We start from the raw sequence: 55,144 nt of genomic DNA, 5'->3' as shown, positions 1-55,144 counted from the left end.
CCGGCTGGATTATCCGGATCGGAGACCGGGTTCAATTTGACCCCCATCTTCATCCCGATCAGCTCGTTCTGCACATCCTTGTACTGCTGGCCTAGGAACTGATCCGGCAGGATGGTGACCGTCTCCGGGGCCGAGGTGGTCGGCGTCGAACTCTGGGTGGTCTGGGTGGGTGTGCTGCTCGGTGTTGTGGGCGCCGTGCTGCTCTGGGTGGCGCTAGCGGACGGGCTGCTGGCGGTCGGGGTGGACTTGAACCAGCCGGCTTGACTGGCGATCAGGGCGCCCAGGACAAAGAGCACGAGCACAATAAGCGCTATTAGCGGCCAGGTCCAAGGACTCCGCTTGCGCTGCGCAGGCTGTTCCTCCGCCGTTTCCTCCAGATCGTCCGGCTGCCAATCACGCTCTGCCGCCACAGCCTCTTGCTGACCCACAGCGGGCATAGCGGAGGTTGCCGGGGCGGTGCTTTCGGCCATGATGGGTGCGCCGACCACAGAAGTGGGTGCGGTGCCGCCAACATCCACCGGCGCGGTGATGGGGCCGGTGCTGGACTCGAAAAGCAACATACCGGGTACCGCAGCGTGTGCGGTTTGGATGTCACCATTACGGATCGCCTCGGCCGCCTCGGCCAGCTTGGTGGCATTGGCCGGACGATTTACCGGGTCCTTAGCGAGCATGGACATTAGTAACGCGCGCACCGGAGTCGGCAGGCTTTCGGGCAGTGGTGGCGGAGCGTCGTTGACCTGAGCCAGGGCGATGGCGATCTGTGATTCGCCGGAGAAGGGGCGGTGACCGGTGAGGCATTCGTAGCCGATGATGCCGAGCGAGTAAATATCGCTGGATCCGGTGGCCGATTGGCCGGTGGCCTGCTCGGGTGCCAAATACTGGGCGGTACCCATCACCTGGCCGGTCTGGGTAAGTGGGACCTGATCGGCGAGCCGGGCAATGCCGAAATCGGTGATCTTGACCCGGTCTTCCGGTGTGATCAGCAGATTCCCCGGTTTGATATCCCGGTGCACCAATCCTTGAGCGTGAGCCGCCGCCAGAGCCTGTGCAGTTTGCGAGATGATGCTGAGGGTGCGGTCCGGGGAGAGAACGTGCTCCTGCTCGATGATGGCCGAAAGCGGGTCACCGGGCACCAGCTCCATCACCAGATAGGCCGAACCTGCCTCTTCGCCATAGTCGAAGACATTGGCGATGCCGACATGGTTGAGCAGAGCGGTGTGCCGTGCCTCCGCTCGGAAACGCTGGAGGAATCCCGGATCTCCGGTGTACTCCTCCTTCAGGATCTTAATGGCCACGGTGCGGCCTAATAACTGATCCTGGGCGCGCCAAACTTCGCCCATCCCACCGATCGCTATTCGCGATGTGAGATGGAACCTACCGCCTAAGGTGATGCCAGAAGTAGGTCTCACTTATTCAACACCGCCTGGAAGAGTTTGCTTGCGTTTGGACTGGTCAAGGTATTGCTGGTCAGGATGTCTTGGCCCTGAACCATGATGGTCACAACTACTTGTGGATCGTTCGCCGGCGCGAAGCCGGTGAACCACGAGTTCTTCGAGGAAACCGGCGTATCGGTCACCGTTTCGGCGGTGCCGGTTTTGCCGGCCACTTTGATTCCTGGGACGGCGGCGCCACTGGCAATACCGTTATCCACTACGCCGGTCATCCACTCGGTGAGCTGCTTGGCGATTTCCGGGGTGGTTGACTGCCGCAGCACCTCGGGTTTGAAGTCGAAAGCAGAGACCGGCTTTAGATCAGGAGTGCGCACTCCTTTGATGATATTCGGTTTCATCTGGGTTCCACCGTTGGCAATGGCCGCGGTCATCATGGCGACTTCCAAGGGGGTGGCTTGGACGTCCTGCTGACCCACCGAACTACGAGCCAATTCGGCAGCTCCCAGCGGGCTGCCGTCGCCGCCGGGGAAGACGCTGGTCTGCACCTTGGTCTTATTGTTCTCAATCATCAAATTGGGGTCGTTGAAACCAAATTTAGTGGCCTGATCCGTGATCGCTTGCTCGCCCAGTTTGAGTGCAATCCCGGCGAAGGGGGTGTTGCAGGACTGTTCCAGGGCGAAAGCGAAATCCGCCTGGCTACGCGCCGAGCAACCGCCGCTGACGTAGTTGGGCAAGCCCAGCGGGTCTCCAGGAATGGACAGTACCTGGGGATTCGGCATTACCGAGTCCTTGTTGTACTTCCCCGAGGCCAGCGCGGCTGCGGTATCTACCAGCTTGAAAACCGAGCCTGGTGAATAGCGTTGCGCGTAGGCGCTACTGCCGTACATATTGATTCCGGTCTGTTTGGTCAGCTTGGCGAAGTTCTGATCCACCTGGGTCAGATTATGGCTGGCCATCAGGTTGGTGTCATAGCTCGGAGTGGAGACCATGGCGATGATTTCTCCGGTCTTAGGGTTCATCACCACGATGGAACCGGTCACCCCGTTGGGAATCATGCTGGCGGCCAGCTTCTGAATCTTCGAATTAATGGTCAGTTCCACCGCTGATCCCTTTGGCTGGCTGCCGGTGAGGATCTGCGCAATCTGGTCGTAGAACAGCTCCGGAGCCTGCCCGGTTAGCTGCTCATCCATGGATTTCTCGATCCCGGAGGCGCCATATTGACTCGAGTAGAAACCGGTCAGCCCGGCGTAGACGGTGGGATCGATGTACTGCCGGACGAACTTACAGGAGTCCGAAGAGGGAGTTGGCACCGATTGTGCAATGGCTTGGCCATCGACCAGGATGGCGCCTCGCTCATTGCAGTAGGTCTGTTCCAGGCTGCGACTGTTCCAGGCATTGCCTCGTAGGTCATCGACAGCGAAAAATTGGACATAGGTTACCGCGCCAAGTATCAGAGCGAAAAGGACGACGGCGACCACCCAGGAAGAGCGAATAGCTTGGTTCATTGCGTGCTCACCGCCTCCACGGGATCTTTAGTAATACTGATCGTTTGGTTCTTCGACGTTCCCGAATCCGGTTGTGGACTATCGGGAAGCGGGGTGGTGGAAATGGGGCGCCTGGCTGCGTCGGAGATCAGCAGGAGCAGCGCCACAATGATCCAGTTGGCGAGCAGCGAGGAGCCGCCAGCTGCCAGGAAGGGAGTGGTTAGGCCGGTCAACGGAATCAGCCGAGTGACGCCGCCGATCACCACGAAGCATTGCAAGCCAATGGCGAAGGAAAGTCCGCAGGCCAGCAGTTTGCCGAAGGCGTCTCTGGTGCCTAGGGCGGCTCGGAAGCCCCGAGTGACCAGCAGCAGGTAAAGCATCACGATGGCGAGGAGCCCGATCAGGCCAAGTTCTTCGCCGAAGGAGGCGATAATCATATCCGAGTTAGCGAAGGGCACTAACTGAGGTTTTCCCTGCCCTAATCCGGTGCCAAAAAGGCCGCCACTGGCCATGCCGAACAGTCCTTGTACGATTTGCGCACTACCACCAGGGACCCGGTTATAGACTTCCGGATCGAAAGCATTGAGCCAGGAGTCGATCCGCAAGGCAACATGGTCGAAGACCTTCGCCGCTAACAATCCGCCGACAGCTACCAACAGCACGCCGATGATTACCCAGCTGATCCTGCTGGTGGCCACATAAATCATGGTGATGAAGAGACCGAAGAAAAGCACGGAAGAGCCGATATCTCGCTGGAAGACAAGCACACCCACACTGGCTAGCCAGGCGACGATCATGGGCCCGAGGTCCCGGGCTCGGGGGAGTTGTAAGCGGCCAATTTTCTTGCCCGCTAACAAGATCAAGTCTCGGTTCGAGGACAGGTAGCCGGCAAAGAAGATGGCCAGGGTAATCTTGGCGATTTCCCCGGGTTGGAAGGTTGCCGGGCCCAATTTGATCCAGACCCGTGCGCCGTTGACATCGCCTGCGCTGATACCTGGAATAAGCGGCAGCAATAGAAGCAGCACGCTGACCGCGAGCGAAATATAGGTGAATCGTCGCAGCACCTTGTGATCTCGGAGGAACCAAATCACCACAATGGCTACGATGACGGCTACCGAGGTCCACAGCCATTGCCTTTCACCGGCGTTATCCCCGGTGGCGATATCCAAGCGGTGAATCATCGCCAAGCCCATGCCGTTCAGGGCTATCACGATCGGTAATATTACCGGATCGGCATACTTTGCCCTGATTCGCAGCACGATATGCATCCCAAGCCCGAGGACCGTCAAAATAAGGGCTTGGACGTAAAAGTCGGAGTCCAGCGGGATGCCTAGATTTATGTCGACCAAGGCATATGCACCTATGGCGGCGATCAAGGCGAAGATCAGCAAAACCAGCTCGGTGTTCCGGCGTGGTTTAGGAACGGTCAATACCTGACTCATGGCTGACCCCCTTTACAGGCTGCGGTCTTGCTGGCGCTAGGACTAGCCTTGGCGGTAGCGCTGACAGTGGATCGAGGGCTTGATGAGACACTCGGGCAGCTGCTGGGGCTTTTAGTGCTCGTCGCCTTGCCGGAGCTCTGCGTGCTACTAGAGCTAGGCGAGCTGCTGGGGCTTGGTGACTGACCGTTATTTGGGGGGCTGACGATGCCCAACTGTAGATCCTTCACGATCTGATTGGCATCCACCAAGGTGGCTGCCGGTACGGTCTGGCCTAGTCGTTGCCGGGAGAATTCCGGCAGCGAATCAACGGTCACCGAGGTTTCGGTATAAACATGGGAGAGCTGAATGGGGCCGAGGGACTGCGAGATGCCATTGAAAATGGCGACCTTGCCATTGTATTCGCCGACATAGTATCGAGTTTGGGTCCAGGTGTAACCGAACCAGGCTCCGCCAGCGATTACCACAATAGCGAGGAAGCCTGCCACCAGGCTGAACCAACGGCGACGACGGGCGGGCTCGGAGATGAGTAGCTCTTCATCATCGGCCGAATCGGGCTTATGGGTTAGCATGGCGGCGGCGCGATGTGAGGTGGACCGACCGGCGACTAGCGGTATCTTGCCCTCTGCTGCAGCAGTAATGGCTGCGCCAACCAGTTCATGAGGGCGGTGTGCTAGATCCTCACGCACTACGTCCGCAGTGATGTGCGCCCCGAGCGGTTGTCCGTCGAGGCCCGCTAGAGTCTTTTGCTCCTCAACGAGATTCTCGTCCGCGGAGTCCTCCGAACCGTCCGAGTCCTCCCCGAGTTCCTCTTCCTCGGAATCGTCCTGATCGAGCTCAGGATCCGCCTCTTGTGACTCTAGGTCTTGTGGGACAGCTAGCCGGGGCACGGAGTCTTGAACCGCCGTCGTACTTTGGGCGTTTACCGGAGCTGGGATCACCTCTAGCTGATCGGTGCGCAGATCCTCTGCCCGAGCCTCGATTACCTCGGCTACCACCACGGTGACGTTATCGGGTGAACCGGCGGCCAAGGTCAATTCGATCAGTTTCTCTGCACAGGCATCCAGTGCCGCCGTTTGGCGGAAGACCTGCTCCACCACGGGGAGGTCAACAAAGTTCAAACCGTCGGAGCAGAGTAGCCAGCGTTCCCCGGGGGTGGCCTCGAAGCTGGTGAGGTCCAGCTCGGGAGAGGCATCGACATCACCCAAAACGCGCATCAGCACATTTTTATGCGGATGGGTTTCGGCTTCTTCCGGGGTGAGCCTGCCCTCGTCAATAAGTCGCTGCACGAAGGTGTGATCCGTGCTGATCTGTTCGAACACGCCGTTCTTGAGCCGGTAGGCACGGGAATCGCCGATATGAGCGAATTCCAGTTTGCCTTCGGAGAGCAGCAGCGCCGTCACGGTGGTGCCCATGCCGGTCAATTTCGGATTGACGTGCACCATCTCGGAGAGCAGCGAGTTGGCGGTTTGAATCTCGTCCGCCAGGACGGTTCCCGCATCGCCGTGATAGCCATCGCGATCCAGATGAATCAAATCTAAAACCGTGGATGCGCTGGCAACGTCGCCGCCAGCGTGCCCACCCATGCCATCGGCAACCACCGCCAGGTACTGCCCCGCATAGGCGGAGTCATCGTTCTTGGCGCGGATTTTACCCACGTCAGAACGGGCTGCGTAGCGCAGGATCAAATGATCGGCCATCATGGCCTCAATTCGATGACCGTCTTACCGATCCGGACGGGGACGCCGATTTCGACCGGCAAAGAACGAGTGAGCTGCTGATCAGCCAAATAGGTGCCGTTGGTGGAACCGAGATCCTCAATGAACCATCGGCTACCCTGCGGGAACAGTCTGGCATGCCGACCGGAGGCGTAGTCATCCTCTAAGACCAGGGTGGATTCCTGAGCACGGCCCAGCAGAATCGGGCTGTTGCCCAACTCAATAACCTGCCCACTCAAGGGGCCTTCGGTGACGACTAAGCGATGCGCCTGCTGACGTGCCGGGGGCTCTACCGCGAGCTCGGGATGTTTCCGGGCCTGCCGGGCGGTTGGAGTGCCGGTACGGATTTTGCGGCCGATCACCAGATCGCGGCGCATCGCCGTGACGATGCTGAAAATCAAGATCCAGAGCAGCAACAGGAATCCAAAGCGCAGGACGGTCAGCGTCAGAGTGCTTGTTTCGATCATCCGCGACCACTTCGATTGTTCTTCACCGGCAGGAGCCGGAAGGTCATCTTGGTGCGGCCTATCGAAATCACCGAACCGTCGCTCAGTTCAGTGCTGCCATTCACCCGGTTGCCGTTGACGAAACTGCCATTGGTTGAACCGAGGTCCACAGCGGTGGCTCTCCCATCGGCGGTTCGGATCTCCAAGTGCTGACGGGAGACGCCGGTATCGTCTACCAGAATGTCCGCCTCCGAGGAGCGCCCGAGCACGATCGACGAGGCATTCAGTGAGTAGCGCTGCCCATCGATGTCTAGGACGGCCTGTAGCTTTTCCGCTGCCCTTTGGGGTGCCGCTGGCCGCACCACGGGCGCAGCCGGTCGATTTGGTGTCCTCAGCGGAGCCTGGCCAGGATAGCTGGGCTGCGCCTGCTGTGCCTGTTGCTGAGCCTGGCCGTTGGCCTTTTCAGTGCTGGAGATGATCTCGAAGTGACCGGCCTTGAGTTCGGCGTCCTGCGTGAAGGACACCCGCACCGGGCCTTGCAGGGTGTATCCCTGGGAACGGGCGTGCCGAATCACCACATCGCAAAGCTCCTCGGCGAGTGCCACTCCCCAGGAGCGGGCGCGTTCAAAATCGGGCTCGCTGAGCCGGGTATCGAAGACATTGGGGGCCAGGGTTCGACCGGCCGAAAGAGTCATGGCCTTGTCATCGATTTCGCGGCGCAGGGCGCTCGCGATCTCCACAGGTTGAACCTGAGATTTGGAGCCGCGAGTGAAAGCGCCACGGACGGCTTTTTCTAAACCACGCTCCACATTGTCGAGTATTCCCACGGGCACCTCCTCTGCTCTTGCGGCCTCTAGGGCGTTGTCTGGAGAGCGGCCTGCCGAGGCCTCCGCTCAACTACTTATCGCCTAGATACTACTTGGTGCGGCTGTTAAAGACCTTAAAGAAGGACTGAATAAGGACTGAGTAGCGGGCACGATGAGGCGTTTGACGCTTCGTTTAGCCCCGGCAAATCAGCGATTTCCTGGGGGTAGCTGGCCGCCCGTTTAGGCGTATTGGACAATTTTCGGCTATGCTTATTTTCGCTGTGATTCCGGTTGAGGTTGTTTCAGACTTCACAGATCGGGATTGACACTTTGCGCGAGTGGCGGAACGGCAGACGCGCTGGCTTCAGGTGCCAGTATCCGAAAGGGTGTGGGGGTTCAAATCCCCCCTCGCGCACAGTTAGAGCCCCGGTCTACGGACCGGGGCTCTTTTCTTTGGCCGCTTTCCTTCTCAGCTCCCTTCGCTAGCCGGAGCCTTTGCCGCTCAGCGAGTGGATAGCCGGTAGCGTGCCAATCGGCGCCCCGGTTGCCGGGAGCTGGCAATGACCTCCGGGACGGTGAGAACCTTCCGGGGACTCATCCATCCCTGCGAGGGCTTATGCAGGGCGTATCCACCCCCGATGGTGATGGCAGCGTGCTGTACCAGCCCCTCGGGTGAACGCCAGACCAGCACGGTGCCCGGAACCTCATCGGCCCCTCCGGGAACCGTGAATTCTTGTAGCCAGTCCTCAAAGGGCTGTTGTAGCATCCATACTTCCGCTGCCCCGGGCACTCCGGCTGCCGCCATCACGGTTGCAAAGCAATTCGGTCCGCTCAGCAGGGGGAAGGTTCCAGCCAAACTCCGAGCTTGCGGTAACACGGCCTGGGCCGCTTCCCAAAGCCGTTCCGGGACTTCCGAGTGCCTACTGGGACGCCGTCCATCCCGGAGGTATGCATCGAGTACAGGCTCCTCATGCCCTTTCAATAAGGATTGCCACCAGACAAAACGGTGTCCGTCGCCTTGTTGGGTAGCTTCTGATCGAATATCGTGCGGAGAGCTCCGAACGGTGGGCGTCAGCCCACGCTCCAAGTGAATCTGGCCTCTTATTAGCTTGGATCTGGTGGTGCGACTCAGTCCGTTGAACTCTTCCTCGCCCAGAAGGATGCAGACAAAGCCCACGGGAACCTGGTAGATCTCGAAAGTGTCCCGGACCTCCGCGGGAAGTTCGCCCGCCAACTGTTCTACGCCGATGGCTTCCGCTTGGTCCATAGAGACCAGGAACGGCTGCCGCGCTGGGGCGAACCAGCTAACTTGATGCGCCAGCAGTGCTTCGTCGATCTCAATGCCGAGGGTAAACACCGATTAGACCTTTCCTGGCGTCGCCGGTTTACCGGAGGTCGCCGTATATTGACCGGTTCCACGGGGAATCCTCCTTGTCCGAAGCGCTGTCCCGAGCATAATCGACGACTCGGTCTACGCGGCGATGACTGCAAGGATTCGGGCTTTTCGGGCACGACCTCGGTGGGTACCTACCTCACGTCAATGGCACGGGCGGCTTCTAGCCGAAGCTGGAAGCCGCCCGTGTTTCAGAGCTTAGTGGAGCCCTACCGTGGGCCTGTCGGTGGAGTTAGATCCGCGACTTAATATCGGCCGCATAGGTGGTCACTCGGGTGTACACGCCCGGATAGCCGGCAAGCGCGCAGCCATTGCCCCAGGAAACGATGCCGACCAGGCGACCATTAATAATCAGCGGGCCACCGGAATCACCCTGGCAGGAATCCTTACCGCCCTGGGCGAGACCAGCGCAGACCATCGAATTAGCATCGAAGTTGGAGCCATAGGCGGAGGAGCAGCTTGAATTGCTGCTGATCGGCACGGTGACCTTGCGCAGGACGTTCTGGTAGGTGCCATTGCCGGTGGTGTCACCCCAGCCGAGCACGGTGGAATTTGTACCCGCCGCATAGACGGCAGGATTGGTCTCCAGGGTTGCTACCGGTCCGCTGAAGGCGGTGCTCAGGGTCAGGATGGCGTAGTCGCCCTTCCCAGTGCTGGCATAGCCCGGATTGGACCAAATGCTGCTGACCGAAGAGGTCTTCGGACCGCCGGTGCGATTTGCACTACCGCCGTTGACTTTGAAATAGCTCGGGGACTTTCCGGAGACGCAGTGTGCGGCGGTTAGTACCTTGGTTGGGGCGACCAGGGTGCCGCCGCACCAATTTCCGCCGCTGGAAGTGTTGACGGCAACGATAGGTGCAAAGTCGCTGATGCTGGCGGTAGTTCCGCCGATGATTTTCGTGGTCGAGCCGCCGCCGCTGACCGGGGCGGAGTTGGCAGTGGCGCCTCCGGCGAAGAGCAAGCCGAGGAGGGCCATTCCGAGCATCGTTGCTTTGGCAGTCTTACGCATTATTGCCTCTCTTGTTGATGTGTCCCCCATCAACAAGTGATTGCGCTCACAGAAATTCTATAGCAGATTCATAGCTTTTGTCTTGGTTCGAAGCAGAATCTTTTTCCGCCCGCAGCATCCTTTCGCAGAGTCGGTGCAGCGAAGAACGCTCTCTCGTGTTCCGCCGAGCGTTGGAAGGCGCCCAGCATCCTTAGTCGCTCGGAGGCGTTGGCCGCCGCGGCCGTCCTAGTGACAATCCCAATGGCTTGCTCACTGGCCTCAGCGAACTCCGGATCGGCATAAGTCTCCAGCCAACTCCGATAGGGATGCTCGGGATGAGATCCCTGCTGGAGACGGGTTCCGATGTCCTGATAGAGCCAGAAACAGGGCAGCAGGGCAGCAACCAAAACAGAGTAACTCTCCCCGGCAGCGTGCAAATGATTCAAGTATTCAGTCGTGCTGCGGCTTGCTTCGGTCTGAAACATGGTGCCAGCGGGAATCCAGCTCTGATGCAAAACTAACTCCGCCTCAATGGCTCCGGCGGCGCTCGCGGCCCAGAACGCTTGCTCCTCGGGGCTGGGTGCCAATTGACTAGCCAATGCCAGCGCTCGAGCATAATCACGTAGATAGAGTGCGTCCTGGGCCAGGTACCAAAGGAAGTCCTCACGACTCAACGAGCCATCGCCGAGTTGCCGGACGAAAGCTAGGGCATCAGTTTCGGCGCGAATTCCGGCAATCTGCTGCCACCAATCCTCGCGAAGCTGCTCCGGGGAGGGGCTGGTCTCAGTTCCGCCGCGTGCCCAGAGCCCGGCAAAGTGGCTGATCGGGCCGTGTCCCTGGCCGACGTCGAGCGCGGCTCCGTGCTGAATGCTCTCGGTTAGCCAACGCTTGGAATGTTCGACGGCGAGCGGCCAGTCCTCGCCGAGGGCACGGCGAGTGGCTAGCGCGGAGGAGAGTGAACAGCCGGTTCCGTGGGTGTTATTGGTGATGATCCGGCGAGCCGGGAACTCCAATACCCGGCCGCCGCCCAAGAGGGCATCCGGAGCCAATTCGCCCTCCAGATGGCCACCCTTGGCAAGCACCAGTAGGGAGAAACGGTTTGCCACCCGTTCGGCCTGACGCAGCGCTTCGGCCCAGCTTTGCGCGGGTGGTTCTTCGGTTAGGATGGCCAGCTCGGGCAGGTTGGGGGTCACTAGTTGTGCCCGGCTGATTAAGTCGCGAAGCGCCTGCTCGGCATCCGGATCGAGTAACCGGTCGCCACTGGTCGCCACCATCACCGGATCCAGCACGACAATGGCTGGGCGCACCCGATCCAACCACTGGATCACCGTATCGATGACTTGAGCGCTGCCCAACATGCCAATTTTGACCGCGTCTATTTCTACGTCGTCGCTCACCGCGGCGAGCTGCTCGGCTAGGAAGGTCACCGGTGGCAGATGAACCGACCGCACACCCTTGGTATTTTGTGCCACCAAGGCGGTGACCACTGCCATCCCATAGCCACCATTGGCCGCAATGCTCTTCAGATCGGCTTGGATTCCGGCGCCGCCGCTCGGATCGGTGCCCGCAATACTCAGTACCCGGGGGATGCTCATAGCGCCTCCTGCCAGGCGAGGGAAAGCGCCTGGGCGGCACGTCGGGGATCTTCGGCCGAGCAGATCGCCGAGACGACGGCGGCTCCGGCCGCCCCAGCCACCCGCAGACCGGGCAGGTCGGCCACGCCGATTCCACCAATCGCGACGGCGGGCAGCGTGCAGTGCCGGAGCAACTCACGGAATCCGTCCAAGCCGAGTGCGGGTGGGGCATCGTCCTTGGTCTTGGTTGGGTTCAGTGCGCCGATGCCCAGGTAATCGATGCGGGCCGGACTGTTGGCCGCGCGTTCCAATTGCTCCGGGGTGGCGGCGCTCAGGCCCAGCAGGGCGTCCTGGCCGATCAGCTTGCGCACCGCCTCGACCGGTAGGTCGGATTGGCCGATATGTACCCCATCCAGCTTGGTGCCTGAGTCACGTGCAGCCAGGAAAACGTCGATCCGGTCGTTGACCAGCAAGGTCACCGATACCGGTAGCACGGCCGAGATCTGCTGCACCGTGAGCAGGAATTCTTTTGCCGAGGCGTTTTTCTCGCGGATCTGCACCGTGCTTACGCCACCGGCGACCGCTTGTTGAACCACATCGGTGAGCTGGTGTCCCGCTTGGGCAGCCAAGGCCGAGTCGGTGACTAGATAAAGGGACAGGTCCGGGCTCATCGACTCACCTGTTCTACGCAGATGTGGGCTCTGCTGCCAAGTGTTTCCGCATCGAGGTGGTGCAGCGCATCCAGAAAGGCCACCGCGAAACTTCCTGGCCCGGCGCTGCGCTCGGCCGCCAGCTCGGCCGCCACTGTATATACGGTGACCGCAGCCACGGTATTCGCTAGTTGATCGGCACCGAGCGAGGCGAAGGCTGCCATCACGGCACCTAGCGCGCAACCACCACCGGTGACTTGGGTGAGAAGAACCGTGCCATTGGCTATCCGCACTTGCTCGTGGCGGTCCATCACGACGTCGACCGCTCCGGAAATGGCTACCACCTGTGCGTTCGCGGTAAGGGACAGTGCGGCGGGCAGAGCGGAATCCACCTGGTCAGCAGAATCGACGCCACGGCCACCGGAGCCCTCACCGGAGAGGGCCATGATTTCAGAGGCATTGCCCCGGATTATTGTCGGACCGAGATCCCGTAATTTTTTAGCTAAGGGGGTGCGGATCGGCAGTGAGCCGATCGCAACCGGGTCTAGCACCCAGGGCGTGGTGCCGGAGGCCGCCGTTGCCGCTTCGAGCATCGCTTGGCGGTGTTCGCTATTCGGAGTTCCGAGGTTGATCAGTAACCCGGAGGTGATCTGGGTGAAGGGCCCAGCCTCTCCGGGGATGTCCACCATGGCGGGGGCTGCGCCGAGGGCCAACAGCACATTGGCGGTGAAATTCACCACCACGCTGTTGGTGATGCATTGGACAAGCGGGGTGCGGCTGCGGAGTTCCCGTAGTGCTTGTTGAGTAAAAGAAATAAGGTCTTCTGGCGTGCGCGTCATGCGCGACATCCCTTCGCTAGTGCTAACTAGATCAGGTTCGACGGGTGTTTTCTCAGCCCAAGGGGCACCCCGTGTCACGTGGTTATTACCACCCTAGCGCACCTTCCAAGACCCTCTTAAAAGCGGTCGGGGTTGCTTCTAAGAGTCCAATGACTCTTAGAAGCAACCCCGACCGGAGCCTGGATTCAGGCAGATTACTGCTGTGCGCCAGTGATGTTGACTACCCAGGCAATGCCGAACTTATCGGTGAGCATCCCGAAGGTGTCGCCCCAGGGTGCTGCCTCCAGGGGCATGGACACGGCGGCACCGTCGGAAAGCTTCTCCCAGTAGCCACGCAGCTCGGCTTCGTCCTCGCTGGGGCTGCTGAGCGAAACCGAGAAGTTATTGCCGGTCTTGAATTCGCCCATGTGCGCGGGGGTGTCCGAGGCCATCAGGGTGAATCCGCTGGAGGTTTCCAGCTGCGAGTGCATCACGAGGTCGGCCTCGGAAGCCTCGACGGGAGCCTGGAAATCACTGAAGGTGCTGGAGGTCAATTCGCCGCCAAAAACGGACTGGTAGAACTCCATGGCAGGCTTGGCGGTGTCCTTGAAGCTTAGGTAGGGGTTAAGACGTGCGGTCATAATGAATACCTCCGGTAAACGAGTAGATGCTCAGATCGTACAACGCGGTGGAACCCTCCGTCATCCGACCTTGGACAGTTGTCTAGAAGGTTGTCTAAAAGGAAGGGAGAGATTTGCCGGGAAGCCTCGCCTTAGGGGCGTTCGCTGCGTGATTTGAGGCCTAAAATCATTGCTTCGAGTCCAAGCTCAAAAGCTGGATTCGCGGAGTAGCGGCCATAGATTTTCTCCCGTGCGGAGACCGCTTCGGCAAAGGAAGGGGCCTGTGGCGCCAGGTGCCCGCAGTCGAAGATATTCTCTGGAGCTGTCACATCGAAGGCTGAGCCATAAATGAAGGACTCCAGTGCGACGACGGCGTTCACCACTTCCGCTTCCGGCCAGGCTGCCCGGCGGAAGCCGGCGGCCACCGCCTCATAGATTCGCAAGGTCTGCGGGGAGTCGGTGATCGGTTGGATGGCGATCAGCGGGATCAATGGAGTGTGATGGGCGAAGACATCCCGGTAGGAATGTGCCCAGTTGCGGACCGAAACGTCCCAGGGCTCGCTTTCGAAACTGCTCACATCAACCAGGGACATTAGGTGGTCCTGGACCAGAATGAGCAGATCCTGTTTGGAGCGCACATGGTTGTAGAGCGCGGAGGGGGCAACATTTAGGCGTCGGGCAAGCGCGGACATGGTCAGTCCCTGGTACCCCTCTTGGCGTACCAGCTTGAGCGCTGCCTGGGTGATTCGTCCTCGTTCGAGGACTGCTTTGACCGGTCTTCCCACACGCCGTTTGGGCAGTTCCTCCAGCCCTGCGGCCGATTCCGTCATTTTCTTCCCTTCACGGCGATGCTCGGTAATCGATTATTGCATCGAAAAATTACCCCTTGTCCTTTGCTGTTCGGTCACGTAGGATTCGGAACAAATGAATCAGATTCATTTTATGAGTCTTCTCACATCTTCTGCATACCTGAAGGGTAGCCATGAGCACACTGACAAGAGATGTCATCATCGTCGGCGCTGGACCGTCCGGTCTAAGCGCGGCTCGGCAATTGAAAAAAGCCGGCCTAAGCGTTGCGGTGCTCGAAGCTCGGGACCGGGTCGGCGGCCGCACCTGGACCAACACCATTGACGGTGCGGTCTTGGAAATCGGTGGTCAGTGGGTTTCCCCCGACCAGACCGGACTGATCGGCCTACTCGAAGAACTCGGCCTGGACACCTTCAGCCGTTACCGCGAAGGCGAGTCCGTCTACCTCGCTCCGGACGGGAAGCGCACCCGCTACACCGGCGAGATGTTCCCAGCCTCCGAACACACGGTGGCCGAGATGGAACGGCTCACCGTGATCCTGGACGAGCTGGCCGCGCAGATCGGCGCGGAAGAACCTTGGGCACATCCGCTGGCGCGAGAGCTGGACACCATCTCCTTCCACCACTGGCTCCGCCAGCAGTCCGATGACGAGGAAGCCTGCAATAACATCGGCCTGTTCATTGCCGGTGGCATGCTGACTAAACCCGCGCACGCCTTTTCCGTTCTGCAGGCCGTGCTGATGGCAGCCTCCGCCGGGTCCTTCAGCAATCTGGTTGATGACGGATTTATCCTGGATAAGCGGGTAATCGGTGGCATGCAGCAGGTTTCAGAAAAGATGGCGGCCGAACTGGGCGACGATGTGCTGCTGAACGCGCCGGTGCGCACCATTCGCTGGAGCGAGGATTCGGTGCTGGTCGAGGCCGACGGCGTATCGGTCACCGGGCGCAAGGTAGTGATGGCGGTTCCGCCGAATCTGTACTCCCGGGTCTCCTTCGATCCGCCGCTGCCACGCCGCCAGCATCAGATGCATCAGCACCAATCGCTTGGCCTAGTGATCAAAGTGCATGCCGTCTACAAGACCCCCTTCTGGCGCGAAGATGGCCTCTCCGGGACCGGCTTCGGCGCGGCGGAGATCGTGCAGGAAGTGTACGACAACACCAATTACCAGGACGCTCGTGGCACCTTGGTCGGTTTCGTCTCCGACGAGAAGGCCGACATGGTATTCGCGCTCAGCGCGCAAGAGCGTAAGGCCGCAATCCTCGAATCCCTGGCCAGCTACCTTGGACCGCAGGCGGCGAACCCAGAGGTGTACTACGAATCCGATTGGGGCTCCGAGGAATGGACCCGCGGAGCCTATGCCGCGAGTTACGACCTGGGTGGTCTGCACCGCTACGGCGCGGATCAGCGCACCCCGGTGGGGCCAATCCATTGGTCCTCATCGGACCTGGCAGCCGAGGGTTACCAGCATGTGGACGGAGCGGTCCGGATGGGGCAAGCTACCGCCGCGGTGATTGCCGCCAAACTCAAAGTTCGCAACTGAGATGCGTTACGTCGTCGGCTATTCCGCCAATCTGCGCGGTCGCGAGGCACTCAGCTTGGCCATCGCCTTGGCCAGGCGGCAGGATGCTGAACTAGACCTGGTTCTGGTGCTTCCGGAGGAATCGCCCTTCAACGCTGCCTACCCACCCAGCTCCGGCTTTGATGCGACCCTGGAAAAACAGGCTCAATCCTGGCTGGATGAAGCCTTGAAGTCTGTTCCGGCAGATATTGTGGCTCGCGGTCACCTGCGCGCCGCAGAATCTGAACCCGAGGCGTTGAATGCCGCTGTCGAAGAGTTTCAGGCTGCTCTGTTGGTGGTGGGAGCCGCTAATCAGGGGCTGTTCAAGCGTTTCACGGTGGGCAGCACGGTAAGTGCGCTGCTGCACTCGGCGAGTGTTCCGGTGGCCCTGGCCCCCGGTGGTTACCAGAACCTCGACCCGATCACCCGGCTCAGCTGTGGAGTTGGCACCAGGCCTGGTGCCAACGAGGTGCTGAGCCTGGCCCTCGATACCGCGGCCAGGCGGGCGCTACCGTTGCGGCTAATCTCGCTTTTGGCTCTCGATCAGGACCCTGCCGAAAGTTCGGCGAGCAATGTCCAGTCAGCGGCCCGGGCCTACCTGCAAGACAAGCTCGACGGCGAACTAGCCTCCCGCTCGGACTCTTCGGCTCTGCAGGTGGTCATCGAGGTGGCACAGGGCCGCAGCATCGAACAAGCAGTGGACACCCTGGACTGGCAGCCCGGGGAAGTCTTGCTGATCGGCTCTAGCCGATTGGCTCGAGCGCATTCGCTGTTCCTGGGTGGCACGGCGCAAAGCATTCTACGTGCGCTGCCGGTACCCATGATCGTGCTTCCGCGTGGTCAGAATCCATCAGAATCAACTAGAGGGTGATATGAGCGAGACGAAGGCGTCTTCAGCCCAGGGCACAGCGGATGAGCCGAGCGGTCTGAGCGAAAAAGGTTTGAAAGCCGGCTCGGTGGGCCTGCTCGGTGCGGTGGTCATCGGGATTTCCTGTATTGCCCCCGCCTACACCCTGACGGCGGCCTTGGGGCCGACCGTTTCGGTGGTTGGAGTGCATTTACCGGCGATCTTCCTGGTCGGATTCATTCCCATGTTGCTGGTGGCCTTCGGCTACCGGGAACTCAATAACGCGATGCCGGATTCCGGTACCTCTTTCACCTGGGCTAGCCGAGCTTTCGGCCCTTGGATTGGTTGGATGGGAGGCTGGGGCCTGATCGCGGCGACCATTATTGTGCTCTCCAATCTGGCCGCCGTCGCCGTCGACTTCTTCTATCTCATGCTGGCGCAGATTTTCTCTAATCCGGAGCTGGGGGAATTGAGCAAGGTGTTGCCGCTCAATATCGCCACCACTTTCGTCTTCATCGCGCTGGCCTGCTGGATTTCCTATCGAGGGATGGAGACCACCAAAAGTTTCCAGTACGTGCTGGTAGCTTTCCAGTTGCTGGTGCTGGGGTGGTTCGCTATTTCGGCATTTATTCATGTCTCCTCCGGGACCGCTTTCGACGCCACCGCAATTAGCCCGGACTGGTTCAACCCCTTTGCGGTCAACTCCTTCTCTGAGTTTGCGGCCGGGGTTTCGCTCTCGATCTTCATCTACTGGGGCTGGGACGTCACCCTGACCATGAATGAAGAGACCAAGAACCCGAAGAAAACCCCAGGACGTGCGGCGACCCTTACCGTGATTATCATCGTGGTGATCTACCTCGTGGTTGCGCTAGCTACGCTCTCCTTTGCCGGTATCGGTGATACCGGGCTGGGGGCGGGGAACCCGGATAATCAGGCGAGTATCTTCGCCGTACTGGCGGGTCCGGTAATGGGTCCGTTCGCGATTCTGATGTCCTTGGCGATTCTTTCTAGCTCGGCAGCGTCCTTGCAGTCCACTTTCGTTTCGCCGGGTCGTACCCTGCTGGCGATGGGGCACTATCAAGCGCTGCCGAAATCGTTGGGCAAGATCAGTCCAACCTACAAATCCCCCTCGGTGGCTACTATCGTCTCGGCCATTGCCGCTGCGGTGTTCTACGCCGTCACTCGGATCATTTCGGAAAACGCGCTCTGGGACACCATTACCGCCCTCGGTATGATGATCTGCTTTTACTACGGCATCACCTCGCTGGCCTGCGTTTGGTATTTCCGCAAGCGCTGGTTTGATTCGGTCCGCGGATTTTTCTTCACCTTCCTCTTCCCGCTGCTGGGCGGCGTGATTCTGCTGGTGATGTTCGTCAAGACCGCGATTGACTCGATGGATCCGGCCTATGGCTCGGGTTCTGAGATCGGCGGGCTTGGCCTGGTCTTCATCCTGGGGATCGGCGTCATTCTGCTCGGCGCGGTGTTGATGCTGGTGATGTTCCTGCGCAAGCCCGAGTTCTTCCGCGGCAAGGTGCTGGCCACCGGGGTAGCTCCGTAGCTCGTGACGTCGCGACGCCGCAACGCCGCAACGCCGCAAAAACGCTACCGTTTCCCCTTTATGCACCCGTTCTTAGGCGCGCAAAAAGGGGAAACGGTAGCCGATATGAGTAGAATAGTGCGCGGCCTGGGTGCAGACGGGTCTCCCTGACGTACTAGCAAGAGGACCCTCGATGAACCCCACCGCACCCGCCCGCTACGCTTCCCTGGGTAGCCGCTATTTTGGCATTCTGATGGCCGTGATGGCGGTGATCGTGGTGCTCTCCGGAATCGGCGCGGTCAAGGGCGTGCAATTTGGCCCGATCCTCACCGACGGTGCCTTCTTCCTGTTTCCCTTTGCCTACATCCTGGGCGATGTGATCAGCGAAGTCTATGGCTTTAAAGTAGCCCGTCGCGCGGTATTTACCTGCTTCGCGCTCTCTCTTTTCTCCACGTTGTGTTATTGGATCATCATCATCCTGCCGGGCTTCAACGACGGCTCCGGCCAGGATCGGCAGGCTGCCCTGGAGAACGTACTCGGCCCGACGCCGATCCTTGTAGCGGGCTCACTCGTTGCCTTCGTGTCCGGGCAGCTAGTCAACTCGTTCATTATGTCGCGACTCAAGGCCCGGCAGGGCGAGCGACGGCTCTGGGCGCGTCTGCTGGGTTCCTCCGGTGCCGGGGAACTCGTTGATACGCTGATCTTTTGCACGGTGGCTGCCCCGATTATTGGGATCACCGGCGTCGGTGGCTGGGCTAACTACGTGTTTTTCGGCTTCGTCTACAAGGTGGCCGTGCAATACCTACTCGTTCCGGTCACCGCCGTAGTGATCGCCTGGATCAAGAAGCGCGAGCCCAGCTACGGAATCGAAGCTGCCGAGGCCACGCCCAGCATCGCGAGCTAGCTGCTCAGCATGCCCTTGGCATAGGCTGCCTGGCCGACGTGCTGCGAGCAATCGGAGAGCACGCTGACTAGCCGGACACCCAGAGTTACCGGAGGATTCCAGCGCTGATCTACCACTCGGTCCAGGTCCTGATCGCTCAAATTCTTGATGAAATCGAGGGTCATCTCGTGTACTGCAGCGTGATATTTGGCGAGTAACTGCGGTCCTTCAAAGACCACAGATGCCGCCTCATCCGGGTTATGTCCGTAGCCGGTATCGCGAGGGGAGAGCGGTAGCCCGGCGCGTTCGGCGAAGCCTCCTTGAGTCCAGAGCTGCTCAGTGCCCACCACGCCAGCCAGATGATCGTCCTGAACCCTGCTCAGGTGCCAGATTAGCCAGCTAATTGAGTTGGAACGCTCCCGGCGCTCCGCCGCAGGTTGGGTGTTCATGGTCTGAGTAGCCAGGCCATTCAGCACGTCTCGGACCTCTTCGTCGATCCGGTTGAAAGCATCGGTCAATAGTTCGGCGGTGTTCATCGCGGCCTTCCTGTTCCTGGGTTCCTAGCGTCCTGAGGCGTAGCCCTGCATGCCGCGAGGGTTCGCCGCTGCGTAGAACACCCCGGTATCTGGATTGATTCCGACGGCGGAAAGCCGGCCCAGTGACCAGCCTCCCGAGCGGTTGATTCGGTGGCCGCGACGCTCCAACTCCTCGATCACCTCAGTACCGAGTCTGTCCTCAAGCACCGCGCCTGCGGGTTCCCAGGTTCGCGGCCAGAAAGAACCGGGAATTGAGGTGGTGTGTAATGCGGGCGCATCGATGGCCTGCTGCGGCTGGTAACCACCCACCAAGGTGCGGAGCAGGTAGAGCAGTTGCCATTGGTCCTGCTGATCCCCGCCAGGAGATCCTAGGGCGGTTATCGGCTTGCCGTCCTTGAGCACCAGGGTCGGAGTGAGAGTGGTGCGCGGTCGTTTACCGGGGGTTAGCGTTGCCGGGGAGTCTGCCTCCAACCAGTTCATCTGTAAACGGGTCCCCAGGCAAAAGCCGACCTCCGGGATATAAGGCGAACTTTGCAGCCAGCCTCCCGAGGGCGTGGCCGAGATGATGTTGCCCCAACGGTCGATCACATCGAGGTGACAGGTATCGCCCCGGGTTTCTCCGGTCGGACGAACGGTGGGCTCACCTACCCCGGAGCTGGTGTCTCCCATGCCGGAAGAGGCATATTCAACACGCAAGGGCGGGGTGAAAGGTGTGAGGCCTTCCAGCTGGCCGGGCCGAAACTCCTCCGAGGCGGTCTCTGTGATCAGTGTGCGTCGCTGGTCTGCATAATTGGCTGAGATAAGTTCCTCAATCGGAATATTATCCGAGTCGCCATAGTAAGCCTCACGATCCGCATAGGCCAGCTTCTGCGCTTCCAGGATATTGTGTGCTCCGCCTGCGGTGGAGGGATCTATTTCGACTGCCTCGAAACCGTCCAGAATCCGCAGTGTCTGTAACAGAGCGGGCCCTTGACTCCAGGGGCCGGCTTTAGCGATGGTGTGGCCGCGGAATTCGATGCTTACCGCTTTTTCGTAGCTTGCCTCAAAGGCTTGGAAGTCCGCTGCGGTTATCACCCCAGCGTGGTCGCTGCCGGAGGAGTGCCGATGCGGCTGGGCGGCGAACTCGGCAACTGCTCTGCCAATTTCGCTTCGCCAGAGCATTCGAGCAGTGTCGATCCCCGCTTCCCGCTCGTTTTCCGAAGCGGCAGCGGTCAGTTGTTGCAGGGTTCGCGCCCAAGCTTCATTGCGGATCAGTTCGCCGGGCTGCGGCACCTTGCCGTCCGGTAGCCACTGTTCAGCCGAGGTGGGCCAATGCTCAATAAATAGCTGCTGGACGGTTTCGATGGTTCGGCAGACGCCGACCGCTACCGGATGCCCATTCCGAGCGTAATCAATCGCGTAGTCCAGAATTTCAGGAAGCGACCAACTGCCGTGGTCCCTGAGCAACAGGAGCCAGGCGTCGACGGCGCCCGGCACCGCAGCGGCTAGCGCACCGGAGCCGGGAACTAGCTCCAGCCCTTCGGCCAGATAGTGTTCGCGGCTCGCCGCGGCCGGAGCGGGGCCTTGGCCCATCAATACCTGCGGTGTGGGATCCTCGGCGGTTGCGAAGATGCCGACTAGGTCACCGCCCGGGCCATTCAAATGCGGTTCAACCACATGCAATACGAAGGCTGCGGCGGTGGCCGCATCGAAGGCGTTCCCGCCGCGCTCCAAGACGGACTGGGCGGTCGCCGTCGCCAGCCAATGAGTGCTGGCGCTCATTCCAAAGGTGCCCTGCAGGGTGGGTCGGGTGCTGAAGTTCGACGGTGCCGTGAAGCTCATAAGGTCAACCTACCAACAACCCCACCCCCAAAATCCAACCCAGCTGTCCCAGTGGGTGTGACCAATGATGCAGATGTGCCGAAAAAACTTGCACATCCGTCACTTCTGTCACATCCAGTGGGATAGCTGGGTAGCGGACCAGGGGTAGCGGACTAGGGGTAGTGGGTTAAGGAGGGGGGCAGGTGGTGGGGCTAGGGGGTGTAGTAGTTGCCTAGGGTCTCGGCCTTGAAGTCGAAAAAGCTGCCGTCGTCGATGGCTTTCCGGGCGTCATCAACCATTTTGACCACGAAACGTTCATTGTGGATGGAGATGAGCGTCGCGGAGACCATCTCCTTGGCCTTGAACAGATGATGAATATAGGCCCGGCTGTAATTGGCGCAGGCATAACAGTCGCAACCCTCCATGAGTGGGCCGAAGTCGCGCTTGTACTTCGCGTTGGAAAGGTTCTTCCGTCCATACGGGGTGTAGAAAGCCGAATTTCTGGCCACCCGAGTGGGGGAGACGCAGTCGAAGGTGTCCGCCCCATTTTCGATGGCCACGAAAATGTCATCGGGCTCGGAAATGCCGAGCAGATGCTTAGGCTTATCCTCCGGCAACTCTTCACAGCACCAACGCACAATGGTGCCCAGATTCTCCTTCTCCAAGGCCCCGCCGAGGCCGAATCCGTCGAAATCCATAGCCCCCAGATCGCGGCAAGCCTTGCGCCGCAGATCCTCATACTGGGCACCCTGAATTACCCCAAAAAGAGCCTGATACGGTTTCTCGGCCCGCTCTACGGTGAGTTTTTCATGTTCGGTAATGCAGCGTTCGGCCCAGAGCCGGGTGCGCTCCAAGGCGTTCTCCTGGTAACCGCGCGAGTTGTGCAGGGTGGTCAGTTCGTCGAAGGCAAACATGATGTCCGCGCCCAGCTGATGCTGAACCTGCATCGAAACCTCGGGGGTAAAGCGATGCCGCGAGCCATCCAGATGGGATTTGAACCAGACCCCGTCGTCATCGATATGAGCCAGCCGCTCGCGCCCAGCCGCCACCCGGTCATCCGCGCCGGAATTATCCACCGCGTCCATATTGATCACCTTTTTGAACCCGGAACCCAGGCTCATCACCTGGAAGCCGCCGGAATCGGTGAAGGTAGGGCCGCGCCAGTTCATAAACTGGCTCAGCCCACCGGCCGCATCCACGATCTCCGGTCCGGGCTGAAGATAGAGGTGATAGGCGTTGGAGAGCAAAGCCTGAGCGCCCAACCCCGCCATCGATTCAGGCAATACGGCCTTGACCGTAGCCTTGGTGCCGACGGCGATGAAGGCCGGGGTTTGGATCTCTCCGTGCGGGGTGGCGATGGTTCCGGTGCGGCCCAGGAACTCTTTCCCTGAGGAGTCCGTGGCTGCGGCGGTTTCGTTCAGCCGGGAGCCGACGGTGAAGCTGAAATCTGAATGTGACACCCGGCTATTCTCTCAGGCCGCGGCGGGATGGCCGACGACGGCCCGGTGCGGGCGCGTTGTCGGTTCAGGTCGAACTGGTCCTGCGAGTTACTGCGAGATGCTAATTCCGGCGTAAGCCAGCGCCTGGCGCACCAACTCACCTCGGCCGCCGTCGAACTCTGCCTGAACACCAGGACTGAGCACGTCCTGTGGGGTCATCCAGGTTAGCTCAAGAGCGTCTTGCCGGGGAGTGCATTCACCCGTCACCGGAACGACATAGACCAGTGCGACGGCGTGCTGCCGTTCGTCGGTGAAGTTGGTTTGCGATGGGGCCGGGAAATATTCGGCCACCGTGAAAGGTACCGGGCTGATCGGCAGTTGCGGGAAAGCCATGGTGCCGAGGTCCTTTTCGATATGCCGCAAAAGCGCTGCCCGCACCGTCTCCCGGTAAAGCACCCGGCCGGACACGAGCGAACGGATCATGCTGCCATCCTCGTCGGCGCGCAACAGCAGGCCGACCTCGTTGACGTAGCCCAGTGGGTCCAGCCGAACCGGTACTGCTTCCACATAGACCATGGGCAGTCGGTTCCGCGCTTCGTAGAGATCTTCATCGGATAGCCAACCGGGATACGGGTCGGGGGTGCGTACGCTCATGGTTCAGTTCTACCGGATATTTCCTCTCGAAGTCCGAGCCGCGGCCGTCTTTGCCGAATTTTCACCGCAGTTTCGGCGGCAGGCGGGAGCTTAAAGCGCCTGGAATCAGTGCTTGAGGTAGCCGTAGTTATCGGTCTGGTTCTCCTCGTTGATCCAGATCGTGGGGCCGGTCGGATTGTTCGGCAGCTCCTGAAAATCCGGGTTTGGCAGATGCAGGGTGCGTCCGTATGTTTCATCGATGATGTGGGAAGTGAAGCCACGTTGGGATAACTGCTCTTGTAGCTCCTCCAGGGCGCCAAGGTAGCCGAATCCCAACTCTCCGTGCCTGGGGGTAGGTGCGGTGTGCACCAGGATCTTCCCACCGTTCTTCGCGGTGAAGTCGTCCACTCTGCCGTTGATCGCGGTGGCTACCGGGATTGCCCCGATATTGCGCAGATCCTGTGCGGCTCCGGCGACGTCCGAGGTGTACCAAAGGGTGTTCACGGAGAGCAAAGGATTCGCCCCGGCAGTGGCTTCCCATTGTTCGGAGGGATCAACCAGGAATTGAAGTCCGTCGCCGCCGGTGACCTGGACCGTAGGTCCATGCGCGGCCTGGATGAGCTCGGCCTGAGTGCCCGCCTCCCTGGTCCTGCTGGCAAAGACCTCCAAATCGCGAGCCTCGAAGCCTAGGTAGGTCACGCCGTCGTCCGCCGATTGGGCTTCCACACGATGCAACGCGAGCCTGCCCTGCCCGGCGCTGAATTCGAGCCAGTCCTGCTCAGCCAGGTCATTGACCAGGCCGAGGGCATCGAGAAGTGGCAGGAAGGCTTCCACTCGGGAGGTGAAATGGATGGGTCTGACTCGAAGCATTATTCAGTTTCTCCAGTTCCTTCGGTTTCCAGGTAGTGGCGCAGGGCCTTTTCCACCAACGCCGAGAGGCTCATGCCTTCATCCACGCCGCGGTGTTTGATATCTCGAATCAGTTCAGGGGGTAGGTACACATTGAACTGAGTCTTGATTTCGGTCATAGCTAGAATGCTAGCAAGCTAGATCATTACGGACAAGACCCGATTCCAGCCCGTAGGATGAGGCGCATGGTCGGTGAGATAACTGAACTACTACTTCCGGACGTTGAGCATTGGCGTAGCTGGCTGCTGGAGAACCAGGCCACCAGCTCGGGCGTTTGGCTCGTGCTGCATAAGAAGGGTGGCGCGGTCACCGAGTTGAGCTACGCGCAGGCGCTCGATGAGGCGTTGTGCTTTGGCTGGATCGATGGGCAGAGCAAATCGCGTGACGCGGAGAGCAGCTATCGACGGTGGACCCCGCGTGGTGCAAAGAGCATCTGGTCGGTGCGGAACACCGAGATCGTTGAAAGACTGGAGCGGGAAGGCAGAATGCAGCCCGCGGGCCGGGCCGCGGTGGATGCCGCCAAGGCCGATGGGCGCTGGGGCCAAGCCTATGCGCGTTCAACCGAGGCGGAATTGCCACAAGACTTGTTGATCGCGATTGCGGCCAATCCGGCGGCGCAGGAAATGTTTGAAGTGCTCAATGCGAAGAACCGTTTTTCCCTTTACTTCCGGCTTAGCCAACTCAAAACCGAGGCAGCCCGGCAACGTAAGATCGCGGGGTTTGTGGAAATGTTAGCTCGGCACGAGGCGCCCCACCCGCAACGGGCGGCCCCGCAGGGCGACTGACTCTGTTTCGCTTCGCGGAGAACTGATAGGGCCCGGAATCTGCGCCGGAATCCTGGCTGAGCAGGCGCCGAGTACAGCGCTCGCTCAGCTTTCTCAGGCAGGATATAGCTGTGATCCCTAGCCTGCCGAAACAGCGTAAACCCGCGCTGCTGACCGCGGCCCTGCTGCTTGCACTGGGGCTGGCCGGGTTCGTTGCGGTGCTGTGGATGGCCAGGAGTTCCACCGGACTGGCCGCAATAGACGGCCCACTGTTCCACGATTTACTGCGCGAACGCAGCTCCGGTTGGACGGCGTTCTTTGCGGTAGTGAGCACCTTGGCATCACCTCCGTGGCTGGCCAGCATCGTGATCTTTGGTGCGGCGATCTGGGCTTTCTTCAGCCGGTACTGGTGGCGTCCCGCGCTCTGGGTGGCCGCGATGGCGGTGAGCGCCGCAGTTTCGAATATCATCAAGCATCTGGTGGGAAGGCATCGTCCGCCGATTGCGGATATGGCCACCGGGGCCAACCACTCCTACTCTTTTCCCTCCGGGCACACCCTAGGCATCTCGGTGTTCATCTTCACACTGGCTTATTTAGTGCTCAGCAGGAGATTCTCCGCTGGACGCTTGCTGGTCTGGCTGCTGGGCGCCGTCGTGGGGATTATTCTGGTCGGTCTTAGCCGGATCTATCTCGGCTACCACTGGCTGACCGATGTGAGCGCCTCGGTATTACTGGCGGCAGCGTTTCTAGGCATCGTGATCCTGGTGGACGTGTTCAGGCCGAAGCGAGCCGATATGCCATTTCGAAAATCATCCACGCCTGCAACTGAACCGACAGAGGAACCGCAGAACCCGGCGGATACGAACGATCAGCGCTGAGCTGAAGATCCTTGCTGAAAAGTGCGGGCCCTGCCGCCGAGCGGGACGCCCATAATGCCTCTGCCGTGTTGAGTACCATCCGGCGCGCGGCGGCTCGGCTGGCCGGGGGTAGCAATTCCTGCCGGGCAGCGGTGGCTAGATGGCGAACTAGGATTCCGGTGAACAAACCAGGGTCGCCTTCGCCATGTAGGCGCAGCACACCATCCTGGCAAAGACCGCGTTCGACGCCGAGGATCAGTTCGGCCGCATGGTCAAGATTGTCGGTGGTCGGCAGTGCGCACAGGGCGGCCAGTACTGGCCCCTGGTTATAGCTCCAGATGGTGTCTTCGCGTTCCGGACCGCTCGCCCTGAGGTGCACGCCGTCGATATAGAGCCCGAGTTCGGCCTGCCACAGCTCGCGCCGCATCCAATCCAGGATGCGCTGGGCAAGGGGCCCGTCGCCGGTGCGGGCAAAGTAAAGTGCCCCGGGTCCGTTGACCGCCGAATTTTTGTAGTCGCGGCGTTTGGACCAGTACATTCCGCCGCCCAGCTCGGTGCTGAGCGCGCTGTGCAGCTGCTTCCCTAAAACCCTTCTGATGGCGCGAGCTTGCGGGAACGGCTTGCCTTCCGCCTTCCGGGTCAGGGCGTTCGCTCGGAGGGAAGCCAGTGCGAGCCAAGCCATATCGTCGAAATAGCTATTCCGCAGTCTGAAGAAATTACGCAGCCAGATGGTGCGCGGGAATGCCTTGGCTTTTTTCAGGATATTCCGGGACGCGGCTGATCCAGCCGTTTGAAACTCGCGCCAGCCGGCGTCAATCAAACAATCCAGGTAATGAGCCTGCCACCAGTAATGCCACTCTGTGCCCGAGCGCGTTCCGGTGGAGATCCGCCCCAGCCAGGTTCCTGGCAAGCCCAGTAAGCGATGCCCAAAGCGGAGGTCCACGGCCTCGGCTGCGCTCGCGGCCCGGCTAGCCCACTGCTGCGCACTTGTCATGGCAACACCCTAACCGTTCCATAGGGGTGTCCCGGACCGGCGAGGGAGTGCCAGGCATTGGCAGAGCTGTTAACCCTACTCCTCGGTACTTAGTTCTCAGTTAGGATTCATTAACGGAAGAGAATCCAAGGAGGACTTGTGGACCTGAAAAGCTTGGCTGCCGAGCACGCGACCGCACTGATTACCGGGGGCGCATCTGGCTTGGGTGCGGCTACCGCGCGCAGGCTACATGCCGCCGGACTGTCCGTTGTACTGATCGATTTGCCGCAGTCGAAAGGGGCTGAGCTGGCCCATGAACTCGGGCTGATCAGGGAGAAGAGCGCGGTCTTTGTGCCCGCCAACGTGATCGACGATGAGCAGGTCAAGCAGGCAATCAAGATCGCCAGCAAACTGGGTCCGCTGCGTGTGGTGGTTAACTGCGCCGGGGTTGCCACCCCAGGCAAGGTCCTGGGCCGTGAAGGCGTGCTGCCGATGGAAGCCTTCGTCCGGGTAATCCAGGTCAACTTGATTGGCACCTTCAATGTACTCCGGCTGGCTGCGGCTGAAATGGCAGCCTCCGAGCCCTTGCTCGGGGAGTTTGGTACTCAGGAGCGCGGTGTCATTGTCAACACCGCTTCGGTAGCCGCTTTTGACGGCCAGATTGGCCAAGCTGCTTATTCGGCCTCCAAGGGTGCGGTAGCTTCGATGACCCTCCCGGTAGCCCGCGAACTGGCCAGATCGCTCATTCGTGTGATGACCATCGCACCGGGCATTTTTGAAACACCGATGATGGCAAGCTTGCCGCAAGCCGCACAGGACTCCCTGGCCGCCCAGGTACCGCACCCCTCCAGGCTCGGTAAGCCCGAGGAATATGCCGCGTTGGTGGAGCATATCGTGGCCAACGCGATGCTCAACGGCGAGACCATCCGCTTGGACGGCGCGATCAGGATGCAACCGAAATGACAGTTCCGGGCGAGTTATCCAAGTCCGAGTTATCCAGGTCCGATCTACCAAAGTCCGATCTCCCCAGGCTCGATCTCCCCAGCGCGGATTTCTTCTCGATGGAGTCCGGCCTGACCGGCTTCGAGCAGCAGAAACTGGCTCGACTGCGGGAGTTCCTTGCCGAAAAAGTGGCACCGTACTGCGTGGACTGGTGGAATGCGGCGGAGTTCCCGGAGCAGATCCTGCCGGAATTAGCGAAGCTGGGACTCTCTACCGCCATTCAGCAGGGCTATAGCCCCCTCTTCTCCGGATTGGTGATTGCCGAGATGACCCGGGTGGACACCTCCTTGGCCACCTTCTTCCTGGTCCACCACGATCTTTTCGTCGAGTCCCTTTACCTCTTCGGCAATGATGATCAACGCGAGCGTTATTTGGCCGACGCCCTGGCCCTGCGGACTACCGGCGCCTTCGCCCTGACCGAGCCGGAACATGGCTCCGATGTAGCCGGTGGAATGACCACCACGGCGCGCCGCGACGGTGATGGCTGGCTGATCAACGGCTCCAAGCGTTGGATTGGCAATGGCACTTTTTGTGATCACATGCTGCTCTGGGCTCGTGATGCGGAGACCGGGGAGATGCGTGGCTTCATTCTTAATGCCGAACTGCCCGGGGTCACTAGGGAAAAGATCGAGAACAAGATCGCCCTGCGCACGGTGCAGAACGCACACATTCTGCTTGAGGATGTTCGGGTCTTAGAGGCAGACCGGTTTCAGGGGATCAATTCCTTCAGGGACACCAATGTGCTTTTGCAGGGCTCCCGGGTGATGGTGGCCTGGCAGGCGGTTGGCCAGCAGCTAGGCGCTTTCGATATTGCCAGGGACTATGCGCTGAACCGTCTGCAGTTCGGCAAACCCCTGGCCTCCTTCCAATTGGTGCAGGCTCAATTGGTGAAGATGCTCGGCAACGCCACGGCCTCGCTGGCGATGATGGCACAACTCACCTCGCTGCCGGAGATGAGAATGGATCAGGTGGCGCTGGCTAAGGCCTTTACCACCGAACGAATGCGGGAGACGGTGGCAATGGGCAGAGCAATACTGGGTGGCAATGGCATTGTTACCGATTACCGGATGGCGAAATGCTTTGCCGATGCGGAAGCCATTTTTACCTACGAGGGCTCCCACGAAGTAAACACCTTGATCACCGGCCGATCGATTACCGGGATATCCGCTTTCCTCTAGGAATTGCCGCCGCTCTTGCTCAGAGCGTCTTTTCCCCGGCCTTCACCGGCACGTCCAGACGGTTCTCCGGCACGGGTTGCGGGCAGGTGCCGTAGGCGCTGAAGCCGCTGGGCCAGTTCAAGGCGTAATTGAAGTCGAGCTGAACGCTGCCTTTTTCCGCCGAACTGTTCTCCGCCGGGGCCGCAACGCTCAGGAAGCGCCAGCCTGCCGTCTCCTGACCATTGCTAGAATCGTAAAAATTCAGTAGCAAGCCGCCCCCGCTGCGTTCCGCGAGCAGGGTGTGTCCTTGACCGCCGAGCTGGAAGCTGATCTCACCGACGATATCGGTGTGGCCCGGAACGCGAGGATTGGCGGTGCTGATCTCTCGGGTTTGCGGGGCTGGGTAGGGCTTGAAAGTACCGACGACGGCGAAGCTCGGGTCATAGTCGAAGGTTGGCACCGCGCTGAAACCGGTCAGTCGAGGTGCCTGGGAGTCCCTGGTTCGGATGGCGTAGCGACCGCCACGCTTGGCCAGTTCGATCAAGATGCTGCCGTAACGAACCCAGTTCAGCGACTCGTTTTCCTCGAGCTCGGCGTTGATTGTGCCGTTCACGGCCTGCCCGCCGTGAACTAGTTCCAAGCCGTCCTGGGGCCCGGCGCTGAGCTGAGCCCCGCCGTCGTCCGCGCTCCAGTATCCCGGCACCAGCTCCAGCGGTCCGGACGCCTCGGGGAGCCATTGCAGGGAGCTGAGACTCAGCCAGCCGTGCGGGCTAGGCAGGGTGCGGTTGCGTTCCTCGCGGAAGCTTTGCCAGGACTGATTGCTCATAACTTGGCCAACTTCCCGACCGTCGGATAAATTCCATATACCTTGACGCTTATATAAGTAGATCCATATATTTAGGGGCATGCAAGACACCCTCGGCATACTTGCGGACCCGCAACGTCGCCGCATCGTTGAACTATTGCGCGACCGGCCCCGGACGCCGAACGAGTTGGTTACCGAATTACAGCTCTCCCAACCTGGGACCTCGCGGCATCTGCGTATCTTGCGTGAGGGCGGCTTAGTTACCTCCCAGAGCCAGGCGCAGCAGCGCATTTATTCGCTCCGGCCGGAGCCCTTCGAGGAATTGGCTAGTTGGTTGCAGGATATCCGCCAACTCTGGGCCAGTCAGTTGGACGCACTGGGAAATTAGCACTGGGAAATTATCTGGATGAACAGGAGAAATCATGAGCGATCTGGGAACCATGGAGGAGCTCGACGGCGGCAAGGTTCGCTTGCGTTACCGGCGGCTTTATCCGCATCGGGTGAGCAAGGTTTGGCAAGCGCTCACCGACCCAGAGCAGAGTAAGCGCTGGTGGGCGCAGGCGCGCGGTGCCTTGGAGGCGGGTGGTTCCTGGGATTTGCGGTGGCAGAACACTCCGCCGGGGGAACAGCCGATGGACTGGTGGACCGGGAGCATCACCGAGCTGGAGCCGGAGCGGGTTTTCGAACTGCAGAATAGCGTGCACGGCTTGCTGCGCTGGGAGCTGAGTCCCGCCGTCGTCGGTGCTACCGGCGACGGCACCGAACTGATCTTCACGGCGATTATCGACACCGAGGACAGGCAAGCCCGGCTTAGCACCCTTGCCGGTTGGCATATTCACCTAGATCACCTGGATTCCGTGCTGGCGGGAGGCTCGGTGGATTGGCCGAATTGGTACTCGGATCACTATCCGGCCTGGCAGCAAGTCCACGATGAGTACGCCCAAGTTGTCGGCGGCAAGGCATAGTCTTTTCAGGTGCCTTCTTATCGTGCTGTTCTGCAAATTACCGGACTGCGACCGGGAAATCCGCCGGAATCGGTGATGCGGACCGCGGTGCAGGCGCTTTCCTCGATCCACCTGGTCGAGGCAAACCAGTTGGACGTGGTGGCGCGAGTGCCGGTGATTACCTTGAGGTTTCTGGTCGAAGCCAGCACCGACTCCGCCGAGGATGACCAAGCCTTGCAGGCTTCCGCAGCAGTGCGGGACGCGGTGGAAGGGGTGGCCAGTACGGGAAGGCTCACCACGCTCCGGCGGCGCGGCGGCAAGTGGCTATTCGTCGGCTAGGCGTACGGGTCCGCAGGACGGGCTTCTGCCAGGCTCAGTTCGCTTTGATACTCCACCGGACGGCCGCTAATTGGGTCGGTAAATTCCAGGCTGTACGCCAGTAATTGCAGAGGTTTCGAGTAATCGTCGGGCGCTTCTTCGTGGAGTATCGGGTAGAACGGATCGTTGAGGATGCCCAGACCGAGTGAGGCCAGATGCACACGGAGTTGATGAGTTTTACCGCTATGCGGTTCCAAATCGTAGAGTCCGCGGGTACCTTCGGGGCTCGACCAGCTGTGTCGCAGGGAAATCCGAGTTTCTGCGTTCGGCTGGCCCGGTAGTTCCTGGCTGAGTAGATAGCTGCGCGATTTCCACATTTTGCTGCGAATGGTCAACGGCAAGGCCAGATCCGATCGTACCGGAGCCACCGCCTGGTAGCGTTTACGGACTTCGCGGCGTTCGAAGAGCATCTGATAGTTGCCCCGAGTCTCCGGATTGGCAGCGAAGAGCAGCACCCCAGCGGTCATTCGATCCAAACGGTGAATGGGGACCAAATCCGGCAGCCCGAGCAGCACCCGCAATCGTACTAGGGCGGATTCGGCCACGTATTTGCCACCCGGGGTGGTGGGCAGGAAGTGTGGTTTATCCACCACCACGAGGTGTTCGTCTTGATGCAGCACACTCAGTTCAACGGGCAGCCGCTCTTCCTGCGGCAACTCACGGTAATACCAGAGGAAGGTGTGTTCCTGCAGCGGGGTCTGCGGGGTAATCACCGCCCCACCCAGCCCGCGCACCTCGCCGCGTTCAAAACGTTCCACAATGCCCTGCGGATCGACGTGCGGGAAGCGCTGCAAGAGGTACTCCATGGCGGTTCCCCAGGGTCCCTCTTCGGGCAGCCGCAAACGGGTGGCATTGACGCCATTGCGCACCGGGAGCGGGGATTCCATCACCTCCTCAGTCTAGGGTCTTGCTTTCAGCGCTGCCGCCGCTTTGCCGCCGTTCAGCCTTCCGGTTGGCTTCCGGTTAGCTTTCGGGCGCTGGCTGGCAGTGCGGGCAGTAGTAGATGGGACGGCCCTCGTACTCTTCCCGAATGATGTGGCTGCCGCAGCGTAAACACGGTTGGTGTTCGCGACCGTAAACCCAGGCGCTCACCCGGCCCGCGGTTCCCGTGGTGTTCCGCTGCGGGCGGGTTTTATTGGCTTCCAAGAGGCGTTTGGCCAGATCCACCAGGCGCGGCAGATCGGAGACTGCACCGACGGGGTGCTGCGGCCGGACTCGGACCAGGAAGCACAGTTCATTACGGTAGATATTGCCAATCCCGGCCAGGTTCCGCTGGTCCAGCAGCGCTATGCCGACGGGGCGTTCCGGATCTGATTCGAGCCTGCGAATAGCCTCGTTCGCGTCCCAGTCGGTGCCAAGCAGATCGGGGCCCAGAAAGGCCAGTTCGGTTTCGGCTTGCTCAGGGCTGAGCACTTCCAGGATGCCCAGCGAGAAACCTACGACGACGGCGTCCGGAACCTTCAGCACGACGCGGGCGGTGTGTGCGGGGCGGCGCCAGCGCTCACCCGGTAGATAGACCTGCCAGATCCCCTCCATCTTCAAATGTGAGTGGATGATCAGCTCCTCGCTACCGGCACGGCGTACCGTGAGCAGTAAATGCTTGCCTCGTGAGTCCGAGGATTCAACGGTGGCTCCGCCGAGGTCCAGAGTGGCTAGCGCCGGAACCCGGAAGTCGCTGCTATTGAGTACCTTTCCGAGCAGGGCCTTCGAGAGCAGCCGAGCCTGCCGCCAAACGGTGTCTCCCTCAGGCACGGCGGTTTACCTCAGGCACGGATGCGCACTCCTCGCGGGGTCGAATAGGCTCCGGCGGCCAGCAGCGCTTTAGCCAGCACCGTGTCCAGAACACCTTCGCCATTGACCTTTTCAATGGCTAACTTGTCCACCGCCTTACTCAGCACGGAGGACACCAGGGCGGCTCCAGCGGCGCTGATTGCGGCTTCATCGGCACTGAAGCACAGTACGGTTTTGCCGCCTCGTTCCACATACAGCACCAGCTCGCCGTCGACCATAATCACCAGCGCTCCGGCCTTCCGTCCCGGCCGGTGCCCGGCTTCCAGGGCGGGCCAGGCTAGCGCGGCACCGTAGGGGTTGGCGGGGTCGGTAGCGGCCAAGAGCAAGGCTTCATTGGGTCTGATTTCGGTGGGGAAGTCGATGGCGAAGCTGCGCAGTCGATCCACCGTGGCGGGGACCGCGAACTGGGCGGCGCCAAGTTTCTCGATGAAATATCCTCGTCGGCAACGGCCCTGTTCCTCTAGCCGGGCCAGCATTTTGTACATCAGTGCAAAGCCGCCGGGTTCTCCCTCCACGGCCACCGAGCCTCGGCTGACCACACCGTAACGGTCCAAAAGTAGTTCGGCCATGCCATGGGCGCGGATGGTTGCTTCGAGTTCGGGTACCGTGAGCACGCTCCAGCGACCGCTCAGCATGGTGGCGGCGGTGCTGACGGCGGCTCGTGCTGGAGCGGCCAGGCCGGAATAACGCCCGGCGGAGCGGATCGACTGTAGTCTTTGTGGCCGTAGCCTGGGCGCTTGTGGTTGCTGGCGATGCGCGGTGTGACCGCCGGCCAACATGGCGCGGACCGGGGCAAAGGTGTCATTACCGATTCGACCGGCCCAGACCAAGTCCCAGAGCGCTTGGGTGAGCTGATTTTCGTCGGCTGGGCTGCCGGATGAGTTGGCGAAGGATTCCCGCAGCTGGTGGAAGAAGTAAGCTCCGCCCGCCCCAAGCAGTTCCAGCAATAGGGTGGCGATCTCGGTGGGCTGGTAGTCGGCCTCGGGCCGCAAGGTCAGCGCCGCAGATTCCGCCAAGTGTAAGGAAATCCAGCCATCGTTTCCGGGTAGGGCGCCCGATCCGGACCAAAGCACCTCACCCGAGGCCATCAGCTCGTCCAGCAGGGAAGGAGAGTAATCGCGCACCCGGCTGGCCAGCACGAGGGGTTCCAGAGCGGAGGCGGGAACCGGCAGTCCAGCCAACTGATCCACCACGGTGAGGATTCCTTCGGCACCGCGCAGCGCCGAGGGCCGGCCGGGGGCCGAAACATGCTGCCAGCTGGGCAGGAAGCGCGCATAAGCGGCCCGGTCCACCGGCTCGACCTCCGAACGCAGGGCAGCCAGCGAGCGTTGCCGGATTCGGCGCAATACCTGAACATCGCACCATTCCGCCCCGGTCTCCCAACCGGGCTCGGATTCCGGCCTGAATTCACCCTGCACCACCCGGCCGTCAACCGCGAGACGTTCCAGGGCAGAGAGTACGACGGCGATGCCAAGCCCCAGCCGAGTCGCGGCCTCGGCGGCTAAGAAGGGTCCGTGGGTGCGAGCGAAACGGGAGATGAGGTCCCCCAGGGGGTCCGCCACCGGTTCGATAAAAGCTAGCGGGATACCCATCGGCAGCGGAGTGCCGAGCGCATCGCGTAGGCGAGCCGCATCCTCCACCGCGGCAAAGCTTGGCTGGCCGGCAATGCTGGCGCGAAAAGCCCGATTGCTGCCGAGAAGTTCTTTCAACTGAGCATCCAGGGCATCTTCGCTCTGGTCCACCAGTCGGGCGGAGATTTCCGCAAGGCTCAGCGGGCCAAGCTGGCGGAGCAGGTCCGCAATGCCTTCTATCCCTTGCGTCTTCCGTTCCGGTGCTGTTCTTTGCAATTCGGCCTCGGTCTGCGCAATCACCTTGGCGTCCAGCAGCTCGCGCAGTTCAGCCCGGCCTAGCAACTCGTTTAGTAGCGCCGGGTCCAGGGAGAGCGCAGCAGCGCGGCGCTCGGCCAGCGGAGAGTCGCCCTCATAGAGGAAGCTGGCGACATAACCGAAGAGCAGTGAGCGGGAGAACGGCGAAGGCTGCGGGGTGGTGATTTCTACCAGTCGAAGTTCTCGGCGCTCCAAGGAGAGCGCGATGTTCTTCAATGCGGGCAGATCGTAGACGTCCTGTAGGCACTCCCGGACGGTTTCCAGGATGATCGGGAAGGTGGGGTATTTCCTAGCCACATCGAGCAATTGTGCGGAGCGCTGCCGTTGCTGCCACAGGGGTGAACGCTTAGCCGGGTTCTGCCGGGGGAGCAGCAGTGCCCGGGCGGCACATTCCCGGAACCGGGAAGCAAACAGAGCGGAGCCACCCACCTGGGCGGTTACCACCGACTCCAGCTCATCGGCCTCAAAACGGAACAGTTCCGCGCCCGGTGGCTCATCGTCCATCATCGGCACCCGAAGCACAATGCCGTCGTCGGAGGCCATCGCGGAGCCATCCAGTCCGTAGCGTTCCTGCAGGCGCGCACCAACGGCTAAGGCCCAGGGTGCGTGCACGGGCATCCCGAAGGGACTGTGCAGAACTACTCGCCAATCTCCCAACTCGTCCTGAAAACGCTCCACCAGTAGGGTGCGATCGTCGGGGACTAGGCCGGTGGCTTGGCGCTGTTCCTCCAGATAGCCGAGCAGGTTATTGGCGGCGTAGTCGTCCAGCCCGGTGGCTGTGCAACGGGCTAGCGCGGTTTCCCGAGAAGCCCCGGAGACCTCTCGCATAAAGGCGCCGATGGCCTTGCCGAGCTCGACCGGCCGTCCCAGTGAATCGCCCTTCCAGAAGGGAAGTTTGCCGGGCTGGCCGAAAGCGGGGGAGACCAAGACTCGATCATGGGTAATGTCCTCGATTCGCCAGCTGGTGGCGCCCAGCGCGAAAACGTCTCCCACCCGGGACTCGTAGACCATCTCCTCGTCCAGCTCGCCCACCCGGCGACTGTTCTTGCCTTCCTCGGCGCCCACCAGATAGACCCCGAAAAGCCCACGGTCCGGAATGGTTCCGCCTGAGGTCACGGCAAGCCGCTGCGAACCGGGCCGCCCGGTGATGGTGCCCGCATTTCGGTCCCAGATGATCCGCGGCCGCAGCTCGGCGAACTCATCGGAGGGATAGCGCCCGGCCAGTAGGTCCAAGGTGGCATCGTAGGCGGAACGGGGTAGCGCACTGAAGGGAGCACTCCGACGTACCGTGGCGAACCATTCCTCCACATCGATACTGCCCAAGGCGGTTGCCGCCACGGTCTGTTGAGCCAGAATGTCTAGCGGGTTGGCCGGGATATAAAGCGGTTCGATCCGGCCGGCCAGCATCCGTTCCACGGTAACCGTCGAATGCAGTAGATCGGCCCGATGCTTGGGGAACAATATGCCTTGGGAGACTTCGCCTACTTGGTGCCCGGCGCGACCAACCCTTTGCAGGCCGCTCGCTACCGAGGGTGGGGACTCGACCTGAATAACCAAGTCCACCAGACCCATATCAATGCCCAGTTCGAGGCTGGAGGTAGCCACCACGCAGCGCAATCTACCGGACTTCAAATCGTCCTCGATTAACGCCCGCTGCTCCTTGGAAACCGAGCCATGATGCGCCTTGGCCAGCACTGGTTCGGCACCCGCCGAGGCTCCCGCTTGAGCCATAATGGTCGCCGGCGGCGCAACGGCTGGTTTAGCGGCTGGCTTGGCGGTGGCAGTTTCCGGATCTTCCTGCCGTTCTAGGTAGATCTCATTCAGCCTGCCGGTGAGCCGTTCGGCCAGTCTGCGCGAATTCGCGAACACGATGGTGGAACGGTTCTGCAGCACCAGATCAACAATCTTCTCCTCCACATGTGGCCAGATTGAGGCATTGGGCTGCAGCCCGGAGGCAGGGCCCAGGTCGTGGGCTGCCGCGGCGGAAGCCAGATCGGTCATGTCTTCCACGGGCACGGTCACACTGAGATCCCAGGTTTTTGCGGCTGGCGGAGCGACTATTTCACAATGCGCGCTGCCAGACAGGAAGCGGGCCACCGTCTCGATGGGCTCCACGGTGGCAGAGAGCCCAATGCGTTGAGCCGGACGGTTCAAGAGTGCATCCAGTCGTTCCAAGGAAACCGCCAGATGCGCCCCGCGCTTAGTGCCGGCCACAGCGTGCACCTCATCGATGATCACGGTGTGCACCGAACGCAGCGTCTCCTTGGCCTGCGAGGTAAGCATTAGGAAGAGCGATTCGGGTGTGGTGATCAGGATGTCCGGCGGGTGGCTCAATAGCCGCCGCCGATCCCCGGCCGGGGTGTCTCCGCTGCGTACTCCAACACTCACCTCTGGGACGTCGAGACCCAGCCTGCTCGCGGTCTGCCGGAGGCCGATCAGAGGGGCGCGCAGATTGCGTTCCACATCGACCCCGAGTGCCTTGAGCGGGGAGATATAGAGAACCTTGCTGCCGCGCGCTGACTCTGCGGTCACGCGGCCGCTGGCCTCGCCGTCGTGCTTAGCCGGGGTCCGAATCAGTGAATCCAAGGCCCAGAGGAAAGCTGCCAGGGTTTTGCCCGAGCCGGTAGGGGCAACGACCAGGGCGTTCGAACCGCCGGAAATAGCCTGCCAAGCCCCGCTTTGAGCCGGAGTCGGGGCGGAGAAGGCGCCGAGGAACCATTCGCGGGTGGGCGCGCTGAACTGCTCCATCGGGGTGCTCTCAGCGCTGGCCATGAACACCATCATTGCCTACCGCTCCGACAGTTGGCCAAGGGGGCAGGAATCAGGCCTTCTTGAAGGTTCCGATGTGTAGCAACACCACGTCCTTCTGCGTGCAAGCCTTGAGCGGATGAGCAATGTAAAGCGCATCCGTGGCACTAGGTGGATAGACCCGGAAACCATCGGCTGAGCTTAGGCCGCAGCTGGCACCGTAATTCTCGGCGTGGGTGTACTGCAATTGGGCGGCAGCGGAAGCCCCCGGAGCCAGTAGAACGGCTCCTTGCGAGGGATCTGCCGGATCGCGATCGGCGGCCGCGCCCAACTGGGTTCCGTTATTATTTCCCACCAGCGATACCCCGGGATAGCCGTTGATGGTGCAGGGTTTGGCTGATTTGTTCTTAACCACCAGCTTCAAATAGATGCTGCCCGCTCCCGCGCCACCGCTCTCATCGATAGAACCGCTGAGCAGGGCCGCGGTGCACAGTACCGGAGTTGTGGGATTGCTCGGGGTCATTGAGCCGGAGGAAGTCGGGGTGCTGGTCGACGTTGACTGGCTGGGGGTGCTGCTCTCCGTGCTGGTGCTCTCCGGAGAGGTGCTGCTCGCGGTGTCGCTGGAGGAGGCGGTGGGCGAACTGGGTGCGCAACTGGCCAGAGCGAGGGTGCCGAGCAGGGCGACACCGACGACGAGAAGATTCCGCTGACGGGGGGAAGAGTTTAAATGCGGCATAGAAACACCCTCGCCCGCTTAGCTGCCCGAGTCAATCAGCCAAGCGGCGGAAAAGCAGATTGACGCCGATTCGTCACCTTACTCAGTTGGGGTGGCTAGCCAGATATCCCTCCAGCCAGCCACCCCCGACCGAGGCTTAAGAGCCCTGTTTACGGGTGCGGAACAGCGCAAAACCACCTAGCAGCAGGCCAAGTACCCCCGCCGCCAAGCCGAGCCATCCCGGAAGTTGTGAGCCGCCGTCGTCCGCCTTGCTCTCCGTAGTGCCGGAGGCGTTCGCCGGGTTCGCACTGGCCGGGTCGGTGGCAGCTGTCAGGGTGATCGCGGGAGCCGGATCTTGGACGGCTTCATCGTCCTGACCGGCCGGCACCACGGTGGCCCAATTCGTCTGTCCCTTCACGCAGCTCTGTAAAACCGGGAAATTGAGTTGGGTGCCGCTGCCGTCCGGGAGCTGGAGTGAGAGCACCAGGGTGTCGCGCAGTTCCGGGTCAAGGGGCGTTTTAGCCGTATAAACAATCTGGCTGGTTCGTTCGGTGACCTTGCTCCCGTTCTCCAGGGTCTTCGGTTGAGCGAGTTTTTCGGTCACCTTCGCGACTGTCCAGTTCGGGTTCACCGTGGGGGTGGCGTCATCGATGCTCTCCGGAAGGGAGATCGCGATCTTCGTGGTTGCCGAACCGTCACAGCCGTGCGGCACGCTGAAGGTGAGCAAGGAGTAGGAGTTTGCCGAGGTTGAGGAGGCATCAACGCTGACGTGCGCCGAGGCACTGGCAAGGCCCAGCGCCATCAGGGCTGCTGTACCGAGAGCAATAGTGGCCGAAATGCGTACGGCTTTTTTGGGCGCGCGCAAAGAAGGGGTCTTTTTCATTTTTAGCTTTCGTCTGTTTGCACGGCAGTACTGCCGTGCTCCGGTTTAGGTCTCAGAGAGAGATGGAGATCCGGGACGACGGCGGCCCGCGCCAGCGCTGTGCATTCAAGTAACGCTGTGGAACGGCGCGCTCCACCGGGCGATCACTCCAGCGCAGCCGAAACGGGGTCGGCAATGCGGAGGGAGCGGTGAGTTGGAAAAGCGGTCGAAGCCAATCCGCCAGCGCCCACAACGCTGCCTCACCGCGGGACAACAGTAAGCCGGTGAGGGCTATTGCCACCAGGTGGGCGATCAGCATTCCCGGGCTGTCCGAATTATGGGCGGGCATTGCCTGCGGGAAGTAGTGCACCATGGTCGTACCGTGCTGGTGCCCATGTTCGGTGGCTGTTTGGAGAGTCGATTGCATGGCATCTGACATCGGGTTTGCGGAGAGAAACTCAAAACCCAGATGCAGCGCTAACTGGCTGCCGGAAAGCAGCGCCAAGATGACCGGCGTCGTGAGTTTCCACCGGCAAGCCAACATGGAACCCATCAGGGTGAAAGCCGCCAGCGCCAGAAGCAGGATAGGTTCCGGGAGGCTTCCACCGCCTGCGGTGTGTGCTCCAGCCGCAAGAGAAAGAGTGGTCAGGGCCAGCATTGAACTGCGGAGCAGGCGAAAGGGCACCACGGTCCTCATGCCTATCCTTTCGCCGATGTTCCCGAGCCAAGTTTACTTGTCTTCGCTTCGTGCTCTTGGCTTTCCGTGCACGGATGATGGAAAGTGCGCGAGCAATGAGCTGGCGGCGATTGTCAGCAGACTGCCCAGGATGAGGGCGCTGGCCTCGCCCGGCAGTAGTAAACCGGATTGAGTGGAGATCGCAACGGCTGCCACCGGGACTCCTAATTGGGCTGCGGAGAGGATGCCCAGCGGCCATGGCAAGCCCAGCGCCCGGATGGCCAGGTGGCTCAGGATTGCGGCCACGCCCAGCGCCAATCCGAGCAGGATCATCGGAGGGTGGTCCAGTAGCTCACGGAGGTTCAAGGAGGCGCCAATCCAAAGGAAAAACACCGGGCCAAAGAAGCCTTCTGTGATGGCGAAAAGTTGGCGCGCTAGGCGCCGCGGTTGGCCAACTGCGGAGACGGCCAGCCCGAAAGAAAAGCCAGCCAGCATGATGGAAACCTGACTGAACATCGCCAAAGCGGCCAGGGCAAAGAGCACGATCAATTGCAGGCGGAGTTCCAGGGCAAATTTGCGTTGCTCGGAGAAAGCTCGGACCCTGCTGCGCAGGCCGCTCCGCTCCGTGCTCCGCATCAGTACGAAGAGCAGTGCGGCGCAGCCTGCAATCACCAGAACGCCCAGTGCTGCTATTCCGGCCCGGGGCGGGTCGATGGCAAGCGGGAGCGCAATGATGGCGGCGGCATCGGCAATAGCCACCTGGGCGGTTAGTGCGAGCACCTCGGGTCCGTCGAGGTGGCTGGATTCGATGATCGGCAGCACTAAAGCCGCGGAAGAGGAGGCAATGAGTACGGCGTAGAGCGGGGCGTGCAGGATGCTGAAGCTCAGTGCTATTACGACGGCGAACGCGACGGAAAGCGCCGCGACCGCGACCGCGCGTCCGGCCCCCTTCGCTAATGCGGAGCGGAGTTGAGTATTGCGTAAGGGGACATGGGTTCCAGCCACGAACATAATGAGGGCGAAGCCGATATTTCCCAGCAGGCTGAAAGTTGGATCAGCTGAGTCAACTACGTTGAAACCGGTACGGCCGATTAATAGTCCGGCGAGTAGCTCACCGATCACCACCGGTATTTGCCAGCGCCGTGGCGTGGCCAGTAGCGGGCCAAACAAGCCTAGGGCCATGACGAGTGCCAAAACTGCGAAGCTCATGTCCCTCCTTGGCCATTGGATATTCAGGGCACCCCACGATATGGCTCCGCTGAATTGTTCCGCTGATAGGGAGAATACTCCTGGAAGATCCTCAGGAACCTTCCAGGCAGGCTTCAAAATTATGGTTTAAATGTTTAATGAGCTACCGTAGGCAGAATAGCTATTCAATGCTATGTACGCTGTACTCAGGTTAAGTGTAAAAATTTGTTGTCTTGGGGGACACAAGTATGAAAAAAATTAGCCATACCTTCTTCCAGGGCTCTTATAAAGGGCCCTTTTCTTTTGCCGTTTTGCTGCTTGCGGCTCTGCTTGCATTTCTGGGGTTGACCGCGCTTGCGGCACCCGCTCAGGCAGCTGATATTCCGGGCGCTATCACCAAGGTGACCGTGACCCCGCAAAACCCAGCACAATACGATCCAATCAATGTTGCTGTCGACTGGGCAATTCCGGACGGATCCAATGCGGGAGATACATTCTCGTTGACCCTGCCTCCGGAGCTGATGGCATTGACCACATCTTTTGATATCAAAGATGCCTCCGGAAACCTCGTTGCAACGGCGCAAGTTGTGAACGGCGAGGTGGTTTTCACGCTGACGGATTTTGTTGAAACTCACGTCAACGTCAAGGGCAGTGCGAGCTTCGAGACTCAGTTCAATGAAGTCGTTACTCCTGGTCAGCCGATCACCCTCGACTTTGGCGTGGCTGGGACCACCACTGTTACGCCGAGTGCAGGCACTCCGGTGGATCAAACCAAGCCACATAAGTACGGTTACTGGATCGACGCTGCCGGAAATGGCTCAGTGGTGCCAACCGACCGGATCCGTTGGACCATTTCGTCTCCGATAGGCCCGTATAACACCGCGCTTTTCGAGGACACTCAGGGTGCTGGGCAGCAGAATGACTGCACCTCGCTCGCCGCGCAGGTTTCCACTGGTTTCAACGCGACGGGTGACGCGAGCAGCTGGGCCGCCTTGCCCGCTGGAAGCCTTACTGTGGCCTCTTGCACAGGGACGACCTTCTCAGCCACCATCCAGCCGGTTCCGGCCGGCCAGATGGTCTCGGTCACCTACGTCAGCACGGTCACCGATCCGAGCCTGGCTGCCTACACCAACACGGCCAATGTGACCGTTGATGGAGTCACCTCGCCGACGGTGTCCCAGGTGCCCCGCTACGCTTCGGGTGGCAATGCCAGTGGCGACGACAAGCCGCTTGTGACGCCGACGCCGACGCCGACTCCGACGACCGCTACGCCGACTCCGACTCCGACTCCGACGACTGCCACGCCGACGCCGACGGTTACGGTGACGCCAAAAACGCCGGCACCGACCGCTACGCCCGAAACGCCGGCACCGACCAGCACTTCGCCTGCTCCCAGCAGCAGTGCTCCGGTAGCCGCGCCGTCGGGCACCACACCGCCTGCCGGTGCCTCGACTGTGCCGACCGTTTCGACTACGGCGACTGGCGAGGAATTGGCCTACACCGGTGCGAATGGTGTGCTGCCGATTCTCGGGATCGCTGCTCTGGCTCTGCTGGTGGGTGGAGTAATGCTCCTAGCTCGCCGTCGGGCACACTAGGTCCGTTTGATCGTTAGCTAAAAGAAGCGCCGTCCCTTAGGGGCGGCGCTTCTTTTTGTTGGTGGTTCTCACGAAGTCAATCTCGGGGATACCGTGAGGGAGGCTTTCGGCAGCTTGGATATCGTTGCCGTAGCCAGGCAAGGTCGCATGCGGTCAGTAGTAATAACGGGCTTGTAAGATCGTCACACAATGATCGTCAGCAATGTAAACAAGCCTATTGCTTTCGTCGATTCTACGAGACCACGCCCCAGCTAAGGCGTGCTTCAATGGCTCTGGTTTTCCGATTCCGTCGAAAGGATCATCCAGAAGCGTATCGTCGATGAGGGTATTGATTCGCTTGAGAGTTTTACGGTCCTGGCTCTGCCAATACAGATAATCTTCCCAGCCTTCGGCTGTCCAGGTGAGAGTGCGCCCACTCAAGGTTCTATGAGTTCATGCTCTACAACTTGACCCTCACGGGATGATTCGAGGGCTGAAAGCAGGCGTTGTGCATTTTTGGGCGAGCGCAGCAGATAGCTCGTTTCCACCAGCGCGTCGTATTCGTCCTTTGACATCAGCACGGCAGATCCGCGCTTGGACATGATCTCGATCTCGGTGTGATCGAGATTGACGCGCTCGATGAGGCCAAAAAGATCGCGTCGAGCTTCGCTCGCTGTTATTGCCATAGCGCCCTCCAAGTCGTACTGAATATGGTACCACTTTGCTCTGTGTGGAGTTCTTGGAAATCTCGAAAAGGAGGTTTTGGCCTTTGTTGAAAGAACAGAGCTATGGCAAAGAATGAGGATGCGGATTCCGTTTTGGCTAAGCAAAGGGCCCCAGCTTTTCTTATAAAGAAAGCAGGGGCCCTTCTGTCGCGGTGACGGTGGGATTTGAACCCACGTTAGGCTCTCACCTAAACAACATTTCGAGTGTTGCACCTTCGGCCGCTCGGACACGTCACCAACCCAAACACTCTACTTCACTGGCGCTCTTTGGCCCAAAAGGGGCCAGCCGAATGGCACAATGTGGCTATGACGAACGCAAAGCAGTGGGCCTGGGCGTGGCACCGGCAGGGCTTGGATGGCTCGCAGGCGGGCAAAGACTCTGCAGCCATGCTGGCTGAAACCGGCTGGGTGCGTTCGGTCGGCGGTGCCAATCCCTATCTGAGCCTGTTCGCGCGGGCCGGTTTGCGTCGAGACCAGGTGGATGCCGACGTCGCACAGGCCAGCATTCATGAACTCCCGGTGGTTCGTGGCTGCACGTACGTTCTTGGCGCCGAAGATTTCCCGTGGGCGCTCCAACTAGGCACCGGTGCTGCCGAGGCAACGGTGAAGGTCCTACACCGGCTGGGGGTGGAGCAGGCTGAGGTTGACTCCTTGGCGGAGCAGACGCTCGCCGTTCTCCAAGAGCGAGGCCCACTGGACCCCAAGGACCTCAAGAATTCCCTCGGCGATGCGGTGCGCAGCCTGGGCGAAGAGGGCAAGAAGAAGGGCGCCTCCACAACCCTGCCCACCGCCCTGGGGCTTTTACAAGCCGATGGCAGAATCCGGCGCGTTCCGGTCAATGGGCGGCTCGATCAGCAACGATATGCCTACCAAGCCTGGGGCCTGGAGCCGAGTGGTTTGAGCGATCAGCAGGCGCGAGCCAAGGTGATGGAGAAGTATCTGCATTGGACCGGTGGTGCCACCCTCAAGCAGAGCCAGTGGTTTACCGCCTTCACCGTCGCGCAGAGCAAGGCGGCTCTCGCCGATGTCGCGGCAGTGGAGAACGACGGCGTCTGGATGCTGCCCGGTGATCACGATGCCTATCAGGATTTCAAGGCTCCCGAGGATGAGCAGATCCAACTCCTAGCCGGAACAGACGGTTTGTTCCTGCTCAAACGCAATGCAAGCGATTTCCTGGCCGAGGAGGACCGGGACCGCTCGGTATTGGGAGAGAAGTCGCTGGCTCTAACCGCCGATCTACCCGATCACCCGATCGTGGACCGCGGCCAGATCATTGGTTTGTGGCAGTACGATCCGGGTCAGGAGGAAGTGGTGGCTTGGACCTTCAAAAAGCCCACTGCCGCGGTATCCAAGCGAGTTTCTGAGGTTGAGGCTTATATTCGCCAGGACCTGGGTGACTTCCGCTCCTTCAGCCTGGACTCTCCGGCCTCGCGGCAGAAACGGATTGACGCGCTGCGCGCTGCTCAGGGCTGATTAAACTAAGCGTTGACCACTCTAAACGCCGACAAAACTGGTTGGCCAGATCCGTCCGCTTCCAGTCTCGGATAGCCCTTTCCTGGGCCCGCGCACGCTCATAGCCTGGAGGTATGAAAGCACTCCTCGTCATTGACGTCCAAGAATCCTTCCGACAACGCGAAAGTTGGTCGGCTGCCTCCAACCCGGAGATAGCAGAGCAGGTGGCCAGGCTCGTTGACCATGCCCGAGCAAAGGGCGATGCGGTGATCTGGATTATTCATTCTGAGCCTGGTAGCGGCGGGGTTTTTGATCCAGAGCTCGGCTTCACCCACCCGATTGAGGGGCTAGAACCGGCGGCCGGGGAGGTGCTCTTCACTAAGACCTCGCACAATGCCTTCACCACCACCGGCCTGCAGCAATACCTGGTGAGCCAGGGCATTGACGAGTTGCAGATTTGTGGCATCCGGACCGAGCAGTGCTGCGAGACTACGGCACGGCTGGGAAGCGACCTTGGCTACTCGGTGGAGTTCGTGGTCGATGCCACCGCCACCGAACCCATTGAACACTGGAGTGCCCCTGCGGGACGCAGCCTGAAGGAGATCCTGGCCGATCCGCTTACCTTGGACGCGGAGAGCATTATTCAGCGGACCTGCTACGCCCTGGCGCGGCGGTTCGCGGTGATCCGCACGGTGGACGAGGTGCTTGCCGGCTGAGCCGCCAAATGTCCCGGCATCAGCCTAGACTTCGGTGCAGGAGGTGTGACCGGATATGACCGCTATTGCTATTCCTCTAATGGCCGAGGTGCACTTGCTCGACGTGGCTGGCCCGGCTCAGGTTTTTGGCGATGCCGCCCGGCTGGGGGCAGATTTCTCACTGCACTTCGTGGCCGATGGGGAAGCCCCGCTAGCCTCGGCGCAAGGGCTACCGTTGGCTCCGGCGACTGAATGGCCGGAACTCAAGCCGGAGGACATCATTCTGGTTCCGGGTGGCAGGGCGGCTACGCTCGCGACGGCGGCCAGGCTAGGCGAGGATTCGCTCGGCCGGCTCCAGAACCACTATGCAGTAGGTGGCCGGGTGGCCAGCGTCTGCTCCGGTGCCTTCTCGCTGGGACTCGCCGGTCTACTCGATGGCAGGCACTGCACCACTCATCACCAACTTCAGAACGAACTGGCTCTGCGCTTTCCGCAGGCGCGTGTGGTCTCCGACGTGCTCTTTACTGAGGATGAGGGTATTCTGACTTCCGCGGGTATTGCCAGTGGAATCGATTTAGCGCTGCACATTGTGGCGCAGCAGGAGGGGCCAGCGATGGCTGCCCGGGTGGCTAGGGGGATGGTGATGTACACCCGCCGGAATGGGAACGCGCCACAACTGAGTGGCATTCTGCGGCACCGGGCGCATTTGATCGATGTTGTTCACCTGGCTCAGGATCTACTGGATGAACGATTCCGGGAGCGGCTACAGCTCGCGGAGATTGCGACGGCGGTTGGCGTCAGTGCGCGGACCCTCAGCCGAGCCTTTGGCCAGGCCATTGGGCTAACTCCCTTGCGGTATCAACAGCTCCTACGCCTGGAGGAAGCGCAATCGCTGATCCAACACGGCAGTACCATGCAGGCGGCCGCTCTGGCGGTGGGGTTTGATGACGGCAGGATGCTGCGCAGGCTACGCGCCAGGGACGCCCATGACCCCAGGGACACAGGTGTTCGTAGCCATTAATAGGGTTCGGTGGAGCGCTGAGCCTGGAAGAAATCCCGGAGCAGCCCGGCGCATTCCTGCTGACGAATCCCAGAGGTGACCTCCACCCAATGATTCAGCCTGCGCTCACGCAGCACATCAAAAACCGAACCCGAGGCCCCAGCCTTTTCATCCCAGGCGCCGAAAACCACCCGGGGAATTCGGGCCAGCACAATGGCTCCCGCACACATTGCGCAGGGCTCTAAGGTGATCACTAAGGTGCAGTTATCTAGTCGCCAGGTGCCCAGCGCCCAAGCAGCCGCGCGGATGGCGAGCACCTCAGCGTGAGCGGTGGGGTCGCCGTCGGCCTCCCTGCGGTTCCGGCCGGTTCCGATCACATGCCCGGAGGCGTCAAGCACCACCGCGCCGATGGGCACGTCCTGGGTGCTCAAGGCTGCCCTGGCTTCCGCGAGGGCAAGCCCCATCCAGGATTCGAGCTCAGCGTCGGTAGCCATCACTCAATGGTAGCTTTTAGCTATGCGTGTTCTGGTTGTCGACCACCCCTTGGTGGCCCATAAGCTCACTGTCCTGCGGGACAAAAATACCCCTTCACCGGTTTTCCGGCTGCTCACCGAGGAATTGGTGACCCTGCTGGCCTATGAAGCTACTCGGGAAGTACGGGTCGAGGAGGTGGAGATCGAAACTCCGGTCACCACCACCGTCGGCACCGGACTGGTCAAACCCACCCCTCTTGTGGTGCCGATCCTGCGTGCCGGGCTAGGCATGCTGGAGGGGATGACTCGACTGCTCCCCACCGCGGAGGTTGGCTTCCTGGGAATGGCTCGGAATGAGGAGACCCTTGAGGCGATCACCTATGCCGAGCGGCTTCCGGACGATCTGACCGGACGACAGGTTTATGTTCTGGACCCGATGCTCGCCACCGGTGGCACCCTGAAGGAGGCCATTAAGTTCCTCTTCGACCGCGGTGCCATGGATATCACTTGCATTTGTTTGCTCGGTGCTCCCGAAGGCATTGAGGCTCTGCGCCAGCAGCATGAGGGCGCAAACGTCACCATCGTGCTCGCCTCCGTGGACGAGGGACTCAATGAGAAGTCTTATATTGTTCCCGGTCTTGGCGACGCCGGAGACCGCCTCTATGGCGTGGTCGGCTAAACCTGCCGCAGTGCGCTTAGGTACCGCCGCCGATATTGAGCCATGTCTTGAGCTATGGGCGGAGACCGTGCGTGCCCGCGATGGGGCTGAGGTTGATCCCAGCCAACTTCATATCCAGCTGGAGCGTGCCCGGCTGAAATTCCTCGGTGCCGTCAATGCGTTTCTGGTCACCGAGGATGAGTTGGGTCTGACCGGCTTTGCGCTCGCGGTACCTCATGAACCGGCCGACGACGGCACTCACCTGGCGCTGATCGGCACCCGTCCCCGCGCCCAGGGCCGCGGCGTTGGGCGGGCTCTTCTGCAGGAACTGACCAGGTTCCGGCGAGAGAGCGGCGACCGAGCACTCGACTTAAGGGTTCTCACCGGAAACTCTGGAGCGCGGCGGCTCTATCAGAAGCTCGGTTGGTTAGAAGTGGGCAAACCGGAACCCCACGAAGTGACCGGGAAATTGTTTCAGAGATACGAATTGCGGTTCTAGGGCCTGGGCTCACGGCGGTGGACTAGGCTCTACACATGGATCAATTTCAGCCTCCGAGCAACCCACCGTTGCCCCCGAATCAGGGTTCAAACCAAGACCCAAATCAAGCTAACCCCAATCCGAATCCGGCGCCCGCGGGCCCACCGCAGGCACCTCAATACGGTCAGCCAGCACCGCAGTATGGCCAGCAACCGCAGGCGCCGCAGGCTCCCCAGTATGGTCAGCAAGTGCCAGGCTATGGCCAGCAGCCCGGCCAGTTCGGTCAGCAGCCACCGCAGGCTCCGCAATACCCCGGTTATTCGAGTAATGGCTATGGTGCTGCGATGCCGCAGACCGCTCCGGTTGAGCGTCCCTCGAGCATTAAGAATGCCGTTATCCTGATGTATGTCGGTGCCGCGTTGGCTCTGATTGGCGGGATTTTTACGCTCTTTGAGGTTCCTGCTGTGACAGAGCTGGTGGTATCCCGTCCACCCATCTCCGGAATGAGCGGCACACAATACGAAGCCGCGAAATCGGGAGCACAAATCGGTGGCTATTTTGGTGGGATCTTCGGTCTAGTGGTCGGCACCGGTTTGTGGATCTGGATGGCTTTCGCCAACAACGCGGGTAAGAAGTGGGCGCGTGTGCTCTCCACTGTCTTTGCCGCATTCAGCATCATCGGCGGACTTTATACCGTTATCTCCGGATTGCTCACTCAGACCATTTTCGTCAGCGGGCTGGTTCTTGGCATTCTGACCTCGCTTGTCTCGGTGGTTGCCCTGGTGTTTATCTGGCTTAAGCCATCAACCGAGTACTACAACTTCAAGAGTCAGAAGACTCTCTACTAAACCTCAGTACCAGCCGGTGGCCTGGGAATGTCCCCAGGCCCCGCAAGGGGATCCGTAGCGTTCCTCGATGTAACCCAACCCCCAGATGATCTGGGTTTTGTAGTTGGTCCGATAATCAGCGCCCGTGCTCGCCATCTTCTCCGCGGGCAGGGATTGGGCAATGCCGTAGGCCAGGCTGGAAGGGTTCTCCGCCGTGGTCTGCCAGCTGGACTCACGATTCCAGAGCTGTGTCAGGCAGCTCATTTGATCCTGCCCCCAGCCGAAACCGGAAAGCTTACTGGCGGCGAAGGCTTGCGCTGCTTCTGGATCATTAATGGTCTTGATCTCGGAAGAGGCAGCGTTGGTTTTCTGAGTGCTCTTGTCGATCTGGGAGCTAGTGGCAACCCGGGTGAAGCTCACCGCGGCGTCGGGGGCCGCGGAGATGGTTTCAGCAGCGGTTTTATCGGCCACTGGGGTAATGGTGGGCGTTGCAGCTTGCTGAGAGGCACTTACTCCGGCAATGAGCACCCCGGCGACGGCGACCGCTGCCACGCGCTTTAGCGGCAGCTTCGGTGCGGCTTCCAGGAGGTAGCCGAAAGTGGATTTCTGCGGCGCTGCACGACGGCGTCCGGAGACTCTGGAGTTCTGCTCGAGCGTGCTTGCTGCCTCGGGGGCAGCAGCGTGGCGCGCGCTATGACGCCCCGAACTTTTGGCTTTACTAGCCACGAATAATGCCTCTCTTTTGCCTGCGAGGTGAGCTGTCGGATTCGGCTGAGAAAGCCGGCCCTGTGCTGCAGGGCTTCACCCCAAGGCCACCAGTACTGCGTGGCCGAAAGTGGTTCCCCCGTCTCTGCCGGAATTGCTGTATGCACCCGGTGGTGGCATAGCTCGGCTATCCTCCGGGAGTTGCCGCACTGCTGCGCGGCAATCATTCAACGATACCGGAATCTCGCCGATTAGTCACATTTTGGTAACGGTCCGTGATCTTTAAGAGATAGCCGCCACACTATTTAATATTTACTTAGCAAAGGTAATGACCTATGCTAAGTATGTGGAACAACGAAAGAAGAGCGCGCCACTTGCCGTGGAGCTCAGAATGGCGGTGATGCGCACCTCACGCAGGCTGCGCACCGAGGCCACCAGTGAGAGCGTTACCCCGGGGCAATTCACCGTGCTTTCTATTCTGTCCGGGGGGCAACAGACCCTCCGCCAGCTTGCGGACTGGGAGCATGTTCAGGCGCCGTCCATGACCAGACTGGTCAACTCGCTCGAACGTGAAGGGTTGGTCCGTCGGCAGGCAGATCCCAGTGACGGGCGTCAGGTGCTGGTGGAGCTTACGGACGCTGGCAGCGAGGTGCTTCGCGACACTAGGCAACGCAGAACTGAGTGGCTGGAGCGTCGGCTCGCAGGGCTCAGCACCGAAGAACGGAAAGTGCTGCGGGAAGCAGCGGGGATACTACAGAGAATGAGTGCAAAATAGGTGTTTAGGGCGCTGAAGGTCTTCAACTACCGGCTCTGGGTGACAGGAGCGCTGGTATCGAATATTGGCACCTGGATGCAGCGCGTCGCACAGGATTGGCTGGTACTGACCGTTCTGACCCATCAATCCGGGACCGCCGTCGGAATCACCACGGGTCTGCAGTTCTTGCCGATCCTGGTCCTGGGACCATGGGCGGGTCTGCTGGGGGACCGGTACTCCAAACGCAAACTGCTCCTCATGACTCAATCGGCGATGGGCTTCTGTGCCTTGGTATTGGGCTTACTTGTGGTCACCAATACCGTGCAGTTGTGGCATGTTTACCTGCTGGCTCTCCTGTTGGGCGTCGGTAGCGCGATTGACGCGCCACCCCGGCAAGCCTTCGTCTCCGAGGTAGTTGAAGCCGGTGACGTGCCGAACGCCGTCGCACTCAATGCCACCTCCTTCAATCTTGCCCGGCTCGCTGGCCCCGGCTTGGCGGGTTTGCTGATCGCCTGGATCGGCACCGGGCCGGCCTTCCTGATCAATGCCGCCAGCTTCGCAGGGGTGATTATCTCACTGGCCAAAATGCGGGTCAACGAATTGCACCCGACGGCCCGGGCACCACGCGGCAAGGGGCAGATCAGGGAGGGCTTACATTACATCGGGCAGCGTCCGGACCTAATGATGATCATGGTGCTAGTCGGTTTGGTGGCCACCCTGACCATGAATTTCCAGATCACCAACGCGCTGATGGCCACTTCGGTCTTTGGCCTGGGACCGGGGGAGTACGGCCTGCTAGGCACAGTGATGGCGGTGGGTACTCTCTCCGCTACCTTGCTAGCCGCTCGCCGCAAGGGGGTGCGGATGGCCTATGTGGTTGGCGGTGCGCTGGCCACGGGTTTCTTCACGATTATTGGCGCCATGGCGCCGAGTTACTGGCTATTCGCACTCGCGTTGATTCCTATTGGGCTCTCCGCGATGACCTTTTTGAACGTTTGCAACACCACGGTCCAACTCACCACGGATCCAATAATGCGCGGTCGAGTGCTGGCCGTCTACATGGTGGTGGTGCAGGGTGGAACCCCCATTGGGGCTCCTTTGGTGGGTTGGATTGGCACCCTCTTCGGGCCGCGCTGGTCCTTGATCGCGGGAGGGGTGGCCGCACTGTTGGCCGGGGCTGCGGCGCTTTTGGTTTTGAACAAACGCAATCACAATAGTCTGCGGCAGCAACTCGGCTCGATTCTGCCGCATCGAGTTCGCGCCTAATCTCGGGCTGCCCGCCTCAACGGACGGGTAGATCCCGGGGTGAAGCCATTCAACCCCCACTTGAGCCCTCTGCAATTGCGCAAGTGGATCCCGCCGAGAACGGGAGCTCAGTGGGATCCACTTGCCAGAACCCACAGAGAAGAACAACTCGATGGGACCTGCTTGCAAGGAATCGGCCCGCTCGCTCCGAAGCAAGCGGCCTAGAACTAACCCTGGGGCGTCGGAGCTATGCCGCGGGGCAGATCGACCATGAACTCGGTATGCCCGGGCTCGGATTTCAGCGTGATCTTGCCACCGTGCGCTTGCACAATGGCGTGCACAATCGATAAGCCCAGGCCAGTGGTGCCATCGTGGCCGGAACGGGCGACATCCGCTCGCGAGAAGCGATCGAAAATATCTGCTTGGAACTCCGGTGCGATTCCTGGCCCGCTATCCCGCACGCTCAGTCGCAGCATATTGTTCTCCACATTGCGCAAGCTAGTGACCACAACGGTTCCAGCATCGGTGTGCTTTGCCGCATTGGAGAGCAAGTTGAGCAGCACCTGGCGGATCGCCCCGGCGTCGGCCTTGATGATAAAGGGGTCACTGGGCAGGTCAAGCTGCCAGCGGTGATCACCGATCGCCACCTTCATATCGTTGACAGTCTCCAGCACCAGTTGGGTCATCTCGGTGTCTGCAAGCTCTAGCGGCTTGCCCTCGTCCAGCCGGGCTAGGGTAAGCAGATCCTCCACCATCGCCCCCATCCGCTTGGACTGTGATTCCACCCTGGAGAGTGATTTCTCCCCCGAAGGGCTGAGATCCTCGGTCATTCTGAGCATCTCGGTGTAGCCACGGATGGCGGTCAGCGGGGTGCGCAACTCGTGGCTGGCATCGGCGACGAACTGGCGGACCTTGGTCTCGCTTCGCTGCCTGGCCTGCAGGGCTTGCGCCACATTGTCCAGCATTCGGTTGAGCGCCAAGCCCACAGCACCCACCTCGGTATTGTGATTTGCGGCCGACGACGGCACCCGCTCCGCCAGCGTCACCTCACCTTCGTTGAGCGGCAGCTGGGAAACCCGGGTGGCAACGGCAGAAAGCTGATTGAGCGGGGCCATCGCTCGCCGAATGATCACGGTGCCCACCAAGCCCATGGCCAGCAAGCCGGAAGCAGAGACCAGGATGATGGTGGAGATTAATGTGGCGAGGGGGTCGTTTACATCATCGGTGGGGATGCCGGTAATGACTGTCGTCCCGTCCGAGAGCGGTACGGCAATGAAGCGGTAATCTCCGAAGGAAAGATGTTTGTCCACCTGTCCGTCGGTGGGTTCGACGGAAGCGATGGTGCTGATATCGGAAGCTTCCACGTTCTTGCTGCCCACCACATTGGATACAAGAGTGGGCTGCGTCAGCAGAACCCCGCCCTTCACTTGGGCGATCAGGGTCCCGTAGCCCACCCCGGGGTAAGTGGCTGGATTGGTGTTGCCGCTGGCAACGTAGGTGGTCACCTGCCGCGAGGTGTTCAGCAGTGTCTCTTTTAGCCTGCCGTTCAACACCACGCTCATCGAGGCAAAACAAACCAAGCCCACGATGAAGCAGATCGCGGTTAGCAGCGCGAGCGTTGCCATCACCATCTTGGAGCGCAGGCTCCACTGCGAGAACTTCAACCACTCCGGAAGCTGCCTGCGGCTCGCCGACTTCGGAGCGGGTGCCGACGCGGTTGACGATCCAACAGGCGTCGTTTTGCTCACTGCTCGGCCGGTTTGAGGATGTAGCCCGCGCCGCGCACGGTGTGGATCATCGGCGGGTGATTCGCCTCGATCTTCTTGCGCAGGTAAGAGATGTAGAGCTCCACAATGTTCACCTGACCACCGAAATCGTAATTCCAGACCCGGTCTAGGATCTGAGTTTTACTGATCACGCGCTTCGGGTTCTCCATGAGATAACGCAGCAGCTCGAACTCGGTGGCGGTAAGGGTGACTTCATCGGAACCGCGCATCACCTGACGGGTGTCATGGTTGAGCACCAAATCGCCCACCCGGATCTCTGCCGCGTCCACGGCTGTCACTCCGGCGCGCTGCACAATCCGGTGCAAGCGCAGCAGCACTTCTTCCATGCTGAAAGGCTTGGTGACGTAGTCGTCGCCACCGGCGGTCAGGCCGGCCACTCGGTCCTGTACCGCGTCCTTGGCGGTGAGGAAGAGTGCCGGGATATCGGGGGCGAAGCTGCGGATCTTGCCGAGCAGCTCAACGCCGTCGAAGCCGGGCAGCATAATGTCCAGCACCAGGACGTCAGGCCGGTACTCACGGGCGATCTTCACGGCGGTGGCACCGTCGTGAGCCACTTCGGTGTCCCAGCCTGCCATCTGTAGCCCCATCGACATCAGTTCGGCCAGCGAAGGCTCGTCGTCGACTACCAGGGCTCGAATCGGCGAACCATCGGGATGGTTCAGCTTGGGCAGATTCTCGGTGAAGTTTCGGGTAGTAGCCATAATCCAACTTTCTGACAGATCGATATATTTTGCCTTGAAGTTAGCTGAACATCCGCTGTGGAAGCTGTGAATACCTCAGCTAGCAAATACCGACTCAAGCCTGCTACCTGAAGAACGACGGCGGTGGCCAGCAAGTGCCCGAGGAGTGGAGGTCGCACCCGGTGCCCCTTCGCAACCCCAGGGGCGTCCAACTATTGGTCACTCGGAACGACCTCCGCACCCCTAACGGTCCCGTCAAACGTCAATTTGGAAGACGATTTACCCCGATCATCGAATGTATAACTAATCTCAAATTGATTCTTAAGCGAAAGAGGTGTTCAACATCGTTAATTTGATGAATCAACGAATTAAGTTCATCAGAGATGTTAAATGTGATTTGAGTCACATTCTCCGGTTTTGTCTCAAAATGCGGACGTTTTGGGGCATTGTTACTTGCAAGTTCCATTTATTACGTTGCACACTTCATATGTGAAGATCCACTCAAGCGCATCTGCAGCCGCAGCTATACGGTCCGAAGCAACGCTCGGTCACGTAATGTGCTGTTGTCGAATGCAGGCCTAGCTCCCATCCGAAGAGTTTTTTAGGCGTCGACCAGTCAGGTCAGCCCAATGACGGGCATCCCTCGCGATACAACTCAGCGAGATCAGGCATTCGAGCCGTTCACATCAGCAACGGCAATTCACAATGAGGTTCACAGATGTCAATAGCACCCGGTTATGTGCATATTTCAGTCCGCAACGCTAATAAGGTTTCTCGTTCCGGCATTCCTCCCTTCCAACACGGGAGCCAGGCTTCGGCCCATCCGGAAGAACAGCGTCACCAGCCGCTGCACGCAGTACCCAGCCGCCCCACAGCCCCGATGACCGCGCCCACGGCTCTTATCGCCGGTAGCGGTTCTACCGTCCGCGGAGTTGGCCAGGACAATGTGGCACACGGCTTCGTGCTCTATGTAGGCGTGGATGAGGAGACCGCAGCAGCCAATGGGACCTCCCTGGCCAAGCTGGCGCAGGACATCCGAGCCTATGTGCAGTCGCTTGTGCCGCCGGCG

Annotated in this window: 56 protein-coding genes, 2 tRNA genes and 2 riboswitches (2 of these 60 only partly in view); of the genes, 23 read left to right on the top strand and 35 right to left on the bottom strand. The window is 60.5% G+C overall.

Annotation, left to right across the window (positions count from 1 at the left end):
• The 6 genes in view from FHU41_RS10405 to FHU41_RS10380 are tightly spaced (each overlapping or abutting the next) and all read right to left on the bottom strand, a layout consistent with a single transcriptional unit that may run on beyond the window.
• A protein-coding gene (locus FHU41_RS10405; protein ID WP_179389598.1) for a protein kinase domain-containing protein crosses the window boundary here: on the bottom strand, positions 1 to 1,409 show its 5' portion. It extends 310 nt beyond the left edge of the window; 1,409 of the gene's 1,719 nt are visible here — the first part of the coding sequence; its start codon is at positions 1,407 to 1,409; the stop codon falls past the left edge of the window.
• Positions 1,406 to 2,896 (bottom strand): penicillin-binding transpeptidase domain-containing protein, encoded by a 1,491-nt coding sequence (locus FHU41_RS10400; RefSeq protein ID WP_179389597.1) that lies wholly within the window; start codon positions 2,894 to 2,896, stop codon positions 1,406 to 1,408. The genes FHU41_RS10405 and FHU41_RS10400 overlap by 4 nt, the downstream gene beginning before the upstream one ends.
• The gene (locus FHU41_RS10395; protein ID WP_179389596.1) at positions 2,893 to 4,317 is read right to left on the bottom strand and encodes an FtsW/RodA/SpoVE family cell cycle protein; all 1,425 of its coding nucleotides are present in this window, start codon (positions 4,315 to 4,317) and stop codon (positions 2,893 to 2,895) included. The genes FHU41_RS10400 and FHU41_RS10395 overlap by 4 nt, the downstream gene beginning before the upstream one ends.
• Positions 4,314 to 6,017 (bottom strand): PP2C family protein-serine/threonine phosphatase, encoded by a 1,704-nt coding sequence (locus FHU41_RS10390; RefSeq protein WP_425503300.1) that lies wholly within the window; start codon positions 6,015 to 6,017, stop codon positions 4,314 to 4,316. Before FHU41_RS10390 ends, FHU41_RS10395 begins: the two co-directional genes overlap by 4 nt.
• The gene (locus FHU41_RS10385) at positions 6,014 to 6,499 is read right to left on the bottom strand and encodes an FHA domain-containing protein FhaB/FipA (RefSeq protein ID WP_179389595.1); all 486 of its coding nucleotides are present in this window, start codon (positions 6,497 to 6,499) and stop codon (positions 6,014 to 6,016) included. Before FHU41_RS10385 ends, FHU41_RS10390 begins: the two co-directional genes overlap by 4 nt.
• Positions 6,496 to 7,305 (bottom strand): FhaA domain-containing protein, encoded by an 810-nt coding sequence (locus FHU41_RS10380; protein WP_179389594.1) that lies wholly within the window; start codon positions 7,303 to 7,305, stop codon positions 6,496 to 6,498. The genes FHU41_RS10385 and FHU41_RS10380 overlap by 4 nt, the downstream gene beginning before the upstream one ends.
• A 311-nt stretch (positions 7,306 to 7,616) precedes the next feature.
• On the opposite strand from FHU41_RS10380, the gene FHU41_RS10375 reads away from it, so the two are divergent.
• Positions 7,617 to 7,699 (top strand) — tRNA-Leu (locus tag FHU41_RS10375).
• An 87-nt stretch (positions 7,700 to 7,786) separates the two neighbouring features.
• On the opposite strand, the gene FHU41_RS10370 is transcribed toward FHU41_RS10375, so the two are convergent.
• The 7 genes from FHU41_RS10370 to FHU41_RS10340 form a co-directional block, all read right to left on the bottom strand.
• The gene (locus FHU41_RS10370) at positions 7,787 to 8,641 is read right to left on the bottom strand and encodes a hypothetical protein (RefSeq protein WP_179389593.1); all 855 of its coding nucleotides are present in this window, start codon (positions 8,639 to 8,641) and stop codon (positions 7,787 to 7,789) included.
• A 268-nt stretch (positions 8,642 to 8,909) separates the two neighbouring features.
• Positions 8,910 to 9,686, bottom strand: a complete 777-nt coding sequence (locus FHU41_RS10365) for a S1 family peptidase (protein ID WP_179389592.1) — start codon at positions 9,684 to 9,686, stop codon at positions 8,910 to 8,912.
• Positions 9,687 to 9,754: 68 nt separating this feature from the next.
• Positions 9,755 to 11,260, bottom strand: a complete 1,506-nt coding sequence (locus FHU41_RS10360) for a bifunctional hydroxymethylpyrimidine kinase/phosphomethylpyrimidine kinase (protein WP_179389591.1) — start codon at positions 11,258 to 11,260, stop codon at positions 9,755 to 9,757.
• A complete protein-coding gene (gene thiE / locus FHU41_RS15150; protein WP_179389590.1) occupies positions 11,257 to 11,910 on the bottom strand; it encodes a thiamine phosphate synthase in 654 nt (217 codons plus the stop codon). The genes FHU41_RS10360 and thiE overlap by 4 nt, the downstream gene beginning before the upstream one ends.
• Positions 11,907 to 12,728, bottom strand: a complete 822-nt coding sequence (gene thiM, locus FHU41_RS10350; RefSeq protein ID WP_179389589.1) for a hydroxyethylthiazole kinase — start codon at positions 12,726 to 12,728, stop codon at positions 11,907 to 11,909. Before thiM ends, thiE begins: the two co-directional genes overlap by 4 nt.
• A riboswitch (TPP riboswitch) is annotated at positions 12,720 to 12,810 on the bottom strand. (Overlaps the previous gene by 9 nt.)
• Before the next feature lie 112 nt (positions 12,811 to 12,922).
• The gene (locus FHU41_RS10345; RefSeq protein WP_179389588.1) at positions 12,923 to 13,348 is read right to left on the bottom strand and encodes a VOC family protein; all 426 of its coding nucleotides are present in this window, start codon (positions 13,346 to 13,348) and stop codon (positions 12,923 to 12,925) included.
• A gap of 131 nt (positions 13,349 to 13,479) precedes the next feature.
• A complete protein-coding gene (locus FHU41_RS10340; RefSeq protein ID WP_179389587.1) occupies positions 13,480 to 14,157 on the bottom strand; it encodes a TetR/AcrR family transcriptional regulator in 678 nt (225 codons plus the stop codon).
• A gap of 152 nt (positions 14,158 to 14,309) precedes the next feature.
• Here FHU41_RS10340 and FHU41_RS10335 point away from each other — a divergent pair, with 152 nt between their 5' ends.
• The 4 genes from FHU41_RS10335 (at position 14,310) to FHU41_RS10320 (ending at position 18,980) form a co-directional block, all read left to right on the top strand.
• Positions 14,310 to 15,674 (top strand): flavin monoamine oxidase family protein, encoded by a 1,365-nt coding sequence (locus tag FHU41_RS10335; RefSeq protein ID WP_179389586.1) that lies wholly within the window; start codon positions 14,310 to 14,312, stop codon positions 15,672 to 15,674.
• 1 nt (position 15,675) lies between these two features.
• Complete coding sequence (locus tag FHU41_RS10330; protein ID WP_179389585.1) at positions 15,676 to 16,563, top strand: universal stress protein; 888 nt, start codon at positions 15,676 to 15,678, stop codon at positions 16,561 to 16,563.
• Between the two features lies 1 nt (position 16,564).
• Positions 16,565 to 18,097 carry an APC family permease gene (locus FHU41_RS10325; RefSeq protein WP_179389584.1) on the top strand — a complete coding sequence of 511 codons (1,533 nt, stop codon included), beginning with the start codon at positions 16,565 to 16,567 and terminating at the stop codon, positions 18,095 to 18,097.
• A gap of 172 nt (positions 18,098 to 18,269) precedes the next feature.
• A complete protein-coding gene (locus FHU41_RS10320; RefSeq protein ID WP_179389583.1) occupies positions 18,270 to 18,980 on the top strand; it encodes a queuosine precursor transporter in 711 nt (236 codons plus the stop codon).
• On the opposite strand, the gene FHU41_RS10315 is transcribed toward FHU41_RS10320, so the two are convergent.
• The 6 genes from FHU41_RS10315 to FHU41_RS10290 form a co-directional block, all read right to left on the bottom strand.
• Positions 18,977 to 19,495, bottom strand: a complete 519-nt coding sequence (locus FHU41_RS10315) for a mycothiol transferase (protein WP_179389582.1) — start codon at positions 19,493 to 19,495, stop codon at positions 18,977 to 18,979. The genes FHU41_RS10320 and FHU41_RS10315 overlap by 4 nt on opposite strands.
• Before the next feature lie 24 nt (positions 19,496 to 19,519).
• Complete coding sequence (locus FHU41_RS10310; protein ID WP_179389581.1) at positions 19,520 to 21,316, bottom strand: gamma-glutamyltransferase family protein; 1,797 nt, start codon at positions 21,314 to 21,316, stop codon at positions 19,520 to 19,522.
• 191 nt (positions 21,317 to 21,507) lie between these two features.
• A complete protein-coding gene (gene tgt / locus FHU41_RS10305; protein ID WP_179389580.1) occupies positions 21,508 to 22,755 on the bottom strand; it encodes a tRNA guanosine(34) transglycosylase Tgt in 1,248 nt (415 codons plus the stop codon).
• A gap of 87 nt (positions 22,756 to 22,842) precedes the next feature.
• Positions 22,843 to 23,388: an NUDIX hydrolase family protein gene (locus tag FHU41_RS10300; protein WP_179389579.1), complete on the bottom strand. Its 546-nt coding sequence runs from the start codon at positions 23,386 to 23,388 to the stop codon at positions 22,843 to 22,845.
• Between the two features lie 105 nt (positions 23,389 to 23,493).
• Positions 23,494 to 24,237 (bottom strand): VOC family protein, encoded by a 744-nt coding sequence (locus tag FHU41_RS10295; protein WP_179389578.1) that lies wholly within the window; start codon positions 24,235 to 24,237, stop codon positions 23,494 to 23,496.
• Positions 24,237 to 24,395, bottom strand: a complete 159-nt coding sequence (locus FHU41_RS10290) for a ribbon-helix-helix domain-containing protein (protein ID WP_179389577.1) — start codon at positions 24,393 to 24,395, stop codon at positions 24,237 to 24,239. The genes FHU41_RS10295 and FHU41_RS10290 overlap by 1 nt, the downstream gene beginning before the upstream one ends.
• Positions 24,396 to 24,461: 66 nt before the next feature.
• On the opposite strand from FHU41_RS10290, the gene FHU41_RS10285 reads away from it, so the two are divergent.
• On the top strand, positions 24,462 to 25,061 hold the full coding sequence (locus FHU41_RS10285; RefSeq protein WP_179389576.1) for a YdeI/OmpD-associated family protein: 600 nt from the start codon (positions 24,462 to 24,464) through the stop codon (positions 25,059 to 25,061).
• 110 nt (positions 25,062 to 25,171) lie between these two features.
• Complete coding sequence (locus FHU41_RS15405) at positions 25,172 to 25,918, top strand: phosphatase PAP2 family protein (protein WP_179389575.1); 747 nt, start codon at positions 25,172 to 25,174, stop codon at positions 25,916 to 25,918.
• On the opposite strand, the gene FHU41_RS10275 is transcribed toward FHU41_RS15405, so the two are convergent.
• Positions 25,815 to 26,891, bottom strand: a complete 1,077-nt coding sequence (locus FHU41_RS10275; protein ID WP_179389574.1) for a glycoside hydrolase family 76 protein — start codon at positions 26,889 to 26,891, stop codon at positions 25,815 to 25,817. The genes FHU41_RS15405 and FHU41_RS10275 overlap by 104 nt on opposite strands.
• A 138-nt stretch (positions 26,892 to 27,029) precedes the next feature.
• On the opposite strand from FHU41_RS10275, the gene FHU41_RS10270 reads away from it, so the two are divergent.
• Positions 27,030 to 27,833 carry a 3-hydroxyacyl-CoA dehydrogenase gene (locus FHU41_RS10270; protein ID WP_343046305.1) on the top strand — a complete coding sequence of 268 codons (804 nt, stop codon included), beginning with the start codon at positions 27,030 to 27,032 and terminating at the stop codon, positions 27,831 to 27,833.
• A 98-nt stretch (positions 27,834 to 27,931) separates the two neighbouring features.
• Entirely contained in the window at positions 27,932 to 29,050 is a 1,119-nt protein-coding gene (locus FHU41_RS10265) for an acyl-CoA dehydrogenase family protein (protein WP_246279664.1), read from the top strand.
• A gap of 19 nt (positions 29,051 to 29,069) precedes the next feature.
• On the opposite strand, the gene FHU41_RS10260 is transcribed toward FHU41_RS10265, so the two are convergent.
• A complete protein-coding gene (locus FHU41_RS10260; RefSeq protein ID WP_179389572.1) occupies positions 29,070 to 29,855 on the bottom strand; it encodes a DUF1684 domain-containing protein in 786 nt (261 codons plus the stop codon).
• 79 nt (positions 29,856 to 29,934) lie between these two features.
• Between FHU41_RS10260 and FHU41_RS10255 the strand changes: the two genes are divergently transcribed.
• The 3 genes from FHU41_RS10255 to FHU41_RS10245 are packed head-to-tail and all read left to right on the top strand — an operon-like array spanning position 29,935 to position 31,117.
• Positions 29,935 to 30,222 (top strand): ArsR/SmtB family transcription factor, encoded by a 288-nt coding sequence (locus FHU41_RS10255; protein WP_179389571.1) that lies wholly within the window; start codon positions 29,935 to 29,937, stop codon positions 30,220 to 30,222.
• Positions 30,223 to 30,256: 34 nt separating this feature from the next.
• Positions 30,257 to 30,799, top strand: coding sequence for an SRPBCC domain-containing protein (locus FHU41_RS10250; protein WP_179389570.1), 543 nt, complete (start codon positions 30,257 to 30,259; stop codon positions 30,797 to 30,799).
• Between the two features lie 9 nt (positions 30,800 to 30,808).
• Entirely contained in the window at positions 30,809 to 31,117 is a 309-nt protein-coding gene (locus tag FHU41_RS10245) for a hypothetical protein (RefSeq protein WP_179389569.1), read from the top strand.
• On the opposite strand, the gene FHU41_RS10240 is transcribed toward FHU41_RS10245, so the two are convergent.
• The 4 genes from FHU41_RS10240 to FHU41_RS10225 all read right to left on the bottom strand — a co-directional run bounded on the left by FHU41_RS10240 (position 31,114) and on the right by FHU41_RS10225 (position 38,104).
• On the bottom strand, positions 31,114 to 32,043 hold the full coding sequence (locus FHU41_RS10240) for a pseudouridine synthase (RefSeq protein WP_179390404.1): 930 nt from the start codon (positions 32,041 to 32,043) through the stop codon (positions 31,114 to 31,116). The two genes, FHU41_RS10245 and FHU41_RS10240, sit on opposite strands and share 4 nt — an antisense overlap.
• Positions 32,044 to 32,119: 76 nt before the next feature.
• A complete protein-coding gene (locus tag FHU41_RS10235; RefSeq protein WP_179389568.1) occupies positions 32,120 to 32,908 on the bottom strand; it encodes an Fpg/Nei family DNA glycosylase in 789 nt (262 codons plus the stop codon).
• An 11-nt stretch (positions 32,909 to 32,919) separates the two neighbouring features.
• Positions 32,920 to 37,605 (bottom strand): ATP-dependent helicase, encoded by a 4,686-nt coding sequence (locus FHU41_RS10230; protein WP_179389567.1) that lies wholly within the window; start codon positions 37,603 to 37,605, stop codon positions 32,920 to 32,922.
• A gap of 49 nt (positions 37,606 to 37,654) precedes the next feature.
• Complete coding sequence (locus FHU41_RS10225) at positions 37,655 to 38,104, bottom strand: DUF4232 domain-containing protein (RefSeq protein ID WP_179389566.1); 450 nt, start codon at positions 38,102 to 38,104, stop codon at positions 37,655 to 37,657.
• A 19-nt stretch (positions 38,105 to 38,123) separates the two neighbouring features.
• Between FHU41_RS10225 and FHU41_RS10220 the strand changes: the two genes are divergently transcribed.
• Positions 38,124 to 38,291: a hypothetical protein gene (locus tag FHU41_RS10220; RefSeq protein WP_179389565.1), complete on the top strand. Its 168-nt coding sequence runs from the start codon at positions 38,124 to 38,126 to the stop codon at positions 38,289 to 38,291.
• Positions 38,292 to 38,453: 162 nt separating this feature from the next.
• Here the strand turns inward: FHU41_RS10220 and FHU41_RS10215 are convergent, their stop codons facing one another.
• From FHU41_RS10215 to FHU41_RS10205, 3 genes are read right to left on the bottom strand one after another with little or no spacing between them, the layout of a single operon-like run.
• Positions 38,454 to 39,179 carry a YcnI family copper-binding membrane protein gene (locus FHU41_RS10215; protein WP_179389564.1) on the bottom strand — a complete coding sequence of 242 codons (726 nt, stop codon included), beginning with the start codon at positions 39,177 to 39,179 and terminating at the stop codon, positions 38,454 to 38,456.
• A 52-nt stretch (positions 39,180 to 39,231) separates the two neighbouring features.
• On the bottom strand, positions 39,232 to 39,855 hold the full coding sequence (locus tag FHU41_RS10210) for a hypothetical protein (protein ID WP_179389563.1): 624 nt from the start codon (positions 39,853 to 39,855) through the stop codon (positions 39,232 to 39,234).
• 33 nt (positions 39,856 to 39,888) lie between these two features.
• Entirely contained in the window at positions 39,889 to 41,043 is a 1,155-nt protein-coding gene (locus FHU41_RS10205) for a cation:proton antiporter (protein WP_179389562.1), read from the bottom strand.
• Positions 41,044 to 41,270: 227 nt separating this feature from the next.
• Here FHU41_RS10205 and FHU41_RS10200 point away from each other — a divergent pair, with 227 nt between their 5' ends.
• Complete coding sequence (locus tag FHU41_RS10200; protein ID WP_179389561.1) at positions 41,271 to 42,617, top strand: Ig-like domain-containing protein; 1,347 nt, start codon at positions 41,271 to 41,273, stop codon at positions 42,615 to 42,617.
• Between the two features lie 153 nt (positions 42,618 to 42,770).
• Here FHU41_RS10200 and FHU41_RS10195 read toward each other — a convergent pair whose 3' ends face one another.
• The 3 genes from FHU41_RS10195 to FHU41_RS10185 form a co-directional block, all read right to left on the bottom strand.
• Positions 42,771 to 43,037: a Txe/YoeB family addiction module toxin gene (locus FHU41_RS10195; protein WP_179389560.1), complete on the bottom strand. Its 267-nt coding sequence runs from the start codon at positions 43,035 to 43,037 to the stop codon at positions 42,771 to 42,773.
• Positions 43,034 to 43,282, bottom strand: a complete 249-nt coding sequence (locus FHU41_RS10190) for a type II toxin-antitoxin system Phd/YefM family antitoxin (RefSeq protein ID WP_179389559.1) — start codon at positions 43,280 to 43,282, stop codon at positions 43,034 to 43,036. Before FHU41_RS10190 ends, FHU41_RS10195 begins: the two co-directional genes overlap by 4 nt.
• Positions 43,283 to 43,471: 189 nt before the next feature.
• Positions 43,472 to 43,558: transfer RNA gene (locus FHU41_RS10185), tRNA-Ser, on the bottom strand.
• Between the two features lie 69 nt (positions 43,559 to 43,627).
• Between FHU41_RS10185 and FHU41_RS10180 the strand changes: the two genes are divergently transcribed.
• The 3 genes from FHU41_RS10180 (at position 43,628) to FHU41_RS10170 (ending at position 46,489) form a co-directional block, all read left to right on the top strand.
• On the top strand, positions 43,628 to 44,794 hold the full coding sequence (locus FHU41_RS10180; RefSeq protein WP_179389558.1) for a DNA glycosylase AlkZ-like family protein: 1,167 nt from the start codon (positions 43,628 to 43,630) through the stop codon (positions 44,792 to 44,794).
• Between the two features lie 113 nt (positions 44,795 to 44,907).
• Positions 44,908 to 45,489: a cysteine hydrolase family protein gene (locus FHU41_RS10175; RefSeq protein ID WP_179389557.1), complete on the top strand. Its 582-nt coding sequence runs from the start codon at positions 44,908 to 44,910 to the stop codon at positions 45,487 to 45,489.
• Between the two features lie 55 nt (positions 45,490 to 45,544).
• On the top strand, positions 45,545 to 46,489 hold the full coding sequence (locus tag FHU41_RS10170; protein ID WP_179389556.1) for a GlxA family transcriptional regulator: 945 nt from the start codon (positions 45,545 to 45,547) through the stop codon (positions 46,487 to 46,489).
• Here the strand turns inward: FHU41_RS10170 and tadA are convergent.
• Complete coding sequence (tadA, locus tag FHU41_RS10165) at positions 46,486 to 46,962, bottom strand: tRNA adenosine(34) deaminase TadA (protein ID WP_179389555.1); 477 nt, start codon at positions 46,960 to 46,962, stop codon at positions 46,486 to 46,488. The two genes, FHU41_RS10170 and tadA, sit on opposite strands and share 4 nt — an antisense overlap.
• A 22-nt stretch (positions 46,963 to 46,984) precedes the next feature.
• On the opposite strand from tadA, the gene upp reads away from it, so the two are divergent.
• From upp to FHU41_RS10150, 3 genes are read left to right on the top strand one after another with little or no spacing between them, the layout of a single operon-like run.
• Positions 46,985 to 47,620 carry a uracil phosphoribosyltransferase gene (upp, locus tag FHU41_RS10160; protein ID WP_179389554.1) on the top strand — a complete coding sequence of 212 codons (636 nt, stop codon included), beginning with the start codon at positions 46,985 to 46,987 and terminating at the stop codon, positions 47,618 to 47,620.
• The gene (locus FHU41_RS10155) at positions 47,604 to 48,098 is read left to right on the top strand and encodes a GNAT family N-acetyltransferase (protein ID WP_179389553.1); all 495 of its coding nucleotides are present in this window, start codon (positions 47,604 to 47,606) and stop codon (positions 48,096 to 48,098) included. Before upp ends, FHU41_RS10155 begins: the two co-directional genes overlap by 17 nt.
• 35 nt (positions 48,099 to 48,133) lie before the next feature.
• Positions 48,134 to 48,925 (top strand): hypothetical protein, encoded by a 792-nt coding sequence (locus FHU41_RS10150; protein WP_179389552.1) that lies wholly within the window; start codon positions 48,134 to 48,136, stop codon positions 48,923 to 48,925.
• Between the two features lie 3 nt (positions 48,926 to 48,928).
• Here FHU41_RS10150 and FHU41_RS15400 read toward each other — a convergent pair whose 3' ends face one another.
• A complete protein-coding gene (locus FHU41_RS15400; protein ID WP_343046304.1) occupies positions 48,929 to 49,630 on the bottom strand; it encodes an aggregation-promoting factor C-terminal-like domain-containing protein in 702 nt (233 codons plus the stop codon).
• Positions 49,631 to 49,632: 2 nt separating this feature from the next.
• Positions 49,633 to 49,778, bottom strand: a riboswitch (cyclic di-AMP (ydaO/yuaA leader).
• Between the two features lie 159 nt (positions 49,779 to 49,937).
• On the opposite strand from FHU41_RS15400, the gene FHU41_RS10140 reads away from it, so the two are divergent.
• Together FHU41_RS10140 and FHU41_RS10135 are read left to right on the top strand one after the other, a co-directional pair.
• Positions 49,938 to 50,384, top strand: coding sequence for a MarR family winged helix-turn-helix transcriptional regulator (locus FHU41_RS10140; protein WP_179389551.1), 447 nt, complete (start codon positions 49,938 to 49,940; stop codon positions 50,382 to 50,384).
• Complete coding sequence (locus FHU41_RS10135) at positions 50,385 to 51,629, top strand: MFS transporter (RefSeq protein ID WP_179389550.1); 1,245 nt, start codon at positions 50,385 to 50,387, stop codon at positions 51,627 to 51,629.
• Between the two features lie 206 nt (positions 51,630 to 51,835).
• Here FHU41_RS10135 and FHU41_RS10130 read toward each other — a convergent pair whose 3' ends face one another.
• Both FHU41_RS10130 and FHU41_RS10125 read right to left on the bottom strand, forming a co-directional pair.
• Complete coding sequence (locus FHU41_RS10130; protein ID WP_343046303.1) at positions 51,836 to 53,356, bottom strand: sensor histidine kinase; 1,521 nt, start codon at positions 53,354 to 53,356, stop codon at positions 51,836 to 51,838.
• Positions 53,353 to 54,096 (bottom strand): response regulator transcription factor, encoded by a 744-nt coding sequence (locus tag FHU41_RS10125; protein WP_179389549.1) that lies wholly within the window; start codon positions 54,094 to 54,096, stop codon positions 53,353 to 53,355. The genes FHU41_RS10130 and FHU41_RS10125 overlap by 4 nt, the downstream gene beginning before the upstream one ends.
• A gap of 859 nt (positions 54,097 to 54,955) precedes the next feature.
• Between FHU41_RS10125 and FHU41_RS10120 the strand changes: the two genes are divergently transcribed.
• Positions 54,956 to 55,144, top strand: the 5' end (the start) of a protein-coding gene (locus FHU41_RS10120) for a winged helix-turn-helix domain-containing protein (RefSeq protein ID WP_425503326.1). The gene runs 465 nt beyond the window's last position; 189 of the gene's 654 nt are visible here — the first part of the coding sequence; its start codon is at positions 54,956 to 54,958; its stop codon lies off the right edge, out of view.

The organism is Psychromicrobium silvestre (assembly GCF_013408295.1).
GTDB classification, from domain to species: Bacteria; Actinomycetota; Actinomycetes; order Actinomycetales; family Micrococcaceae; genus Renibacterium; species Renibacterium silvestre.
The sequence above is the reverse complement of the archived record's forward strand: the minus strand, read 5'-3'. Positions and strand labels throughout refer to the sequence as shown.

Bases quoted from the DNA above. Each gene is read 5' to 3' on its own strand.
- FHU41_RS10250 (WP_179389570.1), top strand. From the start codon at position 30,257: ATGAGCGATCTGGGAACCATGGAGGAGCTCGACGGCGGCAAGGTTCGC.
- thiE (WP_179389590.1), bottom strand. From the start codon at position 11,910: ATGAGCCCGGACCTGTCCCTTTATCTAGTCACCGACTCGGCCTTGGCT.
- FHU41_RS10215 (WP_179389564.1), bottom strand. From the start codon at position 39,179: ATGAAAAAGACCCCTTCTTTGCGCGCGCCCAAAAAAGCCGTACGCATT.
- FHU41_RS10150 (WP_179389552.1), top strand. From the start codon at position 48,134: ATGGATCAATTTCAGCCTCCGAGCAACCCACCGTTGCCCCCGAATCAG.
- FHU41_RS10360 (WP_179389591.1), bottom strand. From the start codon at position 11,260: ATGAGCATCCCCCGGGTACTGAGTATTGCGGGCACCGATCCGAGCGGC.
- FHU41_RS10205 (WP_179389562.1), bottom strand. From the start codon at position 41,043: ATGAGCTTCGCAGTTTTGGCACTCGTCATGGCCCTAGGCTTGTTTGGC.
- tadA (WP_179389555.1), bottom strand. From the start codon at position 46,962: ATGGCTACCGACGCTGAGCTCGAATCCTGGATGGGGCTTGCCCTCGCG.
- FHU41_RS10140 (WP_179389551.1), top strand. From the start codon at position 49,938: ATGACCTATGCTAAGTATGTGGAACAACGAAAGAAGAGCGCGCCACTT.
- FHU41_RS10275 (WP_179389574.1), bottom strand. From the start codon at position 26,891: ATGACAAGTGCGCAGCAGTGGGCTAGCCGGGCCGCGAGCGCAGCCGAG.
- FHU41_RS10175 (WP_179389557.1), top strand. From the start codon at position 44,908: ATGAAAGCACTCCTCGTCATTGACGTCCAAGAATCCTTCCGACAACGC.
- upp (WP_179389554.1), top strand. From the start codon at position 46,985: ATGCGTGTTCTGGTTGTCGACCACCCCTTGGTGGCCCATAAGCTCACT.
- FHU41_RS10325 (WP_179389584.1), top strand. From the start codon at position 16,565: ATGAGCGAGACGAAGGCGTCTTCAGCCCAGGGCACAGCGGATGAGCCG.
- FHU41_RS10300 (WP_179389579.1), bottom strand. From the start codon at position 23,388: ATGAGCGTACGCACCCCCGACCCGTATCCCGGTTGGCTATCCGATGAA.
- FHU41_RS10345 (WP_179389588.1), bottom strand. From the start codon at position 13,348: ATGACCGCACGTCTTAACCCCTACCTAAGCTTCAAGGACACCGCCAAG.
- FHU41_RS10125 (WP_179389549.1), bottom strand. From the start codon at position 54,096: ATGGCTACTACCCGAAACTTCACCGAGAATCTGCCCAAGCTGAACCAT.
- FHU41_RS10260 (WP_179389572.1), bottom strand. From the start codon at position 29,855: ATGAGCAATCAGTCCTGGCAAAGCTTCCGCGAGGAACGCAACCGCACC.
- FHU41_RS10265 (WP_246279664.1), top strand. From the start codon at position 27,932: ATGGAGTCCGGCCTGACCGGCTTCGAGCAGCAGAAACTGGCTCGACTG.
- FHU41_RS10225 (WP_179389566.1), bottom strand. From the start codon at position 38,104: ATGACCCCGAGCAATCCCACAACTCCGGTACTGTGCACCGCGGCCCTG.
- FHU41_RS10240 (WP_179390404.1), bottom strand. From the start codon at position 32,043: ATGGAATCCCCGCTCCCGGTGCGCAATGGCGTCAATGCCACCCGTTTG.
- FHU41_RS10315 (WP_179389582.1), bottom strand. From the start codon at position 19,495: ATGAACACCGCCGAACTATTGACCGATGCTTTCAACCGGATCGACGAA.
- FHU41_RS10285 (WP_179389576.1), top strand. From the start codon at position 24,462: ATGGTCGGTGAGATAACTGAACTACTACTTCCGGACGTTGAGCATTGG.
- FHU41_RS10200 (WP_179389561.1), top strand. From the start codon at position 41,271: ATGAAAAAAATTAGCCATACCTTCTTCCAGGGCTCTTATAAAGGGCCC.
- FHU41_RS10320 (WP_179389583.1), top strand. From the start codon at position 18,270: ATGAACCCCACCGCACCCGCCCGCTACGCTTCCCTGGGTAGCCGCTAT.
- FHU41_RS10190 (WP_179389559.1), bottom strand. From the start codon at position 43,282: ATGGCAATAACAGCGAGCGAAGCTCGACGCGATCTTTTTGGCCTCATC.
- FHU41_RS10390 (WP_425503300.1), bottom strand. From the start codon at position 6,017: ATGATGGCCGATCATTTGATCCTGCGCTACGCAGCCCGTTCTGACGTG.
- FHU41_RS10385 (WP_179389595.1), bottom strand. From the start codon at position 6,499: ATGATCGAAACAAGCACTCTGACGCTGACCGTCCTGCGCTTTGGATTC.
- FHU41_RS10310 (WP_179389581.1), bottom strand. From the start codon at position 21,316: ATGAGCTTCACGGCACCGTCGAACTTCAGCACCCGACCCACCCTGCAG.
- FHU41_RS10330 (WP_179389585.1), top strand. From the start codon at position 15,676: ATGCGTTACGTCGTCGGCTATTCCGCCAATCTGCGCGGTCGCGAGGCA.
- thiM (WP_179389589.1), bottom strand. From the start codon at position 12,728: ATGACGCGCACGCCAGAAGACCTTATTTCTTTTACTCAACAAGCACTA.
- FHU41_RS10155 (WP_179389553.1), top strand. From the start codon at position 47,604: ATGGCGTGGTCGGCTAAACCTGCCGCAGTGCGCTTAGGTACCGCCGCC.
- FHU41_RS10255 (WP_179389571.1), top strand. From the start codon at position 29,935: ATGCAAGACACCCTCGGCATACTTGCGGACCCGCAACGTCGCCGCATC.
- FHU41_RS10210 (WP_179389563.1), bottom strand. From the start codon at position 39,855: ATGAGGACCGTGGTGCCCTTTCGCCTGCTCCGCAGTTCAATGCTGGCC.
- FHU41_RS10335 (WP_179389586.1), top strand. From the start codon at position 14,310: ATGAGCACACTGACAAGAGATGTCATCATCGTCGGCGCTGGACCGTCC.
- FHU41_RS10180 (WP_179389558.1), top strand. From the start codon at position 43,628: ATGACGAACGCAAAGCAGTGGGCCTGGGCGTGGCACCGGCAGGGCTTG.
- FHU41_RS10295 (WP_179389578.1), bottom strand. From the start codon at position 24,237: ATGCTTCGAGTCAGACCCATCCATTTCACCTCCCGAGTGGAAGCCTTC.
- FHU41_RS10340 (WP_179389587.1), bottom strand. From the start codon at position 14,157: ATGACGGAATCGGCCGCAGGGCTGGAGGAACTGCCCAAACGGCGTGTG.
- FHU41_RS10395 (WP_179389596.1), bottom strand. From the start codon at position 4,317: ATGAGTCAGGTATTGACCGTTCCTAAACCACGCCGGAACACCGAGCTG.
- FHU41_RS10400 (WP_179389597.1), bottom strand. From the start codon at position 2,896: ATGAACCAAGCTATTCGCTCTTCCTGGGTGGTCGCCGTCGTCCTTTTC.
- FHU41_RS10365 (WP_179389592.1), bottom strand. From the start codon at position 9,686: ATGCGTAAGACTGCCAAAGCAACGATGCTCGGAATGGCCCTCCTCGGC.
- FHU41_RS10170 (WP_179389556.1), top strand. From the start codon at position 45,545: ATGACCGCTATTGCTATTCCTCTAATGGCCGAGGTGCACTTGCTCGAC.
- FHU41_RS10230 (WP_179389567.1), bottom strand. From the start codon at position 37,605: ATGGCCAGCGCTGAGAGCACCCCGATGGAGCAGTTCAGCGCGCCCACC.
- FHU41_RS10290 (WP_179389577.1), bottom strand. From the start codon at position 24,395: ATGACCGAAATCAAGACTCAGTTCAATGTGTACCTACCCCCTGAACTG.